This window comes from Mesorhizobium sp. B2-8-3 (assembly GCF_006440815.1).
Classification (GTDB): domain Bacteria; phylum Pseudomonadota; class Alphaproteobacteria; order Rhizobiales; family Rhizobiaceae; genus Mesorhizobium.
In genome coordinates this window covers 111,387-167,173 of sequence record NZ_VFTW01000010.1, presented here as the reverse complement: position 1 = coordinate 167,173, position 55,787 = coordinate 111,387, and the positions used below count along the sequence as shown (strand labels likewise).

General features: G+C 63.7%; 53 protein-coding genes and 2 pseudogenes (2 of these 55 cut by a window edge). 28 read left to right on the top strand and 27 right to left on the bottom strand.

Going from position 1 to position 55,787, the window contains the following annotated elements; genetic code table 11:
• Nucleotides 1–884 carry the 5' portion of a glycine C-acetyltransferase gene (locus FJ418_RS17340; protein ID WP_140867554.1) on the bottom strand. The gene continues 304 nt to the left of window position 1, outside the view, so 884 of the gene's 1,188 nt are visible here — the first part of the coding sequence; it begins with the start codon at nt 882–884; the stop codon falls past the left edge of the window.
• 299 nt (nt 885–1,183) lie between these two features.
• Here FJ418_RS17340 and FJ418_RS17335 point away from each other — a divergent pair, with 299 nt between their 5' ends.
• Nucleotides 1,184–3,253 (top strand): EAL domain-containing protein, encoded by a 2,070-nt coding sequence (locus tag FJ418_RS17335; protein ID WP_140641238.1) that lies wholly within the window; start codon nt 1,184–1,186, stop codon nt 3,251–3,253.
• 243 nt (nt 3,254–3,496) lie between these two features.
• Entirely contained in the window at nt 3,497–4,237 is a 741-nt protein-coding gene (locus FJ418_RS17330; protein ID WP_348643106.1) for a polysaccharide deacetylase family protein, read from the top strand.
• Here FJ418_RS17330 and FJ418_RS17325 read toward each other — a convergent pair.
• Nucleotides 4,228–4,665, bottom strand: coding sequence for a MarR family winged helix-turn-helix transcriptional regulator (locus FJ418_RS17325; RefSeq protein ID WP_140641236.1), 438 nt, complete (start codon nt 4,663–4,665; stop codon nt 4,228–4,230). The two genes, FJ418_RS17330 and FJ418_RS17325, sit on opposite strands and share 10 nt — an antisense overlap.
• Nucleotides 4,666–4,804: 139 nt before the next feature.
• Between FJ418_RS17325 and FJ418_RS17320 the strand changes: the two genes are divergently transcribed.
• Entirely contained in the window at nt 4,805–5,212 is a 408-nt protein-coding gene (locus FJ418_RS17320; RefSeq protein ID WP_140704150.1) for a hypothetical protein, read from the top strand.
• A 94-nt stretch (nt 5,213–5,306) separates the two neighbouring features.
• Here FJ418_RS17320 and FJ418_RS17315 read toward each other — a convergent pair whose 3' ends face one another.
• Complete coding sequence (locus tag FJ418_RS17315; protein ID WP_140867547.1) at nt 5,307–7,352, bottom strand: NADH:flavin oxidoreductase; 2,046 nt, start codon at nt 7,350–7,352, stop codon at nt 5,307–5,309.
• Nucleotides 7,353–7,471: 119 nt separating this feature from the next.
• Between FJ418_RS17315 and queF the strand changes: the two genes are divergently transcribed.
• A complete protein-coding gene (queF, locus tag FJ418_RS17310; protein ID WP_127303474.1) occupies nt 7,472–7,933 on the top strand; it encodes a preQ(1) synthase in 462 nt (153 codons plus the stop codon).
• Nucleotides 7,934–8,025: 92 nt separating this feature from the next.
• Here queF and FJ418_RS17305 read toward each other — a convergent pair whose 3' ends face one another.
• The 4 genes from FJ418_RS17305 to FJ418_RS17290 form a co-directional block, all read right to left on the bottom strand.
• A complete protein-coding gene (locus FJ418_RS17305; RefSeq protein WP_140855529.1) occupies nt 8,026–8,661 on the bottom strand; it encodes a hypothetical protein in 636 nt (211 codons plus the stop codon).
• A 4-nt stretch (nt 8,662–8,665) separates the two neighbouring features.
• Nucleotides 8,666–9,139: a DUF3828 domain-containing protein gene (locus FJ418_RS17300; protein ID WP_140855527.1), complete on the bottom strand. Its 474-nt coding sequence runs from the start codon at nt 9,137–9,139 to the stop codon at nt 8,666–8,668.
• A 94-nt stretch (nt 9,140–9,233) separates the two neighbouring features.
• Complete coding sequence (locus tag FJ418_RS17295) at nt 9,234–10,883, bottom strand: ABC transporter substrate-binding protein (protein WP_140783488.1); 1,650 nt, start codon at nt 10,881–10,883, stop codon at nt 9,234–9,236.
• Between the two features lie 64 nt (nt 10,884–10,947).
• Complete coding sequence (locus FJ418_RS17290) at nt 10,948–12,498, bottom strand: trimethylamine methyltransferase family protein (RefSeq protein ID WP_140855525.1); 1,551 nt, start codon at nt 12,496–12,498, stop codon at nt 10,948–10,950.
• Nucleotides 12,499–12,587: 89 nt separating this feature from the next.
• On the opposite strand from FJ418_RS17290, the gene FJ418_RS17285 reads away from it, so the two are divergent.
• Nucleotides 12,588–13,490 (top strand): LysR substrate-binding domain-containing protein, encoded by a 903-nt coding sequence (locus FJ418_RS17285; protein ID WP_140641221.1) that lies wholly within the window; start codon nt 12,588–12,590, stop codon nt 13,488–13,490.
• A gap of 52 nt (nt 13,491–13,542) precedes the next feature.
• Here FJ418_RS17285 and FJ418_RS17280 read toward each other — a convergent pair whose 3' ends face one another.
• Nucleotides 13,543–13,851 (bottom strand): antibiotic biosynthesis monooxygenase, encoded by a 309-nt coding sequence (locus tag FJ418_RS17280; protein ID WP_140641219.1) that lies wholly within the window; start codon nt 13,849–13,851, stop codon nt 13,543–13,545.
• A 108-nt stretch (nt 13,852–13,959) separates the two neighbouring features.
• Here FJ418_RS17280 and FJ418_RS17275 point away from each other — a divergent pair, with 108 nt between their 5' ends.
• A complete protein-coding gene (locus FJ418_RS17275; protein ID WP_140855523.1) occupies nt 13,960–14,922 on the top strand; it encodes a helix-turn-helix domain-containing protein in 963 nt (320 codons plus the stop codon).
• A gap of 61 nt (nt 14,923–14,983) precedes the next feature.
• Nucleotides 14,984–16,858 carry a DNA mismatch repair endonuclease MutL gene (mutL, locus tag FJ418_RS17270; RefSeq protein ID WP_140855521.1) on the top strand — a complete coding sequence of 625 codons (1,875 nt, stop codon included), beginning with the start codon at nt 14,984–14,986 and terminating at the stop codon, nt 16,856–16,858.
• Nucleotides 16,859–16,904: 46 nt separating this feature from the next.
• Here the strand turns inward: mutL and FJ418_RS17265 are convergent, their stop codons facing one another.
• Together FJ418_RS17265 and FJ418_RS17260 are read right to left on the bottom strand one after the other, a co-directional pair.
• Complete coding sequence (locus FJ418_RS17265; RefSeq protein ID WP_140855519.1) at nt 16,905–17,663, bottom strand: hypothetical protein; 759 nt, start codon at nt 17,661–17,663, stop codon at nt 16,905–16,907.
• A 118-nt stretch (nt 17,664–17,781) separates the two neighbouring features.
• Nucleotides 17,782–18,675, bottom strand: a complete 894-nt coding sequence (locus FJ418_RS17260; RefSeq protein WP_140855517.1) for an EamA family transporter — start codon at nt 18,673–18,675, stop codon at nt 17,782–17,784.
• Between the two features lie 90 nt (nt 18,676–18,765).
• Here FJ418_RS17260 and FJ418_RS17255 point away from each other — a divergent pair, with 90 nt between their 5' ends.
• Nucleotides 18,766–19,692, top strand: a complete 927-nt coding sequence (locus FJ418_RS17255) for a LysR substrate-binding domain-containing protein (RefSeq protein ID WP_140855515.1) — start codon at nt 18,766–18,768, stop codon at nt 19,690–19,692.
• A gap of 237 nt (nt 19,693–19,929) precedes the next feature.
• Here FJ418_RS17255 and FJ418_RS17250 read toward each other — a convergent pair whose 3' ends face one another.
• A complete protein-coding gene (locus FJ418_RS17250) occupies nt 19,930–20,532 on the bottom strand; it encodes a hypothetical protein (RefSeq protein WP_140855513.1) in 603 nt (200 codons plus the stop codon).
• 114 nt (nt 20,533–20,646) lie between these two features.
• Between FJ418_RS17250 and FJ418_RS17245 the strand changes: the two genes are divergently transcribed.
• The 3 genes from FJ418_RS17245 (at nt 20,647) to FJ418_RS17235 (ending at nt 22,834) form a co-directional block, all read left to right on the top strand.
• A complete protein-coding gene (locus tag FJ418_RS17245) occupies nt 20,647–20,880 on the top strand; it encodes a DUF2093 domain-containing protein (RefSeq protein WP_040986608.1) in 234 nt (77 codons plus the stop codon).
• A 133-nt stretch (nt 20,881–21,013) separates the two neighbouring features.
• The gene (locus FJ418_RS17240) at nt 21,014–21,778 is read left to right on the top strand and encodes a glycosyltransferase family 92 protein (protein ID WP_226891841.1); all 765 of its coding nucleotides are present in this window, start codon (nt 21,014–21,016) and stop codon (nt 21,776–21,778) included.
• A gap of 99 nt (nt 21,779–21,877) precedes the next feature.
• The gene (locus tag FJ418_RS17235) at nt 21,878–22,834 is read left to right on the top strand and encodes a UDP-glucuronic acid decarboxylase family protein (protein WP_140855511.1); all 957 of its coding nucleotides are present in this window, start codon (nt 21,878–21,880) and stop codon (nt 22,832–22,834) included.
• A 70-nt stretch (nt 22,835–22,904) separates the two neighbouring features.
• Here the strand turns inward: FJ418_RS17235 and lpxK are convergent, their stop codons facing one another.
• The 6 genes from lpxK to FJ418_RS17205 form a co-directional block, all read right to left on the bottom strand.
• A complete protein-coding gene (lpxK, locus tag FJ418_RS17230; protein ID WP_140867605.1) occupies nt 22,905–23,933 on the bottom strand; it encodes a tetraacyldisaccharide 4'-kinase in 1,029 nt (342 codons plus the stop codon).
• A 74-nt stretch (nt 23,934–24,007) separates the two neighbouring features.
• Entirely contained in the window at nt 24,008–25,324 is a 1,317-nt protein-coding gene (gene waaA, locus FJ418_RS17225; RefSeq protein ID WP_140783499.1) for a lipid IV(A) 3-deoxy-D-manno-octulosonic acid transferase, read from the bottom strand.
• On the bottom strand, nt 25,321–26,100 hold the full coding sequence (locus FJ418_RS17220) for a lysophospholipid acyltransferase family protein (RefSeq protein WP_140704347.1): 780 nt from the start codon (nt 26,098–26,100) through the stop codon (nt 25,321–25,323). The genes waaA and FJ418_RS17220 overlap by 4 nt, the downstream gene beginning before the upstream one ends.
• Nucleotides 26,101–26,105: 5 nt before the next feature.
• Complete coding sequence (locus FJ418_RS17215) at nt 26,106–26,351, bottom strand: DUF4170 domain-containing protein (RefSeq protein ID WP_140641199.1); 246 nt, start codon at nt 26,349–26,351, stop codon at nt 26,106–26,108.
• 75 nt (nt 26,352–26,426) lie between these two features.
• Nucleotides 26,427–27,236 carry a 3'(2'),5'-bisphosphate nucleotidase CysQ gene (locus FJ418_RS17210; protein ID WP_140867544.1) on the bottom strand — a complete coding sequence of 270 codons (810 nt, stop codon included), beginning with the start codon at nt 27,234–27,236 and terminating at the stop codon, nt 26,427–26,429.
• Nucleotides 27,223–28,566 (bottom strand): TldD/PmbA family protein, encoded by a 1,344-nt coding sequence (locus tag FJ418_RS17205; RefSeq protein ID WP_140867542.1) that lies wholly within the window; start codon nt 28,564–28,566, stop codon nt 27,223–27,225. The genes FJ418_RS17210 and FJ418_RS17205 overlap by 14 nt, the downstream gene beginning before the upstream one ends.
• Nucleotides 28,567–28,840: 274 nt before the next feature.
• Between FJ418_RS17205 and FJ418_RS17200 the strand changes: the two genes are divergently transcribed.
• From FJ418_RS17200 to FJ418_RS17190, 3 genes are read left to right on the top strand one after another with little or no spacing between them, the layout of a single operon-like run.
• A complete protein-coding gene (locus FJ418_RS17200; protein ID WP_140867539.1) occupies nt 28,841–30,652 on the top strand; it encodes a glycosyltransferase in 1,812 nt (603 codons plus the stop codon).
• Entirely contained in the window at nt 30,653–31,006 is a 354-nt protein-coding gene (locus tag FJ418_RS17195) for a glycosyltransferase family 2 protein (RefSeq protein WP_140867536.1), read from the top strand.
• 38 nt (nt 31,007–31,044) lie between these two features.
• Entirely contained in the window at nt 31,045–31,755 is a 711-nt protein-coding gene (locus FJ418_RS17190; protein ID WP_140867533.1) for a hypothetical protein, read from the top strand.
• A 12-nt stretch (nt 31,756–31,767) separates the two neighbouring features.
• On the opposite strand, the gene epmA is transcribed toward FJ418_RS17190, so the two are convergent.
• Entirely contained in the window at nt 31,768–32,814 is a 1,047-nt protein-coding gene (gene epmA, locus FJ418_RS17185; RefSeq protein WP_140867530.1) for an EF-P lysine aminoacylase EpmA, read from the bottom strand.
• Nucleotides 32,815–32,943: 129 nt separating this feature from the next.
• Between epmA and efp the strand changes: the two genes are divergently transcribed.
• From efp to FJ418_RS17170, 3 genes are all read left to right on the top strand, one after another.
• Complete coding sequence (gene efp, locus FJ418_RS17180; RefSeq protein WP_140542739.1) at nt 32,944–33,513, top strand: elongation factor P; 570 nt, start codon at nt 32,944–32,946, stop codon at nt 33,511–33,513.
• Nucleotides 33,514–33,806: 293 nt separating this feature from the next.
• The gene (locus FJ418_RS17175) at nt 33,807–34,190 is read left to right on the top strand and encodes a VOC family protein (protein WP_140867527.1); all 384 of its coding nucleotides are present in this window, start codon (nt 33,807–33,809) and stop codon (nt 34,188–34,190) included.
• A 102-nt stretch (nt 34,191–34,292) separates the two neighbouring features.
• A complete protein-coding gene (locus tag FJ418_RS17170) occupies nt 34,293–35,015 on the top strand; it encodes a DUF899 family protein (RefSeq protein WP_140783505.1) in 723 nt (240 codons plus the stop codon).
• A 155-nt stretch (nt 35,016–35,170) separates the two neighbouring features.
• On the opposite strand, the gene FJ418_RS17165 is transcribed toward FJ418_RS17170, so the two are convergent.
• A complete protein-coding gene (locus tag FJ418_RS17165; protein ID WP_140867524.1) occupies nt 35,171–35,836 on the bottom strand; it encodes a metalloregulator ArsR/SmtB family transcription factor in 666 nt (221 codons plus the stop codon).
• 113 nt (nt 35,837–35,949) lie between these two features.
• On the opposite strand from FJ418_RS17165, the gene FJ418_RS17160 reads away from it, so the two are divergent.
• From FJ418_RS17160 to FJ418_RS17150, 3 genes are all read left to right on the top strand, one after another.
• Nucleotides 35,950–36,681: an MBL fold metallo-hydrolase gene (locus FJ418_RS17160; protein WP_140867521.1), complete on the top strand. Its 732-nt coding sequence runs from the start codon at nt 35,950–35,952 to the stop codon at nt 36,679–36,681.
• Complete coding sequence (locus tag FJ418_RS17155; RefSeq protein WP_246683078.1) at nt 36,678–37,940, top strand: MFS transporter; 1,263 nt, start codon at nt 36,678–36,680, stop codon at nt 37,938–37,940. Before FJ418_RS17160 ends, FJ418_RS17155 begins: the two co-directional genes overlap by 4 nt.
• A 107-nt stretch (nt 37,941–38,047) precedes the next feature.
• The gene (locus FJ418_RS17150; RefSeq protein WP_140867515.1) at nt 38,048–39,136 is read left to right on the top strand and encodes an acyltransferase family protein; all 1,089 of its coding nucleotides are present in this window, start codon (nt 38,048–38,050) and stop codon (nt 39,134–39,136) included.
• Between the two features lie 24 nt (nt 39,137–39,160).
• Here FJ418_RS17150 and FJ418_RS17145 read toward each other — a convergent pair whose 3' ends face one another.
• The 3 genes from FJ418_RS17145 to FJ418_RS17135 all read right to left on the bottom strand — a co-directional run bounded on the left by FJ418_RS17145 (nt 39,161) and on the right by FJ418_RS17135 (nt 42,157).
• Entirely contained in the window at nt 39,161–39,802 is a 642-nt protein-coding gene (locus tag FJ418_RS17145; protein WP_140867513.1) for a DUF5074 domain-containing protein, read from the bottom strand.
• A gap of 101 nt (nt 39,803–39,903) precedes the next feature.
• A complete protein-coding gene (locus FJ418_RS17140) occupies nt 39,904–40,908 on the bottom strand; it encodes an NAD(P)-dependent alcohol dehydrogenase (RefSeq protein WP_140867511.1) in 1,005 nt (334 codons plus the stop codon).
• A 28-nt stretch (nt 40,909–40,936) separates the two neighbouring features.
• Nucleotides 40,937–42,157 (bottom strand): helix-turn-helix domain-containing protein, encoded by a 1,221-nt coding sequence (locus tag FJ418_RS17135; protein WP_140867509.1) that lies wholly within the window; start codon nt 42,155–42,157, stop codon nt 40,937–40,939.
• A gap of 121 nt (nt 42,158–42,278) precedes the next feature.
• Between FJ418_RS17135 and FJ418_RS17130 the strand changes: the two genes are divergently transcribed.
• From FJ418_RS17130 to FJ418_RS17115, 4 genes and pseudogenes are all read left to right on the top strand, one after another.
• On the top strand, nt 42,279–43,028 hold the full coding sequence (locus FJ418_RS17130) for a DUF899 domain-containing protein (protein ID WP_140656496.1): 750 nt from the start codon (nt 42,279–42,281) through the stop codon (nt 43,026–43,028).
• Between the two features lie 148 nt (nt 43,029–43,176).
• Nucleotides 43,177–43,365, top strand: a pseudogene (locus FJ418_RS17125) (hypothetical protein); the annotation flags it as partial.
• A 190-nt stretch (nt 43,366–43,555) separates the two neighbouring features.
• The gene (locus tag FJ418_RS17120) at nt 43,556–44,578 is read left to right on the top strand and encodes an aminopeptidase (RefSeq protein ID WP_140867602.1); all 1,023 of its coding nucleotides are present in this window, start codon (nt 43,556–43,558) and stop codon (nt 44,576–44,578) included.
• Nucleotides 44,579–44,615: 37 nt separating this feature from the next.
• A complete protein-coding gene (locus FJ418_RS17115) occupies nt 44,616–45,263 on the top strand; it encodes a class I SAM-dependent methyltransferase (protein ID WP_140867506.1) in 648 nt (215 codons plus the stop codon).
• Nucleotides 45,264–45,412: 149 nt separating this feature from the next.
• On the opposite strand, the gene FJ418_RS17110 is transcribed toward FJ418_RS17115, so the two are convergent.
• Nucleotides 45,413–46,279 carry a hypothetical protein gene (locus tag FJ418_RS17110; RefSeq protein ID WP_140867504.1) on the bottom strand — a complete coding sequence of 289 codons (867 nt, stop codon included), beginning with the start codon at nt 46,277–46,279 and terminating at the stop codon, nt 45,413–45,415.
• A gap of 2 nt (nt 46,280–46,281) precedes the next feature.
• Nucleotides 46,282–47,229 carry a hypothetical protein gene (locus tag FJ418_RS17105; RefSeq protein WP_140867501.1) on the bottom strand — a complete coding sequence of 316 codons (948 nt, stop codon included), beginning with the start codon at nt 47,227–47,229 and terminating at the stop codon, nt 46,282–46,284.
• 73 nt (nt 47,230–47,302) lie between these two features.
• Between FJ418_RS17105 and FJ418_RS17100 the strand changes: the two are divergent.
• From FJ418_RS17100 to FJ418_RS17085, 3 genes and pseudogenes are all read left to right on the top strand, one after another.
• Nucleotides 47,303–47,770, top strand: a pseudogene (locus tag FJ418_RS17100) (SDR family NAD(P)-dependent oxidoreductase); the annotation flags it as partial.
• Nucleotides 47,771–48,253: 483 nt separating this feature from the next.
• Entirely contained in the window at nt 48,254–49,714 is a 1,461-nt protein-coding gene (locus FJ418_RS17090) for a phospholipase D-like domain-containing protein (RefSeq protein ID WP_140867498.1), read from the top strand.
• A gap of 24 nt (nt 49,715–49,738) precedes the next feature.
• The gene (locus FJ418_RS17085) at nt 49,739–50,548 is read left to right on the top strand and encodes an endonuclease/exonuclease/phosphatase family protein (protein ID WP_181166970.1); all 810 of its coding nucleotides are present in this window, start codon (nt 49,739–49,741) and stop codon (nt 50,546–50,548) included.
• A gap of 45 nt (nt 50,549–50,593) precedes the next feature.
• On the opposite strand, the gene FJ418_RS17080 is transcribed toward FJ418_RS17085, so the two are convergent.
• The gene (locus tag FJ418_RS17080; protein WP_140656532.1) at nt 50,594–52,564 is read right to left on the bottom strand and encodes a BTAD domain-containing putative transcriptional regulator; all 1,971 of its coding nucleotides are present in this window, start codon (nt 52,562–52,564) and stop codon (nt 50,594–50,596) included.
• A 303-nt stretch (nt 52,565–52,867) separates the two neighbouring features.
• On the opposite strand from FJ418_RS17080, the gene FJ418_RS17075 reads away from it, so the two are divergent.
• Nucleotides 52,868–53,554 carry a DUF1194 domain-containing protein gene (locus tag FJ418_RS17075; RefSeq protein ID WP_246683076.1) on the top strand — a complete coding sequence of 229 codons (687 nt, stop codon included), beginning with the start codon at nt 52,868–52,870 and terminating at the stop codon, nt 53,552–53,554.
• 66 nt (nt 53,555–53,620) lie between these two features.
• On the opposite strand, the gene FJ418_RS17070 is transcribed toward FJ418_RS17075, so the two are convergent.
• Together FJ418_RS17070 and FJ418_RS17065 are read right to left on the bottom strand one after the other, a co-directional pair.
• On the bottom strand, nt 53,621–55,585 hold the full coding sequence (locus tag FJ418_RS17070; protein ID WP_140867491.1) for a glycoside hydrolase family 127 protein: 1,965 nt from the start codon (nt 55,583–55,585) through the stop codon (nt 53,621–53,623).
• Between the two features lie 18 nt (nt 55,586–55,603).
• Nucleotides 55,604–55,787, bottom strand: the 3' end of a protein-coding gene (locus FJ418_RS17065) for a carbohydrate ABC transporter permease (protein WP_140867488.1). The gene runs 674 nt beyond the window's last position; 184 of the gene's 858 nt are visible here — the last part of the coding sequence; the start codon falls outside the window, past its right edge; its stop codon occupies nt 55,604–55,606.

The following is a 55,787-nucleotide window of genomic DNA, read 5'->3' as shown; positions in this document are numbered from 1 at the left end:
AGGGCGTCGCCATGACGGATCAGGTCGAACACCTTGATCGAGGCGCCGGCGATCGCCGGCATCAGCGTGTTGGAGAAGAGATAGGGTCGGGAGCGCTGGCGCAGCCAGTCGACCACCTCGCTCTTGCCCGACGTGTAGCCGCCGGAGGCGCCGCCCAGCGCTTTTCCGAGCGTCCCGGTGATGATGTCCACCCTGCCCTCGACGCCGCAATGCTCGGCCGAGCCGCGGCCGTTCTTGCCGACGAAGCCGACCGCATGGCTGTCGTCGACCATGACCATGGCGTCGTATTTCTCGGCGAGGTCGCAGACGCCGTGCAAATTCGCGATGATGCCGTCCATCGAGAACACGCCGTCGGTGGCGATCAGCCGGAAGCGGCAGTCCTTCGCCTCCTTCAGCCGCGCTTCGAGGTCGGCCATGTCGTTGTTGGCGTAGCGGAAGCGCTTGGCCTTGGAGAGCCGGACACCGTCGATGATCGAGGCGTGGTTCAGCGCGTCCGAAATGATGGCGTCCTCCTCGCCGAGCAGCGTCTCGAACAGGCCGCCATTGGCGTCGAAACAGGAGGAGTAGAGGATGGTGTCGTCCATGCCGAGGAAAGACGAGATCGTCGCCTCGAGCTGCTTGTGTTCCTCCTGCGTTCCGCAGATGAAGCGCACCGAGGCCATGCCATAGCCGTAGCGGTCGAGCGCGTGCTTTGCCGCGTCGCGCAAATCCGGGCTATCGGCGAGGCCGAGATAGTTGTTGGCGCAGAAGTTCAGCACCTTTTCGCCGCCGACCTCGATCTCGGCGGACTGCATCGAGGAAATCACTCGCTCGGACTTGTAGAGCCCGGCCGATTTGAGGCCCTGGAGCTCGCTGTCGATGTGGGAAAGGAATGCTTTGCTCATGGTCCGGCCCTGTTCGGTTCGAGGCCGGACTGTCGCGCCATGGCTGCAAAAAATCCATCGCAAAAGCGACCGCTTCGGTGGCGCCGCGAAAGCCCGCTCGCAATTCTTTGCGAAGGCGCGGCCGCGATACGATCAAAAATGGGGTGAGCGGGAAAGGACATGATAACCATCTTGCGAGCTTTGCCGCGCCGCCGCTCTTGCCGCCAGCGTCCCTTGCCGACCTGTTAACCCTTTCAAGGCAAGCGTTTTCCCGCCACGAATCCAGGCAGAAATCCGTCGACCGGAGGGGTCACCCAGTTATGTCGCAGCAGCCAGTGCATAGCGTTTCGCGCAAGCTGATCCTGCTCATCAAGACCGGCTATTGGCTGGCGCTGGCGATCATCGCCGCCATGGTGGTGGCCTCCTTCATTCTTCTGCAGCAATTGATGGCGCAGCAGCAGCACAATCATGCGCTGCTCGACATCGTCTCGACGCAGAAGGCACTGTCGCAGCGCATCGTCTTCCTGGCCAGCGCCACCGGCGCCGCCTCGCGCGACAAGCAGCCGGCACTGGTCACCGCGCTCAAGCAGGCGACGGGCGAGTTCGAGACCAACTACGACCGGCTGCTCAAGGAAACCGGCGCCGACCCGCTCTCGCCGGCGCGCAACGACCCGAAGTCGATCGAATACGTCCTGTTCAGCAAGCCTTTCCACCTCGATTACTTCTCGATCGGCCTCGTCGCCAATGGCGACAGGCTGGTCTCGTCCTTCGCCTCGCAGCTTGGCATGCAGAACGACGGCTATAAAGGCAGCGGCGAACGCGTCGGCCTCGACGCCTCCGTCGCCAACGCGACGATGTCCGGCTATGCCGCGCTCGGCCAGCGCATCAGCGCCTTCGCCGACGAAAAATCCAGCAACATCCTCGACCTGCATCGCACGCTGTTCTTCGCCACGCTCGGCGTCATCGTGCTGGTCGCGCTGTTCATCTTCCGGCCGATGTCCAACGCCATCCTGCGCAAGACGCGTGAGCTGGTCGATGCCCGCAACTCGATGGCCTTCATCGCCGTGCATGACGGCCTGACAGGGCTGCACAACCGCACCTTCCTCACCGACCATTTCGAAACGCTGATCAAGGGAGCGCACCGCCGCCGCGAGCGCCTTGCGGTGATCCAGCTCGATCTCGATCGCTTCAAGCAGATCAACGACACGCTTGGCCATGCCGCCGGCGACTATGTGCTGGTGGTGACGGCGCAGCGCATGCGCGATTCCTGCCGGGCGTCCGATCTGTGCGCCAGGCTTGGCGGCGACGAGTTCGTCATGATCCTCAACGGCGCGGGCACCACCGAGGACATCCATGCGCTGGCCAAACGCATCCTCGATGAGATCAACGAGCCGATCACGTTCCAGGGCACGACCATCATGCCCGGAGCCAGCGCCGGCATAGCGGTTTATCCGGTCGACGCCGACAACGCGCAGGACCTGCTCGTCCATGCCGATCTCGCGCTCTATTCCGCCAAAAAACTCGGCGGCGGCAATTTCTCCTTCTTCTCCGAGGAACTGCGCCGCGAACTCGACTATCGCAAGCAGCTCGAACAGGACATCCGTACGGCGATCGCCAACAGGAGCTTCGAGGTCTATTTCCAGCCGCAGGTGTCGCTGACCAGCGGCAAGATCAGCGGCATCGAAGCGTTGGTGCGCTGGAAGCACGAGACGCGCGGCATGATCTCGCCTGGCGAGTTCATTCCGGTCGCCGAGAAATGCGGCTTCATGCCGGATATCGGCCGCATCGTCATCGGCAAGGCGATCGAGGAAGCCGCCGAATGGGACCGCGCCGGCATCGATTTCGGGCGCATCGCCGTCAATGTCTCGGGCACGGAGCTGCGCGAGTCCGATTTCGACACCTTCCTGTTCGGCACGCTGGAGCGTGCCGGGCTGCGGCCGCAGAAGCTGGCGCTGGAAATTGTCGAATCCGTCATCCTCGACGACGAGAAGACCGGCATCGCAGCGAAGCTCCGCCACATCCGCGCCGCCGGCGTGCATCTCGAGCTCGACGATTTCGGCACCGGCTATGCCTCGCTCAGCCACGTCAATCCGAACGAGATCGACCGGCTGAAGATCGACCGCCGCTTCGTCCAGAACATCAACGAGAACGGCGACAATTCCAAGATCGTGCGCGCCATCACCGAGCTTGCCCGCGGGCTCGGCATCTCGATCGTCGCCGAGGGTGCGGAGACCGAAGCCGAGCTCGACTCGCTGATGGCGATCGGCTGCGATCAGGTGCAGGGCTATTCGATCGCCTTCCCGATGCCGCAGGACAAGGCGCGCGAATGGCTTTTGGCGCGCAGCCCGAAGAAGGCGAAGCTGAAAGTGCTGCAGGGCAGCTTGGCTTGAGATGCGCCGATATTCAGGTGAGGCCGGCCTGCAAATGGCGGCTTCATGCGCTTCCGGCCTTCGCCGGCCGAAGCATTCCTGAGTGACGTGGCAGTTAAATTAGGGCTACGGCCGGCGTAGGCCAGTTCTCGGAAACCACCATTTTCGATTCGGCCTGACCTGAATCTCAACGCATCTCGGCATCCAGCCATGCTCGATAAGATCCACGCTGCCATAGCGTCTTGCCATGATCGCAAGCAGTTCTTGCGGATGCCGCTTCGTTTTATCCTGTCGCTTCTGCTGCTTGTCGCGTCGCCGGCTTTGGCCGCCGACCGCACCGTATATCTCACCTTCGACGACGGGCCGCTGAACGGCACCAGCAACATCCTCGACGTGCTGCAGGCCGAGCAGGTGCCGGCGACGCTGTTCATGGTCGGCATGCATGCCGAGGCGAACGCCACCAACCGGGCACTGCTGCAGCGGGCGAAATCGATGCCGCTGGTGACGATCGGCAACCACAGCTACAGCCATGCCTACAATCACTACCGGCATTTCTACGGCGACACCGAAGGCGTGGTCGCCGACATGCTCAGGGCGAACGCCGTGCTGGGCTTGAAGCCGGCCGTGCATGCGCGGCTGCCAGGACGCGACGTGTTCCGGCTGCCCAATTACTCGAAGGACGACAATTCGCTCGGGCTGGCGGAGGCGGGACGCGAGGATCCGGACTACGAGTTCGTCGCGGCGTCGGGCTTCTGGCTCTATGGCTGGGACCACGAATGGGTACATGAGGACAGCGGCAAGCCGGTGCAGAGCGTCGACCACCTCGTCAGCGAGATCGATCATCTGTTCGGCTACGGTCGTTTCGCCAAGCCGAACAAGCTGATCCTGCTCATGCATGACGAGATGTTCCAGGACACCTTCGACGGCAAGGCGAAGCTGACCGCGTTGATCGCGGCGCTCAAGCTGCGCCACTACGCCTTCGGCGCGATAGCGGGTTACGACTGAGGCGGCTCAGCGTTGCGCCTAAGTGCGGCAAGCACCTCCGTGAATTCGGCGAGCTTATCATCGGGGATACCAGCCCGCAGACGCTTGTCGAAGGCGACCGCCGCGAGGCGCAACTTTTCGAACAGCGCTTCGCCGGCCTCGGTCAGCGCCACCTGATGGACCCTGCGGTTTTCGGGATCGCGACGGCGCGTCAGCAATCCTTGCGCCTCCATGCCGTTGAGGTGGTGGGTGAGAGTCGCGCCCTGGATACCGATCATCCCGGCAAGCTCGCGCTGGTTCGCCAGTTCCTTCGACTTGACCGAGAGCAAGGTCACCCAGACCGGCAGCGTGCCGCCGGCCTCAACCATCGCGGCATCGAAAGCCTGCGCCACCACTTTCGAGGTGCGGGCGAGATTCATGCCGACGGGCGGACGGTCAAACGGTGTCATGACCTGACAGTAGAGCAAAGCGATTGGAACATGAAACCTGGCTTCATGATTGACATCTAACCGTTAGATATCTAACTTTGTCTTATTGATGGCGTCGACATGCTGCGACGCGCGGCGGGCGGCAGAGAGGAATGCGGTCATGCAATATGTCTATATCGTCACCATCGGTCTGCACGTCATGGCCGGCGTGTTCTGGGCCGGCACAACCATTGCGGTTGCCCGCGATCCGGAGATCAAGGCGGAGCGCTTCATCCGGCCGCAGCTCGGCGCCTCCGGCCTGGCGTTCCTGACCGGCATACTGCTCTGGTATTTCTTCCACGAAGGGGCTTTCGGCTCGATGGAGAAGGTGCTGGCGCTGGGCATTTTGACGGCGCTGATCGCCGCCGGCGTGCAGGGCGCGCTTGTCGCCTCCGCCAGCAGACAGCTCGCCGGCGCCGATCAGGCGACGCAAACCCAGCTGCGGGCGAAAATGACCAGAGGCGAACGCATCGCGGGCGGGCTGCTGGTCATCACCGTGTTTTGCATGGCGTCTGCCAAGCTGTTTTGAAATCGCACGGCCGGCAAAACCGACCGGGCGCGGCGCGCAACGGACCAAGCGGCAGGTGGCTCTCCTTGCAAAGGTCCGTTGCGCGTCACAACCCTCAGATCCTGATCCCGAACCGTATGCCGTCATAGATGGCGGCGTGGATGTTGCGCGAGGCGACAGCGTCGCCGATGCGAAACATCACGAAGCCGCCTTCGGCATTGCAAGCGGGGAAGATGTCGCCGCCGCTCACCAGCCGCTCATAGTCGACCGCGCCGCCGTTCTTCGACAGGGGTTTGAGCGACAGATAAAGATCGTCGAGCGGCACGGTGCCGTGCTCGACCACCACCTGGTCGATGCGCCGCTCGCCGCGCCAGCCGTCGGCGAAGTCCGACGCCAGCTCGGCGACGAGCTGATTGCCCTCGCGGCGAACCGAACGCAGGCGGGTGTTGATGGTGACGGTGACGCCCTTCTCATGGAAGGCGCGCATGTAGGGCACGTGGTTCAGGCCGCCCATTTCCGGCGCGAAGAAGCGCTCGGGCGAAACCAGTTCCAGCTTCGAGCCACTGTTGGCGATCAGCTCGGCGGCGCCCATGCCCTGATGGCCGCCATTGTCGTCGTAAAGCAGCACGTTCTCGGCCGGCTTGACGCTCCCGGCCATGATGTCCCAGCTCGAGGTGACAAGATTGTCACCGGCCGTCAGCGGCGGGTTCTGCGGCATGCCGCCGGTCGCCACGATCACCACATCAGGCGCCAACGCCAGCACGTCATCCTTCTCGGCCCAGGTGTCGTAGCGGATCTCGACGCCGAGACGGTCGAGCTCGGCCAATCGCCAGTCGATGATGCCGATCAGTTCCTTGCGGCGCGGGTTCTGGGTTGCGAGCCTCACCTGGCCGCCTGCCTGGCTGGAGGCTTCGAGCACAGTCACCTGATGGCCACGCTCGGCCGCCACGCGGGCGGTCTCCAGGCCGCCGGCGCCAGCGCCCACCACCACGACTTTCTTCTTCGGTCCCTCGCTCTTGGCGATGACGTGCGGAATGGTCGCCTCGCGGCCGGTCGCGGCGTTGTGGACGCACAGCGCCTCGCCGCCCTCATAGATGCGGTCGAGACAATAGGTGGCGCCGACGCAAGGCCGGATCTCGTGCTCGCGGCCCTCCATCACTTTGCGGATGATATGCGGATCGGCGATATGGGCGCGCGTCATGCCGACCATGTCGAGCTTGCCGGTGGCGATGGCGTGGCGGGCGGTGGCGACGTCGGAAATGCGCGCCGCGTGGAAGGTCGGGAACTTCGTCGCCGCCCTCACCTCACCGGCGAAATCGAGATGCGGCGATGAGCGCATGCCGGTCACCGGAATGACCTTGGTCAGCGACGCATCGGTTTCGATCGTGCCGCGAATGATGTTGAGGAAATCGACCTTGCCGGAATTGGCGAGCCGCTTGGCGATCTCGACGCCCACCTCCTTCGAGATGCCCTTTTCGAAATCCTCGTCGGCGACCATGCGAATACCGACGATGAATTCTTTACCGACGGCGGCACGCACCGCGTCGAGCACCATGTCGGTGAAGCGCAGCCGGTTGTCGAGCGAGCCGCCGAACTCGTCGTCACGATGGTTGGTCAGCGGCGACCAGAAGCCATCCATCAGATGGCCGTAGGATTCGAACTCGATGCCGTCGAGGCCGGCCGCCTGGCAGCGCTGCGCGGCCGAAGCATAGTCGGCGACGATGCGCTCGATGTCCCACTCCTCGATGGTCTTCGGGAAGGCGCGATGCGCCGGCTCGCGCACCGGCGAGGCCGACAGCACCGGCAACCAATCGGCCTTGTTCCAGCCCGTGCGGCGGCCGAGATGGGTGATTTGGATCATCACCTTGCAGTCATGCTCATGGCAGGCATCCGCGAGCTCAGCCAGCCACGGCACGATCCTGTCGTCATAGACATGCAGATTGCCGAAGGCGGCCGGGCTGTCGCGCGAGACGATCGCCGAGCCCGCCGTCATGGTCAGCGCCATGCCGCCCTTGGCCTTTTCGGCGTGGTAGAGCCGGTAGCGCTCCTTCGGCATGCCGTCCTCGGAATAGGCCGGTTCATGGCTGGTCGACATCACCCGGTTCTTCAGCGTCAGGTGCTTGAGTTGGTAAGGTTGGAGAAGCGGGTCGCTGCTGGTCATCTTCTTCCTGCCGTTTCAAAATCAAATTGTGCTAATGAGCGCGCCGCGCCCGATTGAACGCGGCGCCAGATGATCGCGCTGCCGCCCGTCGAACCGTCGGCGGCAGCAAGGAGTTGCCCATGACCGACGCCAAGAACCTCACCCAGCTCGGCAAGCACGTCGAGACGCCACAGAGCCCCGAACAGGCGGTCCTGGAGACCGTGCCGTTCCAGCGCGGCGACGGCCCGCCGGCGATCGTGCGTTTCACTTGCCCGGAATTCACCTCGCTCTGTCCGGTCACCGGCCAGCCGGACTTCGCCCACATCGTTGTCGACTACGCGCCCGACCGGACGCTGGTGGAATCGAAGTCGCTGAAGTTGTTCATGACCTCGTTCCGCAACCACGGCGCCTTCCATGAGGAATGCACGGTCATGATCGGCCGCCGCATCGTCGAGGCGACGAAACCGCTCTGGCTGCGCGTCGGCGGCTACTGGTTCCCGCGCGGCGGCATCCCCATCGACGTCTTCTGGCAGACCGGCGCGCCGCCCAAGGACGTATGGCTGCCGGATACCGGCGTCGCGCCTTATCGCGGAAGGGGTTGAAATTTGTTGCGAGAAGCCGGCGGGACAGCGCCCCCCTCTGTGCAGGACAGAAGGGTGCGCGAAGGATCGCCGGCGCTGATCTTTAATCGCCATCACTCGCACTGGTACTGGCTGAGCGCCCATTCGCCGGTCACCGACAGAAGATCGGAGATCTTCCAGCCGCCGCCGACCTTCTTCAGCTTCCATTCAAGGCGATGCTGGTGGCCTTCGACGACGAAGGCGACGACCACCTTGGCCTGATCGCCATTGACGGCCTCGATGGTGCGCAGGCTCTTGTCGATGGCGAGCTTGTCATAGTCGGCATTGTCGAGCGCCATGTTGGGATCCAGGCATTCGCCCTGCCCCGAGGCGCGCAGCGCATCGCTCTTGTCGAGCACGGTTTTCGCCGGATCGACGAAGTTCTTGCGCTGGGCCGGATCGAGCTCGAGCCCGAGATGTTCGTAGAAGGGCTTGACCACCGCCGTCGGCGATCCAGGCAGGACAGGCGCGGGCGGCGGCAGTTCGACCGGCTTGCTTTCCGGCGCCTGGGTTGCGGCGGGCGGCGAGGTATCGACCGCCGGCGGCGACTTGCCGACCGCAGGCGGCGACTTGTCGTCCGCCGGCGCATTGTCGCCCGAGGACGCGCTCGGCGGCGGCGCGCCGAAGAGCCCCTGCGCCGAGGCGCCGCCGTTCAGCCCCGCGGCCAGCATCGACAAGCTCGACAACGAAAGGACGAGACGACGAAGCACGGCATCACTCCGTCGAGGCGCCGCATTCCAGCGCACTGAGCTTCCAGCCGCTGGTCTTGGAGGTGATGTCGGCGATCTTCCACTTGCCGTCCACTTTCTTCAGCGACCACACCATTTCGCGTTTGGAGTCATCGCCTTCCGGGAAAAGATTGAAGTTCGCCGTCACCTCGGCGGTGTCGCCATTGACGGTCTCGGCGAGCTTCAGCGTCTTCGACAGGGTCTTCTGATCGAAATCCTGGGCGTCGAGGCCCGGGTCGAAATCGATGCAGGACACCTCGTCGGGCTTCTCCTTCTGCGCCTTGTCGTTGGCTTCGAACAGCCTGGTGACCGGCTCGGTGAAGCGGTCGCGATATTTGGCGTCCGCCTCGAACTTCACTTCCGGCACGTAGAAGAACTTCACGGCGTTGGATGCCGGCCCGGCAAGCGTGGCGCCGGGCAACGCAATCGACATGGCAGCGGCAAGCACTATCGGCTTCATGCAGGATCTCCGGAGGTTCGGCGGCGTGGTGGCAAGATCGCCACCACGCATCCTGCATATCGGCTTTTTTGCGGCTCATGAAGTCCAGGCGCGCTCAGGCATCCAGCCAGACGTTCTGGAAGTCCATTTCGTAGGTCTGGTGCATCGTGTAGTTCTTCACCTTCTTGTTCATATGGCAGTAGAGCTTCTGCCAGAAGGGCTGGACGATGACGCCGGAGTCCTGCAGGATCGTCTCGACATCCTTCATCACCTCCTTGCGCTTGGCGACGTCGATGAGCGACAGCGCCTCCTTGAGCTTGGCGTCGAAATCCGGGTTGGAATAAGCCGTTTCGTTCCAAGCCTCGCCGGTGCGGTAGCCGAGCGCCAGCACCTGGACGCCCAGCGGGCGCATGTACCAGATGGTCATGGAATAAGGATATTTCGTCCAGTCGTTCCAGAAGGTCGAGCCCGGCAGCACCGTGCGCTTCACCTTGATGCCGGCGTCGCGCAACTGGCCGGCGATCGCGTCGCCGGTATTCTTCTGCCATTCGTCCTCGACCGTGATCAGCTCATGCTCGAAGTCGGCCTGGCCAGCGTCGGCCATCAGCTTCTTGGCGCCGGCGGCGTCGCGCTCCTTCTTGGGCAGCGGGTAGTATTCGGGATGGATCGGGCTGACGTGGTGGTTCTCGCCGACCGTGCCGCGCCCATTGTAGCCGAGCTGCATCACCTGGTTGTTGTCGACCGCCATTTGCAGCGCGTTGCGCACCCGCTTGTCGTCATAGGGCTTGTGCGTGACGTTGGTGCGGGCAACGAGCGTGGTTGCCGTCGCCACCTCCGATTTCACCAGATCCATCTTGTCGAGCGGGTCGATGAAGTCGGCCGGCGTCTCGAAATCGAGATCGATCTCGCCGGAATCGAAGGCATTCAGCGTGGCGTTGAAGTCAGTGCCGTAGTCGATGAACTCGACCCCGTCGAGCGGTGCTTCGCCGCCCCACCACTTGCCGTTCTCGCGGCGCTTGACGACCGCCTTCGACCCCACCGAATAAGACACCAGCTCGAAGGCTCCGGTGCCGATCGGCTTCTTGATCGGATCGGCGCCATCCTTGTCGAAGTCGCGGTGGACGACCAGGGCCGGATAGTCGGTGAGGCCCGGGATGATGGCGATATCGGCTTCGTTGAGCTTCAGCTTGACCGTGTGGTCGTCGACCTTGGTGATCGCGCCATCCTTGGCCTTGCCGGTCTTGGCGTCGATCAGCGCGCCGACACGGGCGGCCATGGAATTGCCGGACGCCCCCTTCTCGCACCAGCGGTTCAGATTGGCGACCACATCGTCGGCGTTGAAGGCATCGCCATTGTTCCAGGTGACGCCCTTGCGCAGATGCAGCGTGTATTCGGTGGCGTCGTCATTGACGTCCCAGCTTTCGAGCAGCACCGGCTCGAAGGTGAACTGGTGCGTGTAGCGTACCAGCGGCTCCAGCCAGGTGCGGGTGATGTTCGCCATCTCCGTCCAGTCATAGGTGCGCGGGTCCTTCTGCGCCTTGACCGACATCGCGACATGCAACGTTCCGCCCTTCTTGGGCTCATCGGCGAGTGCCTTGGTCGGCGCGGCAAGGCCGAGCATGCCATAGGCGAAAGCCGTCGACGCGCCGAAGGCGCTCGCCAGAGCCAGGAATTCGCGCCGGTCGACACGACCCGCCCGCGCTTCCTCTGCCATCGCTTCGATAGCGGCCGGGACCCGGTCACCATTGCTTCTGAAAAGTGTCATTCTCGTTCTCCCATTGATTTCTTCAGGTCTTCGCCCGGTTGGTTTCAACTAACGCTGCTATCCATCAACTAACGCTGTCCGGCAGCTTTTCCTCACGCCGCGCGATCAAATCCGCGAGACCCTCGGCAATGCCCTCGTCGAGCTTCGGTTCCTGGTAGTCGGCGAGCATGGCGCGCGCCTTTTCGCGACCGCGCGTGTCATGGTCCTTCGCGCCTTCGGCGTTCCATTGCTCGAAGGAATTGAAGTCCATGATGTTCGGCATGAAGAAGGCGCTCTCGAAATGCTCGAGCGTGTGCTGCGTGCCGAGGAAATGCCCTTGTGGACCGACCTCGCGGATCGCCGCCATCGCTTCCTTGAAATCGTCGAAAGGCACGCCGCCGGCATATTTATACCAGCCGACGAGCTGCTCGCAGTCGGTGGCGAATTTCGAATAGCCGCAGGTGAGGCCCGCTTCCAGCCAGCCGGCGGAATGCCAGATGTAATTGGCGCCGGACAGGATCGCGGCATGCATCAGCATGTTCGCCTCATAGCCGGCCTGCGCGTCGTTGAGCTTGGAGCCGACATGGAAGCCGGATGTGCGCCAGGGCAATTTGTATTTCCTGGCCAGCGCGCCCATCAGATACATCATCTGGGCCGCCTCCGGCGTGCCGCCCATCGGAGCGCCGGTCTTCATGTCGACCGTGACCATGAACTGGCCGTAGATCTGCGGCGAGCCCGGGCGGATGAGCTGGGTCAGGGCCACGCCGGCAAGCGCCTCGGCGTTGACTTGCGCCACAGCCCCGACGGCGGAGGCCGAGGTCGACGCGCCGCACAGCGCGAAGGGCGCCAGGATCAGCGGCTGATTGTGGCTGGCATAGACCCGCATGGCGTCGATCATGGTGGCGTCCCACACCAGCGGCGAATTGCAGTTGGTGATCGCCACCAGCACAGGGTTGTCGCGCACGAAGTCCTCGCCGAAGACGATGCCAGCCATCGCCATCGTGTCCTCGGCGCGTTCCTTCGACGTCACGATGCCCATGAACGGCTTGTCGGAATGTTTCAGGGCCGAATGGATGATGTGCAGATGCCGCTTCGGCACGGCGATTTCCATCGGCTCGCAGATGACCGAGCTCGACGAATGCAGCGCCGGCGCCATGTAGGCCATCTTGTGGAAATTGTTGAGGTCGGCGAGCGTGCCGTAACGGCGCTTGTTGTCGAGGTCGCGGATATAGGGCGCGCCATACATCGGCACGAAGATCGAGTTCTTGCCGCCGACGCGCACGGTGCGCTCGGGGTTGCGCGCGTTGAGCGTGAATTCCGCCGGAACCTTCGAGACGAGTTCCATCAGCAAAGCGCGGTCGATGCGGACGCGCGTCTCCTGCACGTCCGCGCCGGCCGCTTTCCAGAGCTCGATCGCCCCGTCGTCGCGGAATTCGCACCCCACCTCCTCGAGGATCTTGAGCGATTCCTCGTGGATCAGCTCCACCGCCTCGTCAGGCACGATCTCATAGGCGGGGATCTTGCGGACAAGGGTCGGGAAGGACGCGATCGGCGCGCTTCTCAGCGCCTTGCGGCCAAGACGGCCACCGCCGCGGCGGTGGGTCTGTTCGGTCAATTCAACGGCCGGTGCGTTCATGGAGCCTCCTTCTTCCCGCCACTCACGTTAGCGAGGCAAAATATGGCTGTGACGCTGGAAAATCCTGATCTTCTGTATAAGCTCACCTTATGCGAAGCCTGCGCCACCTCCTGCCCTCAGCCGGCAGCCTCATCGTCTTCGAAGCCGCGGGCCGGCTGTCGAGCTTCACCGCCGCCGGACGCGAGCTCGGCATGACCCAGGCGGCCGTCTCCTATGCCGTGCGCGGCCTGGAGGAGCAGCTCGGCGCCAAGCTCTTCCAACGGCGCCACCGCCAGGTGATTCTGACGGAGGCCGGCGAGCGCTTCCATGCCGACGTTTCGCTCGGCCTGTCGCATATCCGCAAATCGGCGGAGGACCTGCGCCTGCAGGCGACGGGCGGGCACGTGACGCTTGCCGCCTCGACAGCCTTCGGCTCGTTCTGGATGATGCCGCGCCTGCAGCAGTTCCGCGACGAACTGCCGGGCGTCGACCTGCGCATCCAGACCGCCGACCGCGATCTCGACATCATCGCCGAGGGCATTCCGCTCGGGGTGCGCGGCGGCGTGCCGCGCGACTGGCCGGACTATCACTCGCTGTCGCTCTCCGACGAGGAGATCTTCCCGGTCGCGGGACCGAGCTATCTCGCCAAATTCGGCAAGCCGAGGACGGTCGAGGAACTGGCCACGCACCGGCTGATCCATCTCGAGGAGCCCTATCGCGAGGCGCCGAACTGGGACGAATGGTTTGCTTCGGCCGGAACCAGCCTGCGCAACGCAGAGCGCGGCTTGCGCATCAACGATTATGCCCTGGTGATCCAGGCGGTGATGGAGGGGCAAGGCATCTCGCTCGGATGGCGCCATCTGGTCGAGCGTCTGGTGGCATCGGGGCTGCTGGTGCCGGTGACGGACCATGTGATGCGGACCGGCATCGGCTTCCACGTGATCTGGCCGAAGAACCGCGACCTCAGCGACAATGCGCGCAGGGTCAGGGACTGGCTGGTGGCGCAGGCGTGAAACTGCGCACCGCAAGCCGGCGTATAGCCAGTTCACGGTGCGGCCGACAGGCTCACACCGAGCCGTCGTTCTTCAACCCGAGCACATCGATCCTGTCGATGGTCGGCGGTCCGGCAAACAGCGTCTCGGCATTGGCCATCAAGGCCTTGGCGATCTCGCCGGTGAGATGCGCCTCGCGCCCGGCTTCGTCGTGAAAGGCGTCGAAAACGCCGAAGACGCTTGGCGAAAGCTGCAGGGCAAACCAGATCGGCGTCCCGGCCTCCCGGTTGGCAAGCTGCAGCCCGGCCTGCAGGAAGGCGGCGACGTCCTTTTCCTTGCCGGGCTTGGCTTCGAAACGGGCGAACAGTGCAAGCTTGATCATTTCTTCTCTCCTTCGGTGCACGGCCAGATCGACCGTCGCGGAGCAGGGTCGCAGCACTAAAGCGAAAACAGTATTGGCAGAAATGACTTCTTTGATATCATTCTTGCCATGAACATTTCCGTACTTGTTCTCGACGGCGCATTCGACACCGGGCTGGCCTGCGTTCTGGACGTCTTCGGCACGGCCAACGAACTCGCCGCCATGCTGCCGGCGCCGCCCAACCGCTTCGTCACCACCATCGTGGGGGTTAGCGACAGCGTGCGCACCGCACAGGGAATGCAAGTGCCAGCCGTGCCGATTGGCAGCGAACCAGCCCCCGACTGGCTTTTGATCCCTGCGCTCGGCCAGAAAATGCCCGAGCCACTGGGCGCTGCCCTGAAGCGGAGCGATGTCGGCGCGGCGGTCGAAGCGATGCAGGCTCGTGCCGGCGACGGCACACGCATCGGCGCGGCGTGCATCGGCACCTTCGTTCTCGCCGAAAGCGGCCTGCTCGACGGACGGCCATCGACGACGACATGGTGGTTGGCGCCGATGTTCAGGCAGCGTTATCCCGGAGTACGGCTCGACGCTTCGCGCATGCTGGTCAATGACGGCCAATTCGTCACCGCGGGCGCAGCGCTCGGCCATATCGATCTCGCTTTGCTGGTGATCCGGCAAGCAAGTCCGGAACTCGCTGCGCTGACCGCGAAATATCTGATCGTCGACAGCCGGCCGCTCCAATCTGCCTACGCAATTTCAGATCACCTTGCCCATTCGAATCCGCTGGTCGAGCGCTTCGAACGCTGGGCGCGTGGACGGCTTGCCGACGGTTTCAACCTCGATGAGGCGGCCGCGGCGCTCGGCGCCAGCAAGCGCACACTGTCACGGCGCGTCAACGATGTGCTGGGCAAGACGCCGCTGTCCTTCTTCCAGGACCTGCGCGTCGAACAGGCGGTGCATCTCTTGAAAACCACATCGGACAGCGTAGAGGAGATCGCGGCCAAGGTCGGCTACGGCGATGGGGTGACGTTGCGCAACTTGTTGCGGCGACGGCTGCGCAAGGGGGTGCGCGAGATCCGCGCCGCCAGCTGATCCACCGCCGCCGTCATTCTGTCCCTCCCCCACCGGCCGCGAATCCGCCTATAATGATCGCATGCCCATCCGCCAGCTTTCCGAAACGATGATCAACCAGATCGCCGCCGGCGAGGTCATCGAGCGTCCGGCGAGCGTGGTGAAGGAGCTGGTCGAGAATGCCCTCGATGCCGGCGCCTCGCGCGTGGAGATCGTCACGGCGGGCGGCGGTCTGAACCTCATCCGCGTCACCGATGACGGCTCGGGCATTCCCGAAAAGGAGCTGGCGCTGGCGATCGCGCGGCACTGCACCTCGAAGCTCTCCGACGACATCCACGACATCCGCTCGCTCGGCTTCCGCGGCGAGGCGCTGCCCTCGATCGGTTCCGTCGCGCGGCTGTCGATCCGCTCGCGCACGGCAAGCGGCGACAGCGCGGCCGAGATCGGCATCGACGGCGGGCGCGTCTTACCGGTGAAGCCGGCGGCGGCCAATCGCGGCACCACGGTCGAGGTGCGCGACCTCTTCTTCGCCACGCCGGCCAGGCTCAAATTCATGAAGGGCGAGCGCGCCGAAAGCTCGGCCACCGGCGACGTGGTGAAGCGCATCGCGATCGCTTTCCCGGCCGTGCGCTTCACGCTTGCCGGTCCCGACCGCTCGACGCTGGAACTGCCGGCTACGGACGACACGCCGGAAGGCCGCCTTGCCCGCGTCGCGCAGGTGATGGGCAAGGATTTTCCAGACAATGCCATTGCCATCGATGCCGCGCGGGAGGGTGTCCACCTCGCCGGCCACGTCTCGATCCCGTCCTACACGCGAGCGAACGCGCTGCAGCAATATGCCTATGTCAACGGACGGCCGGTGCGCGACAAGCTGATCGCCGGCGCGATCCGGGGTGCCTTCGCCGACGTTCTGCCGCGCGACCGGCATGCGGTGACGGTGCTCTTCCTGTCGCTTGATCCATCGACCGTGGACGTCAACGTGCATCCGGCCAAGGCCGATGTGCGGTTCCGCGATCCCGGGCTGGTGCGCGGGCTGATCGTCGGCGCCATCCGCGAGGCGCTGGCCGGCGCTGGCATCCGCGCGGCGACGACGGGTGCCGCCGGCATGATGGCGGCATTCCGGCCGGGGGCGGCGCCCTACTCGCATGCCGGCCCGGCCAACGGCCATCGCAGCTACGAGGCCGCTTATCACGCTTCCGGCTCCGGAGGCTTCGATCCGTTGCGCTCGGCGCAGCGGCCACTCGACATGGGCTACGCTGAACCAAGGCCGCGGTCCAATGGCTTTGCCGAGAACGAGCAGGCCGCCTTCGACACCGGCCCGCTCGCCAGTGCCGACGCTCGGGCCGGCGTCGCTGAGCCGACCGAGGCGCTGCTCGGCATGGTATTGGGCGCGGCGCGCGCGCAGGTGCATGAGAACTACATCGTCGCCCAGACGCGGGATTCGCTCGTCATCGTCGACCAGCATGCCGCGCATGAGCGGCTGGTCTACGAGGCGCTGAAGAATGCGCTGCATGCGCGCGCGGTGCCGTCGCAGATGTTGCTTTTGCCCGAAATCGTCGACCTGCCGGAAGAAGACGCCGAGCGGCTGGCGATGCATTCCGACACGCTCGCCAAATTCGGCCTCGGTCTCGAGCGCTTCGGCCCCGGCGCGGTGGCGGTGCGCGAGACGCCGTCGATGCTGGGCGAGACCAATGTGCAGCAGCTGGTGCGCGACCTTGCCGACGAGATCGCCGACAACGACACCGTCGAGACGCTGAAGGAACGGCTGGACAAGATCGCCGCGACCATGGCCTGCCACGGCTCGGTGCGCTCGGGCCGGCTGCTCAAGGCCGAGGAGATGAATGCGCTGCTGCGCCAGATGGAGGCGACGCCCGGGTCTGGCACCTGCAACCATGGCCGCCCGACCTATATCGAGCTCAAGCTGGCCGACATAGAAAGGCTGTTCGGGCGGCGGTGATCTTGGCTGTTGCGCATTGCCAAGGTTGGTGAGATGTGCCTGAGCATCATTTCTTCAGATGGTATTTTCTTGTCTTGAGGTTGAGGACATAGTCGTTCGCGCTTGCGAATTTCCCGCCTCCAAAATCCACTGAAATGATGACCTTGCCGCCCTCCACCCATTTTTGCACGTTCATGTAAATGGGCGTCGTCGACATACCGGCGTTGCAGTCCTCGTCGTCGAAGCCGATCTCCTGAACGGCCTTCTTTTTCTTCTTATCGATCACCAGCATTTTCGTCATGCAGATGCCGGCGTCGGACTTCGTGTAAATCCCCGCAAATCTGTCGCGGTTCGTTTCAGCCCAAAAGGGAATTTCGACGGTCCCGTCGATCTTCAGGTCGCCTGTATCGTCGAGACTCGCGACCTTTCTGAGCGTAACGGGAAACTTGTCCACGCCTTTGCTCCAGCTTCCCGCCGCGCCGCTGTCACCGATCTCGAGAGAGAAAGGACATTCCGTGGTGTCGACAGGTGTCTTCGACCCCATCACCAACACGCGCTCGAATTCCTTGTCGTCCGCGATTTCGCACAGCGTGAGCCTTTGGCCGTCCGCCTTGCCGTAGATTGCAATGGGACTTTGCCTGGCGTCGTAGAAATAGCTTCCCTCGACGGTGATGCCGCTGCCGAAGCTGGCATAGCGCTGCAGGGAGAAATGGACCGGGTTCGGCCCGATGGAGCCTTCGTAGTTTTCCACCTGGTACCAGCCCGCGTCGGCTTTCCCGTTCAGCATGAGCAAACAGAAAAACGCGGCTACAAGCCCTCTTCCCATCCCGGTCCCCCTCATCAAGTCGGATCAGGATAGCTCGCCCTGTGCCTACATCACAGAGGGCATCGGTGACGGATCGCAAATCATCGATCGAGTCTGGAAACGATCCCAACTCTCTGATCTACCGCTTCAAATTCACCACGATCACGCCGCCCAGCGCCAGCGCGCCGCCGAGGATGCCGAGCAGCGACGGCACTTCGCCCAGCCAGAAGAAGCCGATCAGGGCGGAGGTCGGCGAGACGAGATAGAGGAAGTTCGAGGCGCGCGCGGCCGGCAGACGCGACAGCGCGGTCGCCCAGGCGGCATAGGCGATCAACGAGGGCACGATGCCGAGATAGATGACGGCGCCGAGACCGGCGGTGTTGGCGACCGCTGCCTGCGAAAACGCTTCCGGCAGGAACGGCGACAGGCAGAGCGCGCCGAGCACCATGTTGGAAGCGGATATCGTCAGCGGATGATGGCGGGCAAAGAGCGGCTTTTGCACGATGGTGTTGACGGCGGAACAAAGTGCTGAGCCCAGCACCAGCAGCGCGCCGGCGTTGAAATGCAGGCCGTGCCCGTCGGCGACCGCGATGATGCCGATGCCGGCGAAGGAAATGATGGTCCCCAGCCAGGCAAGCCCCGAGAAGCGCTCGCCAAGCAGCGCCATCGCCATGATGGCGGTGAAGATCGGGCTGACATTGATGATGAAGCCGGCCGCGCCTGCCGAGACGGTGAGCTCGCCGAAATTGAGCATGGCAGTGTAGAGCGCGACGAAGATGGCGCCGCCGAAGCCGAAGCGCCACAATTCGTCGATCCTGGGCAGCGCCGGGCGCTTCACCGCGAGGAAGATGGCGGCGGGAACCGCCGCGATGGCAAAGCGCAGCGCCCCTAACTCCAGCGGCTGGAAGGCGGCAAGGCCGGCGCGGATTGCCGGGAAAGCCGAGGCCCAGCCGATGACCGTCAACGTCATCGCGACCGCGGCGGCGGTGTCCATGCGCTGTGTCTCATTCAACGTGCCGGTGTAAGCGCTCATTGCCGTAACCTTGTCTTTCTGTGCCATGGACGCAGAAAACGCCATTGCCGGGCAATTGACAAACGACCAATTCGAGGGTCAGCTGTGAACATGGCTCACAGCTCTGACCAGATACTGCCGCTCGAAACCTTGCGCGCCTTCGATGCGGCGGCGCGTATGGGGAGTTTTTCCGCGGCGGCTGAAAAACTCAACCTCACCCATGGCGCGGTAAGCCGCCAGATCGCCAAGCTGGAGGGCTGGCTTGGCTTGAAGGTGTTCGAGCGCAACGCGCGTGGCGTGACGCTGACGATCGAGGGCAACCGCCTGCATTTGCGGACCACCGAGGCCTTCGCGCTGATCTCGTCCAACTCCGACCGCTGGGTCGAGCCGCGCGGCACCGCCGTGGTGCGGCTGGCCTCGATCCCGTCGGTGAGCGGGCTGTGGCTGATGCCGCGCATGGCCGTATTGGAGAACCATCCGACCAAGCTGCGCATCGTGCTCGACGTCGACAACCGCCAGGCCGACCTCGCCGACGAAGGCATCGACCTTTCGGTGCGCTGCGGGCGCGGCCGCATCCCGGGCCGCGTCTCGGTGCAGCTGTTTGAGGAGCATATTTTCCCGATCGCCTCGCCCGAGCTGGCGAAGGAGATCGGACGAGGCGACCCAGCCCGGCTGCTGAAATTCCCGCTGATCAACGATTCCGACGCTTCCGCTTGGCGCGCCTGGTTCGCGGCGCAGGACGTGGATTATCGCCCGCGCCCGCAGGACCGGCGTTTCGAAGACTATAATCTGGTGCTCGACGCGGCGGCGCACGGGCTGGGTATCGCGCTGGCGCGACCGCCACTCACGGCGGACCAGATCGGGTCCGGCCGTATCGTCGCGGTCGATGAGCGCGTCGCGCTCAATCCGGTGTCTTATTGGATGGACCGCCCGGTCGGCCGGCCGCGCGCGGCGGCGGCGGACCTTGCCAGGCGCATCGCCGAACAGGCAGGGCTTGCTCCGGAAAAGCTCGAAGCTTTCCTTCAGGACGACGGCTAAAGCGCGTCGCGCTGAAACGGATTCAGGCGACGCGCTTAAGTCTTTGTTTTGATGCATGTCGTTGTCCCAGAACCGCTGCGCACTTCCGGGCGACATGCATCGGAGCGTTTCACCGTTTCACGAAAACGGCGAACCACTCCATCTCCTTATTTTTTGACGCAATCCCGGACGGAAAGGCAACGGCGAAGTCGCCAAGCCTAATCGCTCACACTTTTCCTGGCATTGCTCTGAGCGGGGTTAGCGAAGCAGCAGCACCATGATCGTTGCCGTCACCGCAGAGACGATGGCCGTGACAACCGAGATCGTCCAAAGGGATATCGGCGCGGCTTCCGATCGCGGGGCGTGTCCAGCCGGGCGGACGGAGGCACCGCGCGGCTGAGGCGCGTTGGCATTGGCCGCGACCAGCGCTGCAGCGGAAGCGATGGCCGGCGAAAACGTGGATAATGCCGGCGCAACCGCGGGCCTGGACGTATTGTCGGTAACCGCCGTCGGTGGCGGTACGAAGCCGCGTGGGGCCTGATCGGTATCCGTCGCCGCCCGGCCGGTCGAGGGTCTTGCCGACGCATCGTCGGCGGCGGCATCGGGCTCCATGACGGCCCGGTAGGCGTCCTCGACCTCGGAGGACGACAAGCGTTGCGATGCCTGAGCGGCCTGGCGCGGCTGCGCGCTTTGCAGCGACTGGGCCGCGATTTGCGCCGCCTGCCCCGTCGTGGGCGCTGGCGGCTGGATCAGCGCTTTGATCAAAGCCGTCGTCGCCGGATCGGCCTTGGGCGAGGGCACCACTTGCGGCGTGAGCGCCTCATTGATCAGCGTGTTCAAGCGGGTCGAGGCGATGTCCATGCCGGCTTCCGGAAACCATTTTGCCGCTCAGCCATACTGGATGAGCATTGCGTCAAGCTTGACGTTGCTTGCGATTTGTGGCGATTGAAACCCGATGAACTCAAGCGTCCTTTCATGATGAACCGTTTCGAAGGCCCGGGCGGCAGGGAAGCCCGGATCCGTTATCTCGACGGCGACTTCCAGGTCACCAGTCCCGGCTCTTTCGTGCGCTGCGCGGTGACGGGCGAAAACATTCCCCTCGACGAGCTCAAATATTGGAGCGTCGCCCGGCAGGAGCCCTATGTGAACGCGGCGGTCTCGCTTGCCCGCGAGATCGAGATGCACCCGGAATTGCGCAAGCGGGGATAGGCCATGCGAGCCCATGGCACCGCGGCCATCGACCTCGACCGCTTAGGGCACTGCATTGAAAAACTTCAGGAAATCTCTCAAGACCCTTGTTCGCATGCCGCTTGTCATGCGTGCGAGATTGCGCGATCGGGCAGTGTCGAGGGCGCCCCGATTCAAGCTGACGGCCTGCGCCATCTTCCGTGAGGAAGCGCCGTTCCTGGCCGAATGGATCAGGTTCCACCAGAATGTGGGATTTGAGCATTTCTATCTCTACAACAACTTCTCGACCGACGACTTCAAAGCCGTGTTGAACCCGTTCATGCAGGAGGGGCTGGTTACGCTGGTCGACTGGCCGCGGCCGGTGGGGCAGCTGTCGGCTTATAGGGACTGCATCCGCAGGCACTGGCGTGAAGCGTTGTGGATCGGATTCTTCGACATCGATGAGTTTCTTTTCGCGCCCGACGGACGTGACGTTCCCTCGGTTCTGAGGGACTATCGCGACCTGCCAGGCGTTTGCGTCTGGCAAGCGTTCTATGGCTCCTCCGGCCATGTCGAGCGCCCGGAACGGCGGGTGGTCGAGGCCTACACGATGCGAGCCGGGCTGGACATCACGACGGTCAAGACAATCCTCAATCCCCGCCTGGTCTACAAGCCGGGCGTCCATCAGTCGAAATTCCTGTCCGGTGAAGGGATGGACACCCATCGACGGACCATCGCGCCCGGCGTGCCTCCCCAGCTCGATATCCTGAGGATCAATCACTATTGGTCGCGCTCGCTCGCCGACCTCGACCAGAAAATCCGGCGCCGCGACGCCTCGACTTCCGCGCTGCGCGACAGGGATTGGCATTTCGACTTCGAAAGCAAGCTCAATGTCGAGCGCGACGAGGCGGTCCTGAAGGCGATGCGGCGCGCAGGATAGCCGTAGCCACCTCCTCTTCCCCCTCCCATCGACGGTCCCAGGCCGTCATTTCAGTGCTGACACTTTCGCTTTTCTGAGGCTATTAGACAGCAAAGGGCGATGGGTACGGGGGTTATCGTGAAGGTTCTTGTGACGGGTGGGGCCGGCTTTATCGGCTCGCATCTATGCGACCTGCTGCTGGCACAAGAACGCCAGGTAATATGTGCCGACAATTTTTCGACCGGCTCGGAGGAAAACATCCGTCACCTTCTGGGCAATCCAAATTTCGAGTTTCTCAGGCACGACGTTACCGTGCCGCTCAAAGTCGAAACGGATGAGATCTTCAATCTCGCCTGCCCGGCCTCGCCCGTTCACTATCAGCGCATTCCGATCGAGACGACCAGGACCTGCGTCTATGGAGCGATCAACATGCTCGATCTCGCATGCGCTTCCGGAGCCAGGATCCTTCAGGCATCGACATCCGAGGTCTATGGCGATCCGCAAGTCCACCCTCAGACCGAGGCCTATTGGGGTCACGTCAATCCGATCGGGCCGCGCAGTTGCTACGACGAAGGCAAGAGATGCGCCGAGGCGCTGTTCTTCGACTACTGGCGCCAGTCGAAATTACCCATCAAGGTGGTGCGCATCTTCAACACATACGGGCCGCGCATGCACCCGTCGGATGGACGGGTGGTCAGCAATTTCATCGTCCAAGCCCTGCGGAACGACCCCATAACCATCTACGGCGACGGAAGCCACACGCGCAGCTTCTGCTATGTCGACGACCTCGTCGACGCGATGGTTCGGATGATGGCTACGCCCGACGATTTCGTGGGCCCCCTCAACGTTGGGAACCCGACGGAAGTCACGATCCTGGAACTGGCCGAACTTGTATTGGGTATCGTCGGCGGCAAGTCCAAAATCGAGTTCAAGCCCCTCCCGCAGGACGATCCCCGCCAGCGCCAACCCGACATAGGCCTGGCGCGAGCGACGCTGGACTGGTCTCCTCGCGTCACTCTCGAAGATGGGCTCGGCGAGACGGTTCGCTACTTCCGCCGGCTGATCGACGGCAATTGACGGCGGGCACCGGGCAAGCCGGCGCTGGATCTGAAGACCGCTTGATCCTTTTCGGCACCACGCTCGAAGCTCAGCCCCGCATCTTGCGCAGGCGCCAGGCGTCGAGCGTCTCGTCTACGATGCGTTCGGGCACATGATCGAGCTCGAACACGGCCTCGATATCGAGCACGTCCAGTTGGTCGAGGAAACCGGAGGGCGTCTCGCCATGGCGCAGCCGCGCGGCGTCCTTTGCCGTGGTGACGAGGCGCAGCCCCTCCTGCCAGGCAAGCGTCAGGAGGTCGCCTAGCTCGTCCTGGGCGTAGAAATGATGGTCCGGGAAGGCTCGCGACAGCGCGACTTCGCCGCCCGCGCCGCGCACCGTGTCGAAGAATTTCTCCGGATGGCCGATGCCGGCGAAGGCCAGGAAGCGGCCGCCGGCGAAGCGTGACGGGTTGGCCGGCTCGACCTGCGCCAGGAAGATTGGCCGGCCGGCGCGCGCCGCCTGGCGCACGACGCCGTCGGCGGCGGCCCCCTCGCCCATCTTCAGCAGGCCGCTGGTGAAGACCAGTTGGTCGACGACCCTGGCGCGGAGCGGCCCGCCCGGGATGACACGGCCGTTGCCGATGCCGAAGCGGGCGTCGACCACGACCAGCGCATAGTCGATGTGGATTCGCGCCGACTGGAAGCCGTCATCCATGATCAGGAAGTCGCAGCCATGTTCCTCGATGAGCAGCTTCGCGCCGGCGGCGCGGTTCGCCGTCACCGCAACCGGCGCATGTTCGGCCAGAAGCAGCGGCTCGTCGCCGACATGCTTGGCGGCGTCATGATGCGCATCGACGACATGCGGCCTGGCGAAAGACCCGCCGTGGCCGCGCGACAGGAAGCCTGGCGTGAGCCGCATGCGCCTGGCCTGCTTGGCCAAGGCAATGGCGACCGGCGTCTTGCCACTGCCGCCGACGGTCAGGTTGCCGACGCACAGCACCGGCGCCTCGACCTTCTCGCGCGGGGCATGGCGCATGCGGCGGCCGGCGACCAGCCCATAGATCGCCGATGCGGGCGACAGCGCAAGCACGCGCCAGTCCGGCTTTTCCCACCAAAAGGGTGGCGCTTCGCTGGTCATCGCGCTTGCCCCATGCGTCTCGGCTTCGCGCATGGACTTTTCCAAAAACCGGTCCCGATTTTTGGCATCATGATCTAGCGCCCGTTTGCGCCTTTCAGGCGCGCCTTGACGACCAGAGGCTGGATATAGGGCTCCAGCGATTTCAGCGTGCGGGCAAGCGCGCCGCGCATCTCGTCGACGGTGGCAGCACCGGCCGCCATCATTTCGTGGCGCGCCACTTCGTTGCTCAAAAGGAAATTGACGGCTCCGGTCAGCATGTCGCGGTCGCGCACCAGCTTGGCGCCGCCGCTGTCGAGCAGGCGCTGATAGGCCTCGCGGAAATTCTGCACGTTACGCCCGGCCAGCACGGCGGTTTCGAGCATCGCCGGCTCCAGCGGGTTCTGGCCGCCTTGCGAAGTCAGCGAGCGGCCGACGAAAGCGATCTCGGTCAACCTCAGATAAAGGCCCATTTCGCCGATCGTGTCGCCGAGAAGGATGTCGGTATCGTGGGAGATGCGGTCACCCTTGCCGCGCCTTGCCACGGACAGGCCCATGCCGGAAATCTGCGCGGCCAGCGCATCGGCGCGATCGGGGTGACGCGGCACGATGATGGTCAAGAGCCCGTGATGGCGCTTGTGCAGGCTGGCATGGACCTCCGCGGCCACGACCTCCTCGCCATCGTGAGTCGAGATCGCAGCCCAGGTCGGACGGCCGCCGATCTGGCGCTGCAGGGTGGCTAAGGCTCGCTCGTCGGCCGGCGGCGGGCTGGTGTCGACCTTGAGGTTGCCGGAGACGGTGACCGGCCTGGCGCCGAGCGCGCGAAACCGCTCGCCGTCGACATCCGACTGGGCGATGACGTGGGCAAGATTCTCGAACAGCGCCTCGGCAACGCCGGCGCGCTTCTTCCAGGACATGAAGGAGCGGTCGGACAACCTGCCATTGACCAGAACCTGCGGCACGTTGCGGGCGCCAAGCTCCAGGATGGTCATCGGCCAGATTTCCGATTCGGCGATGATCGCCAGTTCCGGCCGCCAGTGATCGAGGAAGCGGCTTACCGCGGGCTTGAGATCGAGCGGCACATATTGGTGGATGATGCGGTTGCCGAGACGCTCTTCGGCGACCTTGGCCGAGGTCACGGTGCCGGTGGTCAGGACGATGTTGACGCCATAGTCGAGGATGCTCTCGACCAGCGGCACCACCGCGATCGTCTCGCCCACGCTTGCGGCATGGATCCAGATGACCGGCCCTTCCGGACGGGGACGGCCGGCGACGCCATAGCGTTCGCGGCGGCGGACGCGATCCTCCTTGCCGCGCGAGGCGCGCCAAGCGACATAGGGGCCGATCAGCGGATAGGCGGCCGCCCCCGCATAGCGATAGGCAGTCAGGGCCGCACGCGCCCAACGCTCGCTCATTTGCCGCCGTCCACGAGGCGATAAGCCTCAGCCGTCGCGACATTGAGAGAGGCAGTAACCTCCTGGCGCTTGCGCTCCATCTCGGCATCGTCGGCATCGGCGGGCACGAAGACAGGCGGCCCCACGATGACCGCGGAGCGGCCGAAAGGCAGGTTGATGGTGGTCTTGTCCCAGCTCTTCTCCAGCACCTTGCGGCGGCTGGTGGCGATAGCCGAGGGCAGGATCGGCCGGCCGGAAAGCCTTGCCAGGAGAACGATGCCAAGCCCGGCGTCGCGCGGCGTGCCGTTCGGAATATCGGCAATCATGGCGACGTTCTTGCCCGCGACGAGCGACTTCTTGAGCGCGATCAAGGCCTTGGCGCCACCTTTGTCGAGATGCCTCGAACTGTTGCGGCCGCCGGAGCCGCGCACCGCCTCGATGCCGAATTTCTCGATCATCAGCGCCTGGAGCTCGGCGTCGGCGCTGCGCGAGACCATGGCGACCAGCTGCCGGCCCTTGGGGTAATAGGCGGGGGTCAAAAGATGCTGGCCATGCCAGAGCGCGATGATGCCGGGCTCGAGATGGGCATAAGCGCCGCCTGCTACCTGCGTCGAGCCCTCGACGAGCGGGCTGGTGAGGCGAATCAGCCGCAGGAACCAGGCGAACAGGCTGGCGATGAAGTTCTTGACGAAACTCGACTGCGCCAACGGCTCGCGGATACGCCGCCACAGCGTGCGCGTTCCGCCGCGCCTGGCGGCGCGCCGCCTGGTCGCCCCTTTCACCGCTTCATGCTCCATCGACGTCAACCGCCGACCTTCGATTCTGGATCGAGCAGACGGTGCAGATGAACAACGAAATAGCGCATATGGGCATTGTCGACACTGGCCTGCGCCTTGGCTTTCCAGGCGCCAAGCGCGGTCTGATAGTCGGGATAGATGCCGACAATGTCGAGGGAGTCGAGGTCACGGAACTCGGTTCCACCCAGCTTTTTCAGCTCGCCACCGAAAACCAGGTGCAAAAGCTGCTTCTTTCCGTCTTCCACGGCCATGCCGACCCTTCGCAGATTCATGAGTTTTGTGAAACGTTTAGCCCAAAGCGGCCGATTTTGGAACTGCGGGCCGACTCACCCTTGGTCAATGCCGGCAATGACGCCGGCAAGCACGGCAAGCAGCTCGCCGCTGCCGGCGGCGAGCGCGCCGTGATTGATCACCTCGCCGGCGTAGCGCGGCGGCTTGCCGGTACGGTCGAGCAATGCGCCGCCCGCCTCGGTGAGGATCAGATCGGCGGCGGCGATATCCCAGTCATGCGCGCTCGGCTTGACGAAGGTGGCGTCGAGCTTGCCTGCGGCGATCATCGCCAGCCGATAGGCAAGCGAAGGAATGTAGGCCGTCCGCCGCAGCCTTTCCTGCCAGGCCTGCGGCATCAAGTCGACCAGCGGCCTGGGTCCGCCGATATCAACGCTTTCGCCCAGCGGGCGCACATGGATGCGCTTGTCGTTGAGATAGGCGCCCTCGCCCGGCAGCGCCCAATAGGTCTCGCGCTTGGCCGGGCATTCGAGCACGCCGGCCAGCGAACGCCCGTCCTCGACCACGGCGACGCTGACGCACCAGGAATGCAGGCCGTCGAGAAAGCCACGCGTGCCGTCGATCGGGTCGACGACGAAGGTGCGGCGGGCCGACAGCCTGGCATGGTCGTCGGCAGTCTCCTCCGACAGCCAGCCATAATCCGGACGCGCCTTGAGCAAGGTCTCGCGCAGATAGGCGTCCGCGGCATGGTCGGCCTCGCTCACCGGCGAGGTGCCGCCCTTCATCCACACCTGCGGGCTGTTGCCGAAATAGCGCATGGCGATGATGCCGGCCTCGCGGGCGGCCTCGCGCAGCAGAGCGAGGTCGTCGCGGGCCTCATTCGAAGTCAATTGGTCAAGCGCCGGCAAGGGTCATCCCTTCAATCAGGAGCGTCGGCGCCGCCGTGCCGAAATTGCGGTCGAGATCGTTGGCCGGCACCATGTTGAGGAACATGGTCTTCAGGTTCGAGGCGATCGTCACCTCGGCCACGGGATAGGCCAGCGCGCCGTTGTCGATCCAGTAGCCGGAGGCGCCGCGGCTGTATTCACCGGTCACCATGTCGACGCCCTGGCCGAAGACCTCGGTGACATAGAAGCCGCTCTTCAACGACGCGATCAAATCCTGCGGCGAACGCTCGCCTGGCTCGATGGCAAGGTTGGTCGAGGATGGCGAAACCGACGAGCCGCTGCGCGAGCCGCGTCCATTGGTGACGAGACCGAGCTCGCGCGCGGCCGAGGTCGACAGGAACCAGTGGTTCAACACGCCCTTCTCGACCATCAGCAGCTTGTCGCCCTCGACGCCCTCGCCATCGAACGGGCGCGAGGCCTGGCCGCGCCGCCGCAAAGGCTCGTCGGTGACGGTGACGGCGGCCGAGGCCACCGCTTTGCCCATCATGTCGCGCAGGAAGCTGGTCTTGCGGGCGACCGCGGCGCCGTTGATGGCGCCGGCCAGATGGCCGGCTATGCCGCGCGCGACGCGCGGATCGAACACCACGTCGACCGGGCCGGTCGCCGCCTTGCGGGCGCCGAGGCGACGCACCGCGCGTTCGCCGGCCTTGCGGCCGATCTCTTCCGGCGCGTCGAGATCGGCGAAATGCTGGCGCGAGGAGAATTCATAGTCGCGCTCCATCGCCGTGCCCTCTCCGGCAATGACGCTGGTCGAGCGCGAGAAACGCGAGGCGACATACTGGCCGACAAAGCCATGCGAGGTGGCGAGAACCAGGCCGCCCAGGCCGGCGCCGGCGCTGCTGCCCGCGGAATTGGTGACGCCCTTGACCGCCAATGCGGCCGCTTCGGCGGCAAGGGCAGCTTCCTTGAGCTGGTCGGCGGAAACTTCGGTCGGGTCGAAGAGGTCGAGATCGCGCAAATTGCGGGCGAGCAGCGCGGGATCGGCGAGGCCCTGGAACGGATCCTCGGGCGAAACCCTGGCCATGGCAACGGCACGCTCGGCAAGCGCCTTCGGGTCGGATGCGGCGGTGGCCGAGACGCTCGCCACACGCTGGCCGACGAAGACGCGCAGCGACACATCCTCGCTCTCCGACGATTCAGTGCCCTCGACCTTGCCCAGCCGGACCGAGACGCCGGCCGAACGGCCGCGCACCGCGACCGCGTCGGCCGCGTCGGCGCCGGCGCGCCTGGCAGCCTCGACGAGCGCCGCGACGCGATCGGTCAATTTCGCTGCGTCGAGCTTATCGGTCATAAGGTTGTTCCTGTTTGTTCACGCGGTCTGCCAAGCCGGATCCGGCCGCGTCCATCCGTGGCTGCCACCGCACCATCTATGGATGCCACCGCACCATCTATTGTTCCATTGCCGCTTGTGCAATGGGCGGCGGGCAATCAGGATACCGCGACCAAATCGCCCAAAGCGACAGGAAGGGGTTCCGATCGCGGGAAGAGCGTTCACGCTCTGATGAAGGGGTTTGGCCGCGCGCGTCAGCGCCGAGCTGATGGCGCCGGGCTAAAATGGGGGAAGGATGGACTATTTCGTCGGTGGAGAGTTTACCTATGACTGGACCTCCCATCACCTGAAGTTTTGGGAGAAGCTTCTCGGCGACAAGGCCGGCACGGCGACGGCGGTGCTCGAAATCGGCTCGCTCGAGGGCCGTTCGGCGCTGTTTTTCCTGCAGTTCCTGCCAAAATCCCGCATCACCTGCGTGGACAGCTTCCAAGGCGGCGAAGAGCATGTCGGCTCGAAGTATGAATCGGACATGGCCGAGGTCGAACGACGCTTCGACCGCAATCTCAAGCCCTTCGCCGACCGGGTCGAGAAACGCAAGGGCCACACGGTAACGATCCTGCCGGGCCTTGCCGCCGAACACCGGCTATACGACGTGATCTATGTCGACGGCGACCATTCCGCCACAGCCACTTACAGCGATGCCCGACTGGCCTGGGACCTGCTCGACAATGATGGTGTCATGATCCTGGACGATCATCGGTGGCGGCCGGATCTGCCGATGGCCAGGCGTCCGGCGGCAGGGATCGAAGCCTTCCTGAGCCAGGTCGCCGGGGAATACGAGCTGTTGCACCGGGACCAGCAGATCATCGTTCGCAAGAACGGGATCGCCGCGGCCAAGTCATTCACGATCGCCGGACGCGACATCGGCGAACTGGCCGGCGGCGCGCTGTCGCCGCCGCTCGTCAGCTTCGTCGTCATCAACTGGAATTACGGCCGCTATGTCGGCGCTGCAATCGATTCCATACGCCGGCAGGACTATCCGCATTTCGAGTGCATCGTCATCGACAACGGCTCGACCGACGACAGCGTGCAGGTGATTGCCCGGCATGTCGAGGGCGATCCGCGTTTCCGGGTCGAGACGCTGGCGCAAAACGGCGGCCAGCTCGGCGCCGCCCTGTGGGCTCTGGACAAGGTGAATGGCGGGTTCGTCACCTTCGTGGACGCGGACGACGTGCTGTTCGACAACTACGCTTCGACGCACATCCAGGTGCATATGGCATTGCAACGCAGCGTCGGCTTCACTTCGGCCAACGTCGCAGAGATGGACTCGACAGGCACAGCCCTGACAGCCTCGTACCAGCAACTCCGGCTGAACAGACCGGGCGCGCAGCGAGGCCTGCGAGGTGAGCGGACCGTGCTGCGGCTGCCGACCGTCTCCCCGTCGCAATACCGGCTCCTCGACGCCAGCACTGCGACCATACCGCGTGCGCACGTCGGCTGGTTCTGGGCGCCGGGCAGCGCCAACATGTTCCGCACCTCGGTCCTGCATCTGCTGCGGTTGGACGATGGCAGCAAACCCTTGATGACGTCGGCCGACGGCTATTTCAATACGATATGCCATGCGGTTGCAGGCAGCGCGTTGATCGACATGCCCTTGTCCGGCTATCGCCTGCATTCAAGCAATTATTTCGCCACGGGCGAAAGCATGGAGGGCATTCGCACCGGAACCAGAGAATACGCGGCCAAATTGCGGAAATTCACATATGAAAGTGTCAAGTATCTGATCGAAGGAAGCGAAAGGTTCGACTGGCTTTTAGGGGGCGAGTTTTGGCCGGTCGTGGACCGGGTCACGCGAGAAAACCCCGACAGGTTGCGCGACTATTTCAGCGACGAGATTGCGGTCGAGATATTCAAGCGCAACGCGCCGCAATTGAGGTCTGTTTTCGGTGCCAGGAGGTTCAGCAGAGAGGTCCTGGCCCGGTTTTCCGGAGCCCAGGCAAGGTCTATCCTCGGAGCCGGTTTCGGAAGCCGAATTCCGATGCGCGTCCTCTCGAAGTCGCTGTCGCGCGATGTCCGCACCTTTCTGAGGATAGGAAGGACGCGGTAAATGGCGCTGCCAAAGGTTAGTTTCGTCATCATCAATTATAATTATGGCCGATATATCGCGCAGGCCATATCGAGCATTCTGTCACAGGATTACGCCGGGTTCGAATGCGTTGTCCTTGACAACAATTCGACCGATTCAAGTCGAGATGTAGTCAGGCAATTCGAAAATTCCGACGAAAGATTGCACATCGAATATCTGGACAGAAACCTCAATCAAATGGGTGGCTTCCTACATGTCATCGACCGCCTGTCGGGCGGGTGGTCTGTATCGTCGATGCCGACGATTTCCTATTTGCGAACTTCGCTGCGTTTCACGTCCAGCTTCACCTCGATTGCGGCGACCGTATCGCCGTGACATCGGGTGGCGTTTGTGAGGTTGATGGAACCGGCGCAATGCTGACGCCAAGCTACGCATTCTTTTTGCATAGCAACGCCGGTACCGCGATGTGTCCATGCGACATCGATGGAGTGCCACGTTTGCTAAGCCAGTCTGATCGGGAACTGTTGTGGCGACAATCGACGCTCATCGCGCCACACGAACATGGGTGGCATTGGTCGCCAGGTACAGCGAATATGTACAAACTATCGTTCCTGAAACGGGCACGGCCGATGTTGAATGTGGTCAACTCAACCTCCACCGACAACTATTTCATGCCGTTCCTGAGCGCCTTGGGCGGCTCGGCTTGCATTGACATACCGCTTTCGGCCTATCGGATACACGGCAGTAATCGCTACAGCGGCATTCCGGCAGGTCTAGGCTTAAGGTCGACCAGCAAACAATCCGTTGCACGCACCTCTGCAGACAGGAAAGCAATGGTCCGGACTCTGGCGTCGCGTGCCCGCGATTTCGTTTCCACACACCCGGAAACATTCTGGACGATAATGGACGCCACTCCTGTTCCCGACGGCGTTTCCCGGCATGACTATTTCAACGATCCAGTTATCCAGGATATACTGCGCGAACATTTTGACGAACTCGTCGCAGCGTGTGGTGAAGCACAAACCAGCAAAGAATTGCGTGCGCGCATGGGGCAAAAGAGCCACGACGTCTTTATGGCCAGGGTCCGCGATGGAAACGCCCGAGCGAACAGGACAGTGCCGTGAAGTGCTTGCAGCTCAGTGGCTCGCCACCGGCGCCCAGATCACGTCGTCGATCCTTGCGGCCCCCGTCGCCAGCATCACCAGCCGATCGAAGCCGAGAGCCGAGCCGCTGGCTTGCGGCATGTTGGCCAGGGCAGCGAGGAAATCCTCGTCCAGCGGATAGCGCTCGCCATAGACGCGCTCTTTCTCGTCCATCTCGGCGATGAAGCGGCGACGTTGCTCGGCAGGGTCGGTGAGCTCGCCGAAGGCGTTGGCGAGCTCGACGCCGCAGCAATAGAGCTCGAAGCGCTCGGCGACGCGCGGATCCTCGGCACTCGGCCGGGCGAGTGCCGCTTCCGAAATCGGATAGCCGTAAAGGATGGTGGCGCGCCCCTGCCCCAGCGCCGGCTCGATCTTTTCGACCATCACCCGGCTGAACAGGTCGGCCCAGTTGTCGTCGGGCGCGGTGCGCAGTCCGGCTCCGACCAGCGCTTCGTGAAGCGCGTCGCGATCGGTGCTGCCGTCGACCGAGACGGTCGCCAGGAGGTCGATGCCGGCATGGCGCAGGAAAGCCTCCGCCACGCTCAGCCGCTCCGGTTCGGCGAAGGGATCGGCCTCGCGACCGCGGAAACGGAAGCTTTTGGCGCCGGCTTTTTCCGCGGCGAGCGCCAGGAAGTCGGCGCAATCGTCCATCAGGCGTTCAATCGGATCGCCGACGCGGTACCATTCGAGCATGGTGAATTCAGGGTGATGCAGCGGCCCGCGCTCGCGGTTGCGCCAGACGGGGCCGAGGCTGAAGATGCGTTCCTCGCCGGCGGCGAGCAGCTTCTTGCAGGCGAATTCGGGCGAGGTGTGGAGATAGAGCAGCCGGCGCGACGCGTCGGGCCCGATCGCCTCGGTGGCGAAGGCGGCAAGGTGCGCCTCGTTGCCCGGTGAAACCTGCAGCGCCGAGGTCGTCACCTCGACGAAATCGCCTCGCGCGAACCAGCCGCGAAGGGCGGCGGCGATAGCATTGCGCGCCATCAGCCGTGGCCGGCGGTCGGCATGGATATGCGGCGTCCACCAGGGCGAGGCGGCGGTCATGGGCAGGAAAATCGCTTGGCAGGCTGGCGGTTCAGCGCAAGATGCGCTAGGGCGCAGGCGATGGCCGCCGTCGCCGCTTCGCGGAAATCGACGCCTGCAGGCCGAAAAACTCGAATGGGATCGAATACCGTGGTCAAGGTCATCGCCAGTTCCTTACGCAAAGGCAACGTCGTCGATAAGGACGGCAAGCTCTATGTCATCCTCTTTGCCGAAAACATCCACCCTGGCAAGGGCACGCCGGTGACCCAGCTCGACATGCGCCGCATCGGCGACGGGGTGAAGGTCTCGGAGCGCTACCGCACGACCGAAATGGTCGAGCGCGCCTATGTCGAGGAGCGCGAGCACACCTTCCTCTATTCCGACGGCGAAGGTTTTCACTTCATGAACCCGGAAAGCTACGACCAGGTCGTGGCCTCGGAAGCCGTGGTCGGTGATATGGCGCCCTATCTGCAGGAAGGCATGGCTGTCCAGCTCGCGCAGTTCAACGGCGTGCCGATCTCGCTGGTGCTGCCGCAGCGCGCCACCTTCGAGGTGGTCGACACCGAGCCGGTCACCAAGGGCCAGACGGCGTCTTCGTCCTACAAGCCGGCAATGCTCTCCAACGGCGTGCGCACCGCCGTGCCGCCGCATATCTCCGCCGGCACGCGCGTGGTGGTGATGACCGCCGACGGCTCCTATGTCGAGCGCGCCAAGGACTGAGAGTCCGCAGTTTCACAACAGCCCAACCGCCATGGCCCGCCCGCGACCAAGCGGGCCATGGTACGGTTGTCCGCCGCCTGGATGTCAGGCTCCGACCCGAAGCGAATTTACATTTGCCGCGACGTGAACGGCAGCCGCGCTCAAATGTCGCCGTGTAACGACCGCGAGCCAATCCTGAAAGGCGCCGTACGTTTACTTCGGGCAAATGTTGCGCTCGAAAAGCCGACATGGCACTTCCCCGCGCGGCAGCTCTGACCTTGGCCCAAAAGCCCAGCTTGGCTAGAGTTCGAAAGATGCTGGACGCCATTCACCACGTCGCGCTTATCTGCACCGACTACGATCGGTCGCGACGGTTCTATGTCGAGCTCCTCGGCCTGGACCTGATCCGCGAGGTCTATCGGGAGAACCGGCAGTCTTGGAAGGCCGACCTGCGAATCGGATCCGCCCAGTTGGAATTATTCTCCTTCCCTGACCCGGTGCCGCGGCCGTCTTATCCAGAGGCGACAGGGCTGCGGCACTTGGCGTTTGCTGTGGGGAACATCGACCTCGTGGTTGTGCGCCTGGAAGCCGCCGGCGTTGCCGTAGAGCCAATCCGGATCGACCCATATACGGATCGGCGCTTCACCTTCTTTAGCGACCCGGATGGACTGCCGTTGGAACTCTACGAAGCGCAATAAAGCACCGTTTAATACGACAGTCTGCGTATCGCGCGCAGCAGCGATCCAGGCGGAACCCTAAGGCGGGTGACCAGTTGAAAGGGATTGGAAAGGAGACACGTCATGGCCGACGGTTCCACCTTGCAACCCGCTGCTGCGATCGCTCACAAGAACCGCGCCCGCCAGCCGAACGAGAGCGTCGAGTACCGCAAGGCGCGCGAGGCCCTGTTGATCGAGGAGATCGAACTCAACCGCCACATCGCGCGCGTCGCCGCCCAGCGTCGCGCCTTGCCGCCTGGCGGCGAGGTGAAGGGCGACTATCAGTTCATTGGCGAAGCCAGTAGCGTGGCCGGCGCCAATCCCGTCGGCTTCGAGGAGCTCTTCGGCGATAAGGACACTCTGTTCGTCTACAACTGGATGTATGGCCCCAAGCGCCAGCGCCCTTGCCCAATGTGCACCGCGCTCCTGAGTTGCCTGGACGGCAACGCCGACCACCTCCGCCAGCGAATCGCCCTCGCCGTCGTCGGCCTTTCGGCCATCGAGCGGCAGATCGCCTTCAAGGTAGAGCGTGGCTGGAAGAACCTGCCTTTCTACGCCGACGTCAACGGGAATTTTAGCCGGGACTACCACGCGATCATGGACGAGGGGACCGACACCGCCGCCGAAAACGTCTTCACCCGGCGCGACGGAACCATTCGGCACTTCTGGGGCGCGGAGCTGGGTTTCGAGTCAGCCGATCCGGGCAAAGACCCGACAACCGAGCCGGACTTGATGATGCTGTGGAACGTCCTCGACTGGACGCCGGAAGGCCGCGGGACCGACTGGTACCCGAAGATCACCTACTAAGCGGTCGAGATGGTTTGCCCGGAAAAGGGCGGAGACCTACTTAATCGGCTCACTGCCCCGCTCAAGGCATTCGCCATGCTGTCACCAAGCGTCTGCAATTGGCGCTCAGCGGCCTATCCGCTTGCGAGCATTCCGCGCTGTCCAATTGGTCACGATCAGGCCGCCTCCTCCACTGGCAGGCCGGCGGCTTTCCATTCCGGCATGCCGTCCTCCAGCCGGCGCGCGGAATACCCGAGCGAGCGCAACGCCGCGACCGCCTCGAAGGACATCACGCACCACGGGCCGCGGCAATAGGCGACGACCTCCCGGTCGGGAGCGACGGTGGCAGACCACGCCCTGACTTCCCCCAATGGCACATTGATTGCGCCCGGCACATGGCCGAGCGCGAATTCATCGGCCGGACGAACGTCGATCAGCGTCACCAGCCCGTCGCGCATCAGCGTGCGGAGCTCGTCGCGCGTGACCGGCCGCATGTCGTCGCGCGCGTCGAAATAGCCGCGCACGATGCGGTCGACCTCGGCAAGATGCCGCTCGGCGACGCCGCGCACCGAGGCGAAAGCGGAGAGCACGCTTTCATCCGCGAGTGCGTAGTGGACAAACTTGCCGTCGCGCTCGGCCGAGAGGATGCCGGCGCGGCGCAGCGCCTGCAGATGCTGGGAGATGTTGGCGACAGGCTGGCCCAGCTTGACCGCCAGCGCCTCGACGCTGCGCGCGCCCTGCGCCAGATGCTCGATCATTTCCAGGCGCAGCGGATGGCCGAGCGCCTTGGCGACGATCGCGAACTGCTCGTACAGCGCCTGTTTCGGATTGCGGATTGACATCGCCTTTTCACTAACGCATCGTCATTCAACAGAATTATTGAATGGCAGCTTCAGCTCGGACTGTCAAGCAGGGGACACTGCCCGGCACGTTCGCCTGATCGGAGGAAAAAGCGATGATTCTCAGGCAGTTCCTGCATAGCGACCCGGTGGCCGCTTCCTATCTGTTCGGCTGCGGCGGCAAGGCGTCCGCGGCAGTCGTCGATCCGGTCGGCGACATCGTTCCCTATGTCGAGGCGGCGCGCGCGACCGGCATGCGCATCCTCTATGTCTTCGACACGCATATCCATGCCGACCATATCTCGGTGGGGCGTACGCTTGCCGAGGCGACCGGCGCCGAATACGTGCTGTTCGAGGGCGCTGCGGCCGACTTCCCGTTCCGGCGCGTCAAGGACGGCGAGGTGCTGGAGCTTGGCAATGTGACGGCGACCGTCATGCATACGCCGGGCCACACGCCGGAACATTTGAGCCTTTTGGTCACCGACCGGACGCGATCGACCGAACCCTGGTTCGTGCTCACCGGGCACACGCTGATGGTCGGCGATCTCGGCCGCACCGAGCTTGCTTCAAACGCCGAGGACGGCGCCCGCGCGCTCTACGCCAGCGTGCGTCGCCTGAAGGAATTGCCCGATCACATCGAGGTGCTGCCCGGCGCCTATTCCGGTTCTGTCTGCGGCCGCTCGCTGAGCGGCAAGCCGACATCGACCATCGGCTTCGAACGGCGCTTCAACAAGGCCTTCCGCATCGAGGACGAGGATGAGTTCGTGGCCGCGATGACCGCCGACATCCCTCCCCCGCCGCCGGAGGCAGCGCGGACCCGGGCCGCCAACGCCGGAGCGAAATCTTGAGCACAGCGGCGCCCGCCGTCGCGCTCGGCCTCAAGGCCAACTGGAAGCAGTTTTCGCTCCTGGTGCTGATCAACGCCTTCGTCGGCGGCATGGTCGGCATCGAGCGGACCGTCGTGCCGCTGATCGGCGCGGAGGAGTTCGGCGTTGCCTCGACCACGCTGGTCGTGTCCTTCATCGTCAGTTTCGGCGTGGTCAAGGCCTGCGCCAACCTCGTCTCCGGCCAGCTCGCCGACAGATGGGGCCGCAAGCGCGTGCTGATCCTGGGCTGGCTGTTCGGCCTGCCGGTGCCCTTCATCATCATCTCAGCACCGAACTGGGGCTGGATCGTCGCCGCCAACGCGCTGCTCGGCATCAACCAGGGCTTCGCCTGGTCGATGACGGTGATCATGAAGGTCGACCTGGTCGGACCGAAATCGCGCGGGCTCGCCGTCGGCCTCAACGAGTTCGCCGGCTATCTCGCCGTCGGCGTCACCGCTTTTCTGACCGGCTACCTCGCGAGCCGCTACGGCTTTCGTCCCGTGCCGATCTATCTTGGCGTCGGCTACGCGATCCTGGGTGCCGCGCTATCGATCCTGCTTGTGCGCGACACGCGCGAGCATGTGCGGCTGGAGCTGGCGAACCATCCGAAAGCAGCTTCGCCGCTCGGCTTCCGCGAGATCTTCATGCGGACCTCGTTTGGCGATCGCAACCTGTTCGCGGCCTCGCAGGCCGGCCTGGTCAACAATCTGAACGACGGCATGAGCTGGGGGCTGTTTCCGCTCTTCTTCGCCGCCAACGGGCTGGGCATCGAGCGCATCGGCATCCTTAAGGCGATCTATCCGGCGGTGTGGGGCATCCTTCAGGTTGCGACCGGACCGTTGAGCGACCGCTGGGGCCGCAAGGGACTGATCGTCGCCGGCATGTGGGTGCAGGCGGCGGGCCTTCTCACCACCGCCATGACGCGCGATTTCGGCTGGTGGCTGCTGGCGAGCCTGCTGCTGGGCCTCGGCACGGCGATGGTCTATCCGTGCCTGATCGCGGCGGTGTCGGACGCATCGCATCCCTCCTGGCGGGCGCGCTCGCTCAGCGTCTATCGCTTCTGGCGCGATCTTGGCTATGCGATCGGGGCGCTGTCGGCAGGCCTGATCGCCGACTTCTTCGGCTTCTCCGCGGCGATCGGGGCAATCGCGGCGCTGACCTTCCTGTCGGGTGCGATCGTCGCGATAGCGATGCGCGAGACGCGCGTCGCCGCCGTGGTTTCAGCGTTGGACGATGGTTAACATCGGCCCCGGACAAGGCTTCCGTTTACGATATCGTAAGCTTGTTGCTGCGGGGCACGCGCCCGTCCGCTACAATTGCGGCAGTTGAATTTTCCTCGAGATCGTTCATGAGCAACCCTAACCGCATGCCGTGGGTGGATACGGCAAAAGGTCTGTCCATCATCCTGGTGGTGATGATGTATGCCGCCTACAACACCGGTGAATACACCGGCGGCGTCGGCTTCCTGCATTATGTCATCGGCTTCGCGACGCCGTTCCGCATGCCGGAATTCTTCCTGATCTCGGGCCTGTTCCTGTCGCAGGTGATCGACCGGCCATGGCGGCGCTATGTCGACCGCCGCGTCGTCCATTACCTCTATTTCTATGTGCTTTGGGCGATCATCTCGATCGGGCTGAAGATCGGCATCTTCAGCCGCGATCCGGCCGGCATGCTGCACGATCTCGCGATGGCCGTCGTCCAGCCCTACGGCGTGTTGTGGTTCATCTACATGCTGGCGGTTTTCGGGGTCGTCATCCGCGTGCTGCGCGAATTCAAAGTGCCGCATTGGATCGTCATCTTGGCTGCCGCCGCGCTGCAGATGTGGGCGCCGAAGCCCGACAGCTACGCCCTCGAGCAGCTCGCGGCCTATTTCGTGTTCTTCTATCTCGGCTTCGTGCTGGCGCCGCTGATCTTCCGGCTGGTCGAATGGACACAGGCTCGTCCGGCGGTCGCCGTTGCGGGCCTGCTCGTGTGGGCCGTCATCAACGGCCTGCTCGTCTATTCGCCGGGATACGCCATGCAGCCGGTCGGCATGCAGATGGGCCTGGCGGCATGGCCGCCGCTGCATCTCACGCTCGCCGTCGCCGGCGCGGTGGCGCTGTGCGTGGCCGGCGGCTTCCTGTCGAAATTCGCCTCGATGGAATGGTTGCGCTGGCTCGGCGAGCATTCGCTGGTCGTCTATGTCGCCTTCACCATACCGATGTCGATCTTCCGCGGTGTCATGCTGGCAAGCGGCCTGCTGACCGACACCGGCATGCTGAGCCTCGCCGTGCTGCTCGTCTCAGTCATCAGTCCGGTGGTGCTCTATTTCATCGTCAAGCGCATCGGCTTCGGCACCTTCCTGTTCGAGCGGCCGGCCTGGGCGCATGTCGACGGGCCGAACGCCGCCAAGGCCTCCAGCAAGCCCATGCCGCGGCCAGCACGCGAGGCGGCCTGATCAGGCCGCCCATCCATTAGCTCGTTACTTGCCACCGCCGTGTGCCGGACGCCGCGCGGCCTTGATCTTGCCGCTGCTCCCGCCGCCGCAGAAGAAGCAGCCGCCGCCGTCGGATTCCAGTCCCGACACGCCGGAGGGCATCGCCAGTTCCTGCAGCACGTCGCCTGTGTCGGGATCGACGCGCACCAGATCGCCCTCCTCGCCCTCCCAGGTGGCATGCCAGAGCTCGCCATCGACCCAGGTGACGCCGGTGACGACGCGCTTCGATTCGATCGTGCGGATCACCTTGCCCGTTTCAGGATCGATCTGATGGATCTTGTGTGCCCGGTATTCGCCGACCCAGAGCGAACCCTCGGCCCAGGCCATGCCTGAGTCACCCCCGTTGCCGGGGGCAGGAATGGTTGCGACGACCTTGCCGATCTTCGGGTCGACCTTGTGGATACGATCCTCGGCAATCTGGTAGAGGTATTCGCCGTCGAAGGCAGTACCGGCATGCGAGGCGACATCGATCGTACGCACGATCATGCCGCTGTCGGGATCGAGCGCGTTCAGCTTGTCGCCACTGGCGAACCAGACATTTTCGCCGTCATAGGTAACGCCGTTGACGCGCTCGACGCCGGGGAACGGTCCGTATTCACGCAGGATCTCGGCAGCGGCTCGTTTCATTTTCCAATCTCCATCGATCTCTTGTGTCAGCTTCGACTCTAGCCGCCCGGCTACAAACCTGAGAGTAACAACACAGTCGCGAATTTACCGAAGCCGGCGCCTTAAAGTTCGACGCAGACCTTGCCGAAATGCTTTTGGCTCTCATACGACCTGAAGGCCGAAGCAATTTCGTGCAGCGGAAAACTGCGACCGATCACGGGCCTGAGGCCATTGACCGTTATCGCCCGGATCATGTCTTCCTGGTCAGCCCTGTTCCCGATGGAAATTCCACTAACGCGGATCTGATTGGAAAACAGCGCCGGGATCGACACTTCTCCGGCGAAGCCGGTCAACACCCCGATCAGAGCGATGTGGCCGCCTATCCTGCAAGCCGTTGTCGACTGGGCCAGCGTGCCTGGACCGCCGACCTCGACTACATGATCGACACCGCGTCCATCGGTCAGGTCCCTCGCCTTGCTGCCCCAGTCCGGCACGGCCTTGTAGTTGATGAGAACATCGGCGCCGAGTCGCCGTAGCTTTTCGAGTTTCGCATCCGAGGAGGATGTAGCAATAACACGGGCACCAGCCATCTTGGCGAACTGCAGCGCGAACAGCGACACGCTGCCCGCGCCGAGGATCAGCACCGTATCGCCGGGCTTCACCTGACCGCACACCACCAGGCCTCTCCAGGCAGTGACCCCGGCGCAAGTGAGTGTAGCCGCCTCCACGTGGGTGTAACCCGCCGGCGCTTTCGTGAAAGCCTGCCAGGGCATGCACGCATACTCCCGCGCATAGCCATCGAAATCGTCGCCCAATTCGCCCCGCTTGTTCGCGCGCGAAGCCTCGCCGCCCAGCCAATCGGGCCAATAGCAACTGACGACGGCATCGCCAGCCTTGAATGCTTCGACACCGTCCCCGACAGCAACCACCTCGCCCGCGCCATCGGATAGCGGAATACGACCGTCGGCGCAGGGCTTCTTGCCCGTGACAACCATGCTGTCGTGGAAATTCAGCGAGCACGCCCGGATCCGGACCAGCAACTCTCCCGATCCGGCTTCGGGCCGATCCTCCTCAACCAGTTCCAGTTTTTCCAGGCCGCCTGGCGCCCGCAATCTGATCAGTTTCATGACGTCTCCTCGATCCAGTATCGGGAAACTAGTCGCTGGGCAGCGGACCCGGGAGTAACAACACAGTCGGGAATCCGGTCACCGGCGGCATCATCCAACGGCGCGCCCGGCCGCGGCCGACGGCCTGCACCTTGTGTTCGGCCGAAAGCTGCTCCAGTGCGCGCTGGACGGTGCGCGCGCTGGCGCCAAGCGCGATCGCCAGAGCCGAGCTCGACCAGGCCTCGCCGTCGGTCAGGAAGGCCATCACCGCACCATGCTCCTCCTCGACCGGCGGCGCCAGCACGACGACCTCAGCGGCGCTGACCGGCGTGAGCGTGAAACCGGCGGCCGTCGCGTTGATTTCCGCCAGCCCGGCGAGCTCGGCGCGCAGCCGTCCCATCTCGACCCTGAGCCGCGCGCGATGCGATTCATCGGCGTGCCTGGCGCGAAAGGCGCGCCTCAGCAGCACTTCGCGCGAGGCATCCGCCGGCCATGCCTCGGCAAGCGTGCGCGCCAGCGCGAACAATACAGGCCGGGTCGCAAGCGAAACGACCGCGTCGGCCTGGCGTACGACGTTGCGGCAGGCATCGACGACCAGCGCGCCCGAGGTCAGCAGCGCTTCGACCTCGTCGAGCAGCAGTTCTTTCTCGGTGCCGCGCGCGATCAGCCGGCCAACCGGCGTGTTCAGCACCAGGGACGCCGCTTCGACTTCGGCCTTCAATGCCGGGATGTTGGCTTGATAGGCGGCAAGCGATGCCCGGCCGAATGCCGAGCGCGCCGCCTTGGTCCTGAGGCGGCGGACGGCTATGCCGGCGGCCGCCAGTTCATGCGCGACGCGCGCCACCGGCGGCAGCGGCGCCGGATCGAAGTCCGCCAGCAGGCGCTCGGCTTCGTCGAGGCGGCCGATCAGGATGAGGCGGCGCGCCTCAAGACTGCCGGCATAGGCAGCGTTCAGCCGGTCGCCACGCGCGGCGAGCGTCGCACGGGCGGATCGCAGAGCCTTCTCCGGCCAGCCAAGGTCGCGCGAGACCAGCGCGATCTCGGCCTCGGCGACGACGCAACGCGCACGCGCTACCGCTTCCCTCGGGCTGAAGGCGCGGGCGGCGTCCTTCAGCAAGGCTTTGGCCTTGGCAAAATCGCCGAGCTGCGCCATGGCGATGCCGCGCAGCGCCAGCGCCGGCGCATCGTCGCGCAGCGCGACGCGCTTCAAGGCGCCGAGCGGATCGCCCGCGGCAAGCGCGCGGCCGGCGGCGTTGATCAGCGAGTCCATGCCGCCGCCTCAAAGCCCGCTGCAGCAAATCGCGCCACACTTGTAACTCTCACCATCGCCGGATGCGGCCCTATGTCTGTCCCCGTCACCCCCAACCAAACCCAAGAACGGGACAAGAGCAATGACCCAACACATGAAGACACCGCCGGTCGTTTCGCAGGAAGCGTGGGAAGGCGCCTATGAAGAGATGCTGGTGAAGGAAAAGGCCGTCACCCGCGCCCGCGACGCTCTGGCCGCCGAACGCCGCCGCATGCCGTGGATGGAAGTCAAGAAGGACTATGTCTTCGAAGGCCCGAACGGCAAGGCGAGCCTGCTCGACCTGTTCGAAGGCCGCCGGCAGCTTGTCGTCTACCGCGCCTTCTTCGAGCCCGGCGTCTTTGGCTGGCCGGAACATGCCTGCCGCGGCTGCTCGCTCGGCGCCGACCAGGTCGGCAACCTCGCCCATCTCAACGCCCGCGACACCACCCTTGCCTATGCCTCGCGCGCGCCGCAGGCCGACATCCAGCGGCTGAAGGAGCGCATGGACTGGAAGATGCCCTGGTACACGATCACCGACAGCTGGGATAAGGATTTCGGCGTCGACGAATGGCACGGCCACAACGTCTTCATCCATGACGGCAAGCGCATCTTCCGCACCTATTTCGTCAACAACCGCGGCGACGAAGCGTTCGGCACCGTGTGGAGCTATCTCGACGTCACGCCACTCGGCCGTCAGGAGGTGTGGGAGGATTCGCCCGAGGGCTATCCGCAGACCCAGACCTACAAGTGGTGGAATTGGCACGACAGTTACGAAGCAGGCGCCGCGCCCGACCAGAGATGGGTCGAGGTGTCGGATGCCGGTGAAGCCGCGTTCCGCAACAAGAACGCCTGAGCATGAAGCGGAACCGGCGGCGTGGAGTTGCGCCGCCGGAGCCGATCGCTTCGCCCTTGTTCCGATGGGCTTGCCCTGCCCGCATCAGAAGGTGGATATCATGAGCATCGACTCCCCTCGCCCAACCGGCCTGAGCGGCTTCGGCCTCGCCGACTGGCTTTGCCTCGCCGCGGCGCCCACCTTCGCGGCAATGGCGTTGCTGACGGCTGCCTATGGCGGCCACGACATGATGTGCATGTCGGGCGCCTCGGCGCTCAGCGGCATGGTGCCGATGTATCTGTTGATGGCAGCGTTCCATCTCGCGCCGTGGCTGCGGCTGGCCGCGCGGCGAGGGTGAGATTTTCGTTTAAGCGCCGTATTGCCTGATTACCGCTGCGAAATCGAGTGTCCGGCCCGCTACCCTCCAGGTCTTGACGAAAATAGACGCGCCTGAGACAGGGGAGCAATGGAGACATTTGCTCCATGGGAGATGAGCAGGCGGTGGGCAAGCTTTGAAGCGCGTTTTTCGATTGCTTGCCGCTGCGATCATGGCGTCCGGCGTGACCGGATGCACCAGCATTTCCTACTATGCGCAGTCTTTGGAGGGCCATGTCGGGATCATGGCCGCGCGCAAGAATGTTGCGAAGCTGATCCATGATCCTTCGACGCCAGAGGCGTTGCGCACCAAGCTGACGTCGGCCAGCGCCATACGTCGCTTTGCCACGGAAGACCTGGCGCTGCCCGATAACAGCAGCTATCGCAGTTATGTCGACCTTGGTCGGAACGACGTGACCTTGGCGGTCTTTGCCGCGCCGCAATTCTCTCTCGCGCCGGTAACATGGTGCTTTCCGGTGTTCGGCTGCGTTCCCTACAAGGGTTATTTTTCGCGCAAGGACGCGCTCGAAAATGCCGCTGAACTGCAGCGACATGGGCTGGACGTCTATGTGACGGGCATCACGGCCTATTCCACGCTAGGCTGGTTCAGCGACCCGCTGCTCAGCACCATGCTGCGTCAGAACGACACCTATCTGGCAAGCCTTGTCTTCCATGAGCTGGCGCATCAGAAAGTCTATGTGAACGGCGACTCCGCGTTCAACGAGGCTTTCGCGGTTGCCGTCGAAACCACCGGTACGAGGAAATGGCTGCGCGCCACCGGCAATCGCGCCGGATTGCGCAGTTACGAAGTCGATCGCAAGCGCAAGGCGGATTTTCTCGGACTGATATCGAAAACCCGGGACGAGTTGAGCCAGGTCTATCGAAGCCCGCGCAGCCCGGAGCGGATGGCGGCCGCCAAAGCCGCCACGATCGACAGGTTGCGGATACGCTACCGGCAAATGCGCGGCAAGCGATGGGCCGGATACCGCGGATACGACGCCTGGTTCGATAGCCCGATCAACAACGCAAAGCTTGCCGCGACCGCCGTCTACAGCGAAGAGGTTCCGGCGTTTCTTCGCTTGCTCGACTTGTGCTCCGGCGACTATCCAAGGTTCTACGCCTCTGTTCGGCGGATCGGGGCTTTGCCCGCGCCTTCACGTGCCGAGGCGCTTAGAACCGTGGCTGCGTGTCATTGACCATGTAAGGAACTCGGCATCCGGAGGCCGCGCGGACATGTTGGACAACTATGAGGTGGACAGGTTCGGCGTGATCCACCAGATCGACTTCACGCCGATCAAATACGACAAGAAATACATTTCCTACTACGAGGACCTGAGCGACCGGACCATCAAGCTCGGCTATCAGCGGCTTGGCTGGGTGCTGGGCATCACGGGGGAGATTCCTCGCTCGGTGCTGGAAATCGGATATGGCACCGGCACATTCATCGAAGCCGCCAAGATAACCGGCGTCGCCGATTGCGCCGGCTGCGATATCGCCGAATTCCCCCTGCCCAAGGGGGTTCGCTTCGTCGATTGGGATCAGGCGCTCGCAGGCTCATGGGACCTCGTCGCCATGTTCGACGTGCTTGAGCACATCCCCGATCTCAGTTTCCTCTCGCGCCTCCAGGCTCGCCACCTGGCCGTCGCCGTCCCGTATTGCCGCTGGCGCGAGCTCGGCGCCGACGGCGACACATGGTTTGACAAGTGGCGCATGCGCCTGCCCAACGAGCATCTGCACCACTTCGACCGCGACTCGCTGGTTGCGCTGCTTGCAGCCAGCGGGTTTGAATGCGTGACGCTGAACTGCTTCGAGGATGGGATAAGGCTGCGGCCCGGCGAAGCGGGCCCGAACATCCTGTCGGGCTTCTTCAGCAGGCTTTAGGCCGTCGAAGCCGGTCGAGCGCCAAGAGCGGACTATTCCGGTATTATGGCGCAAACGCCACCGGACGACCCGAGCAACAATCCCTAGATCGCGGGGGGAGTCAGTGAGCTAGGAGTAGGTTCGTGCGGGCGCGGGCGGCATGGGCCGCTTCAATCAGCATCGTTACCATAGCGGTGATACCGGGCGAACTCGGCCGCTATCGAGCGACCGATGTAACCTCGCTTAGGGGCCCTTACGTCGGCCAAGACATAATCAAGATTGACGCAATTGTAGCGGTGGCAAAACCGGGTCCGTCTGGTTTCCCTGAAACCGTCATCGTAGATGACGATCCCCCAGACATACAGGAAACGATCGGTTTCCTCCCTCAATTCGCCCGGGTCGGTAGTGCCGACCTCACCAACGTTGATGACTATGCCGCCCTGAATCATGTGCCCGGAAGGCGGTATTACGTTTCGCCCCTCACATTTAGTCTCATCTATCGGGAAGTCATCCAGTCGCCTGTCGTGATTGAACTTGTGTTCAATCACCCACCTAATTTCTCGGGCGGGCAAATTCCCGGCGTTGGATATTTTGATTTGCGGCACGCTTTGGAACGGCCCCTTGTCACCGGGGAGCCGGGCACGCCCGCGCTCGTTATGCGCATGCACGCCATATGGTTCGACGCTCAAGTATGCCCGTTGGAGCGTTCGGATGTCCTCCGCAGCCGATTTGCGAATCCGGCGGGTTTCCCACCAAAGCGCGACTGTAGAAGCGCCGAGAACACCCGTGAAGAGCGTCAAAACAAAGGTATAGAGCGCGATCGGATCGGTTATCGTCCGCTGCCAAACGGTTTCGCCACCTTCATTTTCGCGGTTTTGGGCTGCGTCTTCGGCGGCGGCCTGTTGCTTGCCTGGTGGATGAGCTGACTGAGATGATTCAAGCCACCACGGATCGGCTTGGGCGACGCCGCATAGCGCCAGAAAAAACGCTATCGCGATTAGGCGCATGGCTGGGATGGATTGTCGCGACTGCTGCATGGTTAGGTCGCATGGTCCACATAGGTCGACATGCGGATTTTCACACCGCTATCGAGCGTCTCGTCAAAGCTGAGCAGATAGAGGAATGGCGTTATGCGCTGGGGCGGTCCAACAACGGGATCGTAGATGACCGCTCCCTCCAAAACGAGATCAATTTCCTGGTTGGCGAAACGCTCCCCCGCTTCAGCGGGGGCCTTAAATTGTGCATCGCTCACGATGTAGTCTGTCTGCTCTGGCGGAATGTCGATGTTTTCGATGAAGTTCCTGCGGCCAGCCCAAACGTCACTCGGATCGGCGTAGCGAGAGATAACCCAACTAGTTTGGATGCGCCGAGCTGGCGTTCGACCAAAATTGCCGACTTTCAGGTCCACCCACATTTGATATTGCTTAGTGGATTTGCCCGTAACGACATCAATAAGATACGGGAGTGGATGAAAGCTGACTTCCACCTTGGTTACGCTGATGTACGCACGTACTTGCGTCACGCCAGTTTCTCTGGAGACTGCGACGGCGTCCTGAGCGGCTTTGGTAGACGCCTGCATGTCGGTGGATTGCTGGGCAGCATTGTCCTGAATCAGCTTCATTTGCTTTTCGCCGGCCAGCCAGAGCTTATTGGTGGAGCGCCAGAGCAACCCGGTAAACACGCACAGAACAAAGGTGAAGAAGGCGACCGACCAATCGGGCGCATGTTCAACCAGGTTTTCGCGCCATTCTTTGCCGGCGTTGCCCTGCTCGTCATCGGTGGTCTTTGCTTCGCTGATAACTTGGCTCGGCGCAGGCGCGACCGTATGGGTTTGGCTGTTTTGCGGAGTACGTTGCTGATCTTCGGCAGTAGCTGGTTGCGGGGAACCGCCTTGTTGGCTTGGCTGGGTCTCTTGTGACCAGCTAAGCCCGCCAATCGCCAGAACAAGGCCGATAGCAACCGGCCACGCTTTCCAGTTTCGCAGCATCCCCCACCGCCCTGAAAGCCCCTAGATATCCCCTAGACTTACGCTCTCTTTGCCAGTGGCAGCAAGTGCGGCCAGGTTCCGCGAGCGACGCCGCGGCTTCATCGTCAATGTCACGTCGATGGGCGGCATGATCACGATGCCGGGCATCGCCTATTATTGTGGCAGCAAGTTCGCGCTCCAGGGCATATCGGAAGTGATGCGTTCGGAAATGGCTCCGTTCGGCGTTCGGGTCACGGCCGTCTGCCCCGGCTCTTTCCGGACGGACTGGGCCGGGCGCTCCATGGTCCGGACCGAAAGGTCCATCGGCGACTATGATGCGCTTTTCGATCCGATCCGGGAGGCCCGACAGGCGAAAAGCGGCAAGCAGCTTGGCGATCCGGACAAGCTTGCGACGGCCTTATTGGCTTTGGTGGAATCCGAAGCCCCGCCACCGCAGCTCCTGCTTGGCAGCGACGCCCTCGAGCTCGTGTCGGAGCGTATCCAGCATCTGCAGCAAGAGATCGAAGCCTGGAGGGCCGTAACCATCTCGACCGATGGCTGACAGCATAACCACGGCAAAGCCGCGGTTAGACGGTTGGGTCACACCGTGGCGCGAACCTACGCCAGCGCGTTGACGGTAGGCAGCTTCATGGAACGCCCGTAACTTTCGGGCGCCAGGCGGAACGTCAGCACCGTCACGATGGCGATACAGGCAAGGTGCAGCAGCCAGCCGGCGCGGAAAACCGCCGGTCATGTCGTGCAGCACGGCGACGATCCAGGGCGGTATCGCGGCGATGAGAAAGCCGCCGCCCCGGGCTCGGCCTGTCGCTGCTGCCGCGGAGCGTGACGATCGGGCATCGCGTCCGGCCCTATGCCCGACTTGGCGCCGAGCCTTCGATGGTGGTCTCCCTTTATGCCGGGCCGGTCGCGGAACTGGCCGAGCGCATGACCGCGGTTCTTGCCACCCGGTCTCAGGTATCCGAAGGAGCGCGGGAACAACTCACCCGCATTGCCTTCCGCGCCGGCTCGCACAATAGTCGAGCCGATGTTCGAGGCGATTGCGAGTCACTGGTCCACGCTTATCCTGATCCTGTCGCTGGCGATGGCGGGGGTGGGGATCGTGCATGCCATCATGACGAAGGAGGACGTGCGCGCGGCCACCGGCTGGGTGGGCGTGATGCTCTTGTCACCCTTTCTCGGCGCGATCATCTACGCCATTGCCGGCATCAACCGCATCCGCCGCGCGACGATCAGTGCCATGCGCCCGGTCTCCCCCGAGGCCGCCGCCGCTAGGCACGACCGCGACGTCGCGCTCGAAGCCTTGATCAGCGCCGAATTCGGCCAGCGCTTCACCGGGCTGAAGACGCTTGGCGACAGGGTGGCGCGGCGTCCGCTCACATCGGGAAACACCATCGCCGTGCTCAAGACCGGCGATGAGGCCTATACGGCGATGTGCCGGGCGATCGACGCGGCGCAAAGAAGCGTGCTGCTCGAAACCTATATCTTCGACAATGACGCGGTGGGCGCGCTTTTCGTCCAGTCGCTCGGCAATGCCGTCAACCGCGGCGTCACCGTGCGGGTGCTGATCGACGCCGTCGGCGTGCGCTACTCGGTGCCCAGCATCCTGAAGCAGCTCAGGGAAGCCGACGTCACCGTCGATCTCTTCAACGGCAACATCGTCATGGGCCTGAGACTTCCTTATGCGAACCTCAGGACCCACAGGAAGATCCTGATCGTCGACGGCACGGTGGCGTTCACGGGAGGCATGAACATCCGCAAGGGTTTCTCGGCCGAATTCGCCGGTTCCGACAGTTCGCGCGACACGCATTTCGAAGTCACCGGGCCGGTGGTGGCCGATCTGTTCTCGGTTGCCGCCGAGGATTGGCGCTTTGCCGGCAACGAGGCCCTGAAGGACGGGCCCTGGCAGGTCGAGCGCGCGGTGCCGCCGCCCGGACAGCCGATGCTGGTGCGGGCGGTGGCGACCGGACCGGACGCGTCCAACGAAACCAATCTCAAGCTGCTGATGGGCGCGTTTTCGGTGGCCCGCAAATCGATACGCATCATGTCGCCCTATTTCCTTCCGGACCGCGAATTCATCAGCGCGCTGACCACGGCCGGCCGGCGCGGCGTCGAAATCGACATCGTCGTGCCGGCGGTGAACAACCTTTTCCTCGTCGACCATGCGATGACGGCGCAGTTCGACCAGGTTTTGAAACATTATTGCCGCGTCTGGCGCCACGAAGGCTCGTTCGACCATTCGAAGCTGATGGCGATCGACGGCGTGTGGGCCTATGTCGGCTCCTCCAATCTGGACGCCCGCTCGCTGAGGCTGAATTTCGAGATCGACATGGAAGTCCTGGATGAAAACTTCGCCGCCGAGATCGACGCCCGCATCGCGGCGGCCATCTCCACGGCCCAGCCGGTGACGCTGCAGACGCTGAAGGAAAGACCGTTCATAATCCGCGTCTTCGACCGTTTGTTGTGGCTGGGATCGCCCTATCTTTAGAGCAGGAAATCGAGCATCGGGATCATGGAGATAGACGATATCAAAGGACGCAGTCTGCCCGAGACGGTGCTGCTCTCGATCCGCGGCAGAAGCGCGCGCAAGGCGCGGGCGACGCCGCGCAAGCGCGTCAACGGCGCCGAGATCGTCGTCGCCTCCTACAATGTCCACAAATGCATCGGCACCGACCGCAGGTTCGATCCTGATCGGACGGGGCGCGTCATCCGCGAAATAAGCCCCGACGTGATCGCCCTGCAGGAGGCCGACAACCGCTTCGGCGACCGCGCCGGTCTGCTCGATCTCGCCCGCCTCGAACACGATACCGGGCTGGTGCCGGTGCCGGTCATCGGCAACGGCAAGGGACATGGCTGGCGCGGCAACGTGCTTCTGTTCAAGCGCGGCAGCGTGCGCGACGTCCACCAGATCAAGCTGCCGGGGCTGGAGCCGCGCGGCGCGCTGGTCGCCGAGATCGATCTCGACGAGAAACGGTCGCTACGAGTCATTGCCGCGCATCTCGGCCTGCTGCGCCGCTCGCGCTCGGAACAGGCACGCGTCGTGCTCGACATCATGAGCAGCGCCGACGAAAGGCCGACGCTGCTGCTCGGCGACCTCAACGAATGGCGGCTCGGCAACCGCTCGGCGCTGAACACGCTGCACACGACATTCGGCCCGACGCCGCCGGCGGTGCCGACTTTCCCATCCGGCCTGCCGGTGCTGGCGCTCGATCGCATCATGGGCAACCGGCACGATCTGGTTTCAGGCGTCGAGGCGCATGACACGCCGCTGTCGCGCGTCGCCTCCGACCACCTGCCGCTGACGGCGTTCGTGCATTTGTAGCGGTGCCATGCAAGAGTGGCCTTCGGTCCGTCGAAGGTTCGCGGATCAGGAGCTAGGAAGGCCGGCTCTCGACAGCATCTCGAGGAACCTGCCGTGATGGTCGTCCCTCACATAGCGGGGCATGAACCCAGGAGCGACATTGCCCAGGTTGAGATGTGGAAGCTGTGACAGACAGTGATGGATGGCCCGCGAGGCTTCTTCATTGTTCCCTGTCGCCGAAGCGGTTGCCGCCCAATAAAGGGCGCCGCGCACGAATCCCGGCTTTGTCCTGACCACCTTGCGGGCGACTTCGAGTGCCCGCCGATCGTCCTGACCGGCAAACAGCGCCAAAACCAGGCCGTGGTGGCGCCAGAAGTCGATGACGTCATGCGTTCCAAGCCGGATCGCTTCGTTGGCCGCGCGCACCGCCTCGCTGACCTGTCCGCGCAGCGCGAAGAGCATCGCAATATCGCCGTGGCCGCTGGGATAGCTCGGATTGAGGCTGATTGCGTGCTGGCATTGCACGATCGCCTCGTCGATCCGGCCATCGCATTCGTAGGCGAATGACAGGATGCAGCGGGCAATTTCATCGTCGGGCACGGCCCTTACCGAGTCCTCGGCAAGCTCGATCGCACGGTCGACAGACTCTTGCTTGCGAGGCAAGGCGCCGAACGCACCCCCCATGGTCGTCGCGATTGACAGCGTCCGTTTCGCGCGGACGTTGTCGGGCGCAATCGCCAGAGCTTTTTCGGCGAGATCCTTCGAGACCAGCAACGAGTCCCGGGTCATCTCGAAATATTTCATCAGGGCTTCGTTCACCAGCCGGCGCACTTCAGGAGGACCGGGCGGGCTCTTGTCGCGAACCTTCCAGTTGGTCAACTGAAGCTCAAGGCTCACCGCCAGCACGACCGACTGCGCGATCCTGTCCTGGAATTGAAGCGCGCTTTCCGATTGGCCGTCGAACTTCTGAGCCCAAACATTGTGGCCGCCCGCGGCATCGACAAGCTGGATGTTCACCCTCAGCCCGTCTCCCGACCGCTGGACGCTGCCCTTCAGCGTGTAACGCGCCCGCAAGCTGTCCTGCGCCCTCGGCTCCTCGCCGTTTTTCTCGAGGGCCGAGATAACGATATAGTCGGCCACCTCGGAGAGCGCCGTGGTGATATCGTGGACCAGACCCTTGGCGAAGAAGTCGTCGCCGCGCTGTCCCGTCAGATTGACGAAGTCGGCCATGGCGATGGATGGGCGTCCCGAGCGCTGACCGGCGATGGCTCCGTTGGCCGTCTGCGGATTTGACGGTGACTCTGTGGAGGAAAGCAGCGATTGCCAAAGCGTTCGTGTCTCGGCGCTGACATCGACACCGAACTCCTTCCTCAAGACGCTTCTGCAAGCCTCGAAGGTTCGCAACGCCTGGTCTCGCTGACCGCCCGCGACGAGCAGTTCCATCTTCAGCCGGTAGGCTTCCTCCCGCGTCGGTTCCATGGCCAGAATTCGATCGGCCACGGCAAGCCCGCTTTCGGCATCCACGAGACGGGCGAGCTTCTCCAGCGACGGAAGCGCGCGGCTCAGCAGCCTTTCGCGTTCCTGCGCCGCCCAATCGTCGAAAACATTGGTGCCGACATGAAACCCGTCGAGAAACGGCCCCGTATAAAGCGCCAGGGTGGTTTCGAGCTCCGAAGCGGACCGGCCGGACAGGCCGGCTTCGAAGTCCTCCACGTCAACCCGCACCGCGTTTGCCTTTATCCCAATCAGCTCCTTGTGGGACTGGATGATATCCATACCCGCGCGCGACAAATCCCGGCGCAGGACACTGAGCGTTTGCCGCAGGCTGTTGCGTGAGTGTTCGCTGTCGCTGTCGCTCCAAAGCAGGTCGGCCAGCCGCTCGCGTGGCGCCGCCATACCGGGACAAAGGGCAAGATAGGCGAGGATAGCGGCACCGCGCTTTCCGGTCAGCAAGAGCTCACTGCCAGCTTCCCTCTCAATTCGAAAACCACCGAAGAGAGAAATCCTGCCAGCAATGAAGCCTTTCCCACCCTGCATTGCCAACGGACCCCCAGCCTGACGAAATTCTAACTCAAAACTAACGCCTCGCAAACGCCAAGCCCGCCATTCCAAGCGTTATCGTGACGCACTTCATTTAGCATCCCCTGAAAGAGGAATAGCTGATTTCTCGACAAGTTTCTTGTCAGAGGGGGAAATAAGATGGTCGAATGTATTCATGGGACTTTTGGCTCTGATGCGGGGCCGATCAGGCATATCAATTCATTGCTGAGACTGGCGACATTCGCGACCTCAATACTTTGGGGACCTGTCGCGGATGCAAACAACGTCGGTCTGGCGTCGATGCGTGTCGACGTAGCCGTGGTCTTCGCCGTGGATTTCTCCTCCTCGATCGATCCCAAGATCGCCGACATGCAGCGTGAAGGCCACGCCGAAGCGCTCACCTCGCCCGAGATCATCCGCGCCATCTCCCAGAACTATCTCGGTTGCATCGGCGTGGCCTATTTCGAATGGTCGAGCCCGGGTCGCTCGCGCACCGTGCTGCCCTGGACACGCATCTGCGGACTGGACGATGCCAAGGCGGCCGCGTCGGTGATCAGCAAGACGGGCGACACCGGCCATATCCGTCGAGGCCGGGGCGGAACTTCGGTTTCGACGGCAATCGATGTCGGAAGTCTCCTGCTCGATGAGTTTCCAGGAAATGCCATGAAGAAGGTGATCGACATCTCTTCGAATGGCGAGAACAATGACGGGCTGCCTGTGCAGCCAAGCCGGGAAAACGCCATCGCCAAGGGTTACACGATCAACGCGATCGCCATTCCGGCCGACGACGAGGACCCTCGCCAACCGCTGGCTTCCTACTTTGAGCAGTCGGTTATCGGCGGCTCACAGGCCTTCGTGATGTCACCGAAGGAGCCGCGCGATTACGTCACGGCCCTGCGCCGCAAGCTGGTGACGGAAGTGAGCATGAATGCCGAAACGCCCGATCGAGCGTCGGCACTATCCGCCGCCGCTGCAAATATCCAGTAGGCTTGCACGCCCATTCGTGAAGGACTTGCCGGCGGAAGTTCGTCCCGCCGAGACGACGCAGGTGCCCTACCCCTCCCTCAGCCAGACCAGCATCTCGCCGGGGTCGCGATTGTCCCAGGCGAAATAGGGAATGGCCTTGAGCTTCGTCTCCTTCGTCGCCGGCGGTTCGGGGCGATAGAGATCGTGACCCCAGTTCTTCGTTTCGGCCCGGCTGCCGATGGCCGAAAGCGTGACCACGCCGCCGAGCAGGTTCGGCTCCTTGTTGGCCTCGAGCCTGGCCGTGCGCGATAGCGCTATGCGATGCAGCCCGCCGCCATTATCGGTTTCCTCGACGCAGTAGATCAGCGGGCCGCGCGCCAGCGCCACCCGGCCGATGTCCTGCCGCACCTGCGGGTTGGTGAAGAGGCGCGCCATCGACATTTCGAGATCGAGCTCGACCTTATCGCCCTGGCGCCATTCGCGGCGGATCGCGGCATAGCCGTCGACCGTCGCCGCTTCGAGATCGACCAGCTTGCCGTTGATCCGAAGCGCTGCCTTCCGGCACCAAGCAGGCACGCGCAGATGAAGCGTGAACGCAATCGGCGCCTCCGGCTCGACCTCGATCGCGACCGCGCCGTCCCAGGGATAGTTGCAGGTCTGGACCAGGGTAACCTGCCGGCCGGCGATCTCGAAGCGCGCGGTCGAGTCGCCATAGAGGTGGACCGCCAGCGCATCGTCGGCGAGGCCGTAGAAATAGCTGCCGATCGAGGCCACCATGCGGCCGATATTGGGCGGGCAGCACGGGCAGCGGTGCCATTTCCAGCGATGGTGGCCGCCGCGGCTCTCCAGCGGGTTCTCGTAGAAGAACAGCGAGCCGTCGAGCGACAGGCCGGAGATCGAGCCGTTGTAGAGCGACCGCTCCATCATGTCGGCATAGCGGGCGTTCGGCCCCATGCCGAGCATTCGGCTTGCCCAGAACACCAGGCCGACCGAGGCGCAGGTCTCGGCATAGGCGGTTTCGTTGGGCAGGTCGTAGTCGTTGGTGAAACCTTCATTGTCGGCCGACGGACCCAGACCGCCGGTAACGTAGAGGCTTTTCGTCGTGAGATCGTCCCAGAGCCGCTCGAGCGCCACCTTGAGCGTGTCGTCGCCATATTCGGTCGCGATGTCGGCCATGCCGGAATAGAGGTACATGGCTCTCACCGCATGGCCTACGACCTTGTCCTGCTCGCGCACCGGCTTGTGCGACTGGTTGTATTCGTAGGTCTTGAAGTGGAAATCCTTCGGGTCGGCGCCGCGCGCCAGCGCCTCCTCGTCGAAGTAATGCGGCTGCTGGCCGCGCTGGTCGATGAAGTATTTGGCCAGCTTCATATATTTGTCGTTGCCGGTGACGCGGGCGAGCCTGACCAGCGCCAGCTCGATCTCCTCATGGCCACAATAGCCTTTCCGCTTGCCGGGCTCCGGACCGAAGGTGTCGGCGATATGGTCGGCATAGCGGCTCATGATGTCGAGCAGCTTGCGTTTTCCCGTCGCCTGAAAGTAAGCGACGGCGCCCTCGATCAGGTGGCCGGCGCAGTAGAGCTCGTGGCAGTCGCGCAGGTTGCTCCAGCGCAGGCCGGGCTGGATGCGCTGGTACCAGCTCGACAGATAGCCGTCCTCCTGCTGCAGCTTGCCGTACATGTCGATGACGGCGTCGATCTTCTTTTCCAGATCGGGATTTCGGCGGCGGTAGAGCGAATAGGCCGCGGTCTCGATCGTCTTGCCCCAGTCGGAATCCCAGAACATCTGGGTGGTCACGGTGCGCGCGGTAAAACCGTCGCTGACATGGAAGGGGATGACGACACCCGGCGACGGCACGTCCGGATCGATCTGCTCCAGCATGCGCGCCTCGACACAACGGTCGTAGAGGATGCCGGCGGTCTTGGCGGCCACGGCATCGACACGGTCGCCCCAGAAGCCGCGGACATCGACCTGCGGCACGGGAAGCGGCCGGAAGGCAAGCTTCGGCCTGGCGGAGGTGCCGGTCTGCGCGGCGGGCTGCGATGCGGTCATGATTTCACTCCATTCGAATTACTTGACGGCCCCGGCCATGAGGCCGCGGATGTAGAAACGCTGCAGCGCCAGGAAGAGGATCAGGCAGGGCACCATCATCACCGTGACGCCGGCCTGCACGGCGCCCCAGTCGATGGCGCCGAAGCGGCCGGACTGAAGCGCGGTCATCATCACCGGCAAGGTGAATTTGGACTGGTCGGTC

Bases quoted from the DNA above. Each gene is read 5' to 3' on its own strand.
- FJ418_RS17255 (WP_140855515.1), top strand. From the start codon at position 18,766: ATGGCTCACAGCTCTGACCAGATACTGCCGCTCGAAACCTTGCGCGCC.
- FJ418_RS17205 (WP_140867542.1), bottom strand. From the start codon at position 28,566: ATGACCGATAAGCTCGACGCAGCGAAATTGACCGATCGCGTCGCGGCG.
- FJ418_RS17120 (WP_140867602.1), top strand. From the start codon at position 43,556: ATGGCGTCCGGCGTGACCGGATGCACCAGCATTTCCTACTATGCGCAG.
- FJ418_RS17290 (WP_140855525.1), bottom strand. From the start codon at position 12,498: ATGAACGCACCGGCCGTTGAATTGACCGAACAGACCCACCGCCGCGGC.
- FJ418_RS17320 (WP_140704150.1), top strand. From the start codon at position 4,805: ATGCAATATGTCTATATCGTCACCATCGGTCTGCACGTCATGGCCGGC.
- FJ418_RS17265 (WP_140855519.1), bottom strand. From the start codon at position 17,663: ATGGGAAGAGGGCTTGTAGCCGCGTTTTTCTGTTTGCTCATGCTGAAC.
- FJ418_RS17285 (WP_140641221.1), top strand. From the start codon at position 12,588: ATGCGAAGCCTGCGCCACCTCCTGCCCTCAGCCGGCAGCCTCATCGTC.
- FJ418_RS17315 (WP_140867547.1), bottom strand. From the start codon at position 7,352: ATGACCAGCAGCGACCCGCTTCTCCAACCTTACCAACTCAAGCACCTG.
- FJ418_RS17150 (WP_140867515.1), top strand. From the start codon at position 38,048: ATGAGCAACCCTAACCGCATGCCGTGGGTGGATACGGCAAAAGGTCTG.
- mutL (WP_140855521.1), top strand. From the start codon at position 14,984: ATGCCCATCCGCCAGCTTTCCGAAACGATGATCAACCAGATCGCCGCC.
- FJ418_RS17110 (WP_140867504.1), bottom strand. From the start codon at position 46,279: ATGCAGCAGTCGCGACAATCCATCCCAGCCATGCGCCTAATCGCGATA.
- FJ418_RS17235 (WP_140855511.1), top strand. From the start codon at position 21,878: ATGGGTACGGGGGTTATCGTGAAGGTTCTTGTGACGGGTGGGGCCGGC.
- FJ418_RS17075 (WP_246683076.1), top strand. From the start codon at position 52,868: ATGCGTGTCGACGTAGCCGTGGTCTTCGCCGTGGATTTCTCCTCCTCG.
- FJ418_RS17175 (WP_140867527.1), top strand. From the start codon at position 33,807: ATGCTGGACGCCATTCACCACGTCGCGCTTATCTGCACCGACTACGAT.
- queF (WP_127303474.1), top strand. From the start codon at position 7,472: ATGACCGACGCCAAGAACCTCACCCAGCTCGGCAAGCACGTCGAGACG.
- FJ418_RS17085 (WP_181166970.1), top strand. From the start codon at position 49,739: ATGGAGATAGACGATATCAAAGGACGCAGTCTGCCCGAGACGGTGCTG.
- FJ418_RS17275 (WP_140855523.1), top strand. From the start codon at position 13,960: ATGAACATTTCCGTACTTGTTCTCGACGGCGCATTCGACACCGGGCTG.
- FJ418_RS17070 (WP_140867491.1), bottom strand. From the start codon at position 55,585: ATGACCGCATCGCAGCCCGCCGCGCAGACCGGCACCTCCGCCAGGCCG.
- FJ418_RS17280 (WP_140641219.1), bottom strand. From the start codon at position 13,851: ATGATCAAGCTTGCACTGTTCGCCCGTTTCGAAGCCAAGCCCGGCAAG.
- FJ418_RS17165 (WP_140867524.1), bottom strand. From the start codon at position 35,836: ATGTCAATCCGCAATCCGAAACAGGCGCTGTACGAGCAGTTCGCGATC.
- waaA (WP_140783499.1), bottom strand. From the start codon at position 25,324: ATGAGCGAGCGTTGGGCGCGTGCGGCCCTGACTGCCTATCGCTATGCG.
- FJ418_RS17090 (WP_140867498.1), top strand. From the start codon at position 48,254: ATGTTCGAGGCGATTGCGAGTCACTGGTCCACGCTTATCCTGATCCTG.
- FJ418_RS17140 (WP_140867511.1), bottom strand. From the start codon at position 40,908: ATGAAACTGATCAGATTGCGGGCGCCAGGCGGCCTGGAAAAACTGGAA.
- FJ418_RS17325 (WP_140641236.1), bottom strand. From the start codon at position 4,665: ATGACACCGTTTGACCGTCCGCCCGTCGGCATGAATCTCGCCCGCACC.
- FJ418_RS17145 (WP_140867513.1), bottom strand. From the start codon at position 39,802: ATGAAACGAGCCGCTGCCGAGATCCTGCGTGAATACGGACCGTTCCCC.
- FJ418_RS17105 (WP_140867501.1), bottom strand. From the start codon at position 47,229: ATGCTGCGAAACTGGAAAGCGTGGCCGGTTGCTATCGGCCTTGTTCTG.
- FJ418_RS17250 (WP_140855513.1), bottom strand. From the start codon at position 20,532: ATGGACATCGCCTCGACCCGCTTGAACACGCTGATCAATGAGGCGCTC.
- FJ418_RS17190 (WP_140867533.1), top strand. From the start codon at position 31,045: ATGCTGACGCCAAGCTACGCATTCTTTTTGCATAGCAACGCCGGTACC.
- FJ418_RS17080 (WP_140656532.1), bottom strand. From the start codon at position 52,564: ATGCAGGGTGGGAAAGGCTTCATTGCTGGCAGGATTTCTCTCTTCGGT.
- FJ418_RS17195 (WP_140867536.1), top strand. From the start codon at position 30,653: ATGGCGCTGCCAAAGGTTAGTTTCGTCATCATCAATTATAATTATGGC.
- lpxK (WP_140867605.1), bottom strand. From the start codon at position 23,933: ATGACCAGCGAAGCGCCACCCTTTTGGTGGGAAAAGCCGGACTGGCGC.
- epmA (WP_140867530.1), bottom strand. From the start codon at position 32,814: ATGACCGCCGCCTCGCCCTGGTGGACGCCGCATATCCATGCCGACCGC.
- FJ418_RS17300 (WP_140855527.1), bottom strand. From the start codon at position 9,139: ATGAAGCCGATAGTGCTTGCCGCTGCCATGTCGATTGCGTTGCCCGGC.
- FJ418_RS17130 (WP_140656496.1), top strand. From the start codon at position 42,279: ATGACCCAACACATGAAGACACCGCCGGTCGTTTCGCAGGAAGCGTGG.
- FJ418_RS17215 (WP_140641199.1), bottom strand. From the start codon at position 26,351: ATGGCCGTGGAAGACGGAAAGAAGCAGCTTTTGCACCTGGTTTTCGGT.
- FJ418_RS17260 (WP_140855517.1), bottom strand. From the start codon at position 18,675: ATGAGCGCTTACACCGGCACGTTGAATGAGACACAGCGCATGGACACC.
- FJ418_RS17335 (WP_140641238.1), top strand. From the start codon at position 1,184: ATGTCGCAGCAGCCAGTGCATAGCGTTTCGCGCAAGCTGATCCTGCTC.
- FJ418_RS17170 (WP_140783505.1), top strand. From the start codon at position 34,293: ATGGCCGACGGTTCCACCTTGCAACCCGCTGCTGCGATCGCTCACAAG.
- FJ418_RS17245 (WP_040986608.1), top strand. From the start codon at position 20,647: ATGATGAACCGTTTCGAAGGCCCGGGCGGCAGGGAAGCCCGGATCCGT.
- FJ418_RS17160 (WP_140867521.1), top strand. From the start codon at position 35,950: ATGATTCTCAGGCAGTTCCTGCATAGCGACCCGGTGGCCGCTTCCTAT.
- FJ418_RS17295 (WP_140783488.1), bottom strand. From the start codon at position 10,883: ATGACACTTTTCAGAAGCAATGGTGACCGGGTCCCGGCCGCTATCGAA.
- FJ418_RS17200 (WP_140867539.1), top strand. From the start codon at position 28,841: ATGGACTATTTCGTCGGTGGAGAGTTTACCTATGACTGGACCTCCCAT.
- FJ418_RS17135 (WP_140867509.1), bottom strand. From the start codon at position 42,157: ATGGACTCGCTGATCAACGCCGCCGGCCGCGCGCTTGCCGCGGGCGAT.
- FJ418_RS17115 (WP_140867506.1), top strand. From the start codon at position 44,616: ATGTTGGACAACTATGAGGTGGACAGGTTCGGCGTGATCCACCAGATC.
- FJ418_RS17220 (WP_140704347.1), bottom strand. From the start codon at position 26,100: ATGGAGCATGAAGCGGTGAAAGGGGCGACCAGGCGGCGCGCCGCCAGG.